Below are 57,516 nucleotides of genomic sequence, written 5' to 3' on the forward strand. Positions count from 1 at the left end.
CCGGGCGCTCGACTAGCGTCGCGGGGTCACTCGATATGCGGTTGTGGCGCCAGAATAGGGCACACGCGATCGTTCCGCGTACGGTTTCCGGTCGGATCACCGAAGAAGATCGAAGGTTCCTCGTCTTCGCAGTTCAGGGCACTGATGTTCGACCCCTGCGCAATGCCGCCTTGCTGACGGGAAAGCCTTTGGGTCCGCTTTGGTTGTTTCGCGTTTTTGGGGTGTATCAGCGCCGATAAAGAGCGATAAGCGCCTTCGATGGGAAAGCCGATGTCACGGGCCGCTGAAGCACACCGGATCACGGCCACCCCGCACCGGAGTGCTCGGGGGCCGAGCCCTCATGCGGCCCCGTCCTTCACCCCGGCCTTCGCTCCGTCGGGTCCGGGACCGCGCGGGTGACCTCGGGCTTCCCGCCGCTCCGCCGTGTGCTCAGCTCGTGGACCATCACCGCCGACAGCCACAACGCGGTGAGTGGAATGACGAACCACAGCATCGCGGCGCTGTAGGGCCGCAGGACCGCGTGTTCGGTGGCCTCCAAGACCAGGTAGGAGATGTAGGCGGCGTAGAAACCGACGAGCAGGGCGCCCTCCCAACGGGTCACGGTCAACCGGGTCAGGGTGACCGGCAGCAGTACCAGGGCCACCGCCACCATGATCGGCAGGTCGAACCGCAGGGCCGCCGGCGCGACGGCGATCCCCTCGGGGGCGATGAGGGCGGTCAGACCCAGCACCGCCCCGAGGTTGAACACGTTGCTGCCCACGATGTTGCCCACCGCCATGTCGCGCTCGCCCCGCCTCACCGCGACGACGCAGGTCACCAGCTCGGGCAGTGAGGTACCGACCGCCACCACGGTCAGGCCGATGAGCAGGTCGCTCACCCCCAGCGCCGTCGCGATCGCGCTGGCCCCGTACACGAGCAGCCGTGCCCCGGCCACCAGCAGGACCGTGCCCAGGGCCACGAACGCCAGGTCCACCAGGATCGACCTCGTCCGTGTGGTGCTCCGGGCCGGGCCGTCCGCCCCCGGACCGGAGCCATCGGCGCTCACCCTCACGGAGGCCGAACCGTCGATCGCCCGACGCCGGGAGACGATCACCGTGACGGCGACGTAGACCACCAGGGCCGCGAACAGCAGGCCGCCGTCGACACGGCCGAGGTTCCCGTCCAGGGCCATCAGGAGCACGACCACCGACAGCACCACCATCACCGGGATGTCGGCACGCACGACCTGGGAGTTCACCAGCAGGGGGACGAACAGCGCCGACGCCCCGAGCACGAACAGGATGTTGGCGATGTTGCTGCCCACGACGTTGCCCACGGCCAACCCCGGATATCCGGAGAGCGCGGCGTCGGTACTGACCGCCAGCTCCGGTGCCGATGTCGTGAACGACACCACGGTCAGGCCCACGACCAGCGAGGACATCCCCATGGTCCGCGCCAGCGAGCCGGCGCCCCGGACGAGCGACTCCCCTCCGGCGATCAAGAGTACGAAGCCCGCCGCCAGGGCGAGAATCACCAACACGTTCACGTGGGCCTTCCGATCGTCTCACCGGGTCGCGCTGGGCATACCCGTCACCACGGCCTTTCTCCCATGCGGGTCCCCCGGTTGCCGAACTCGGAAGCGGCGGAGCGAAGTCCGCCCCGCCCGCCGAGCCACGGACCCCGTCACGGGCCGGGTCGTTCGCTCGGCGGATGTCGGGAGGCCGGGAACCATCCGCTCATCAACGGCGGTGAAGCCGCACCGAACCGTTCGGTTCCGACGTTTCCGGAGCGATGAGCCGGTCCCACGCCCCCGCCGTCCGCACATGACGAAGGGCCCGGGGTGTTGCCCGGGGTCTTCGCGCGGATGTGGTTACTTCTCGGCCGCCAGGGCCGCGACCCACTCGGAGGAGGTGAAGCTCAGATGCCCGGCGTCCCTGTTCCGGGTGTCGCGGACGTCCGCGCCCACCGCATGCTCCCGGGTCTCCACGCAGTTCGCCCCCGTAGAGCTGTAGCTGCTCTTGTGCCAGTCGTTCATGCGAGGTCCTTCAGTTCTGCGAGCGAGTGACGGGCGGGGAGAGCCATCGCCAACGACTCTGTGACAAGTGTTTGCAGCCGCCCGTGCGAAGCGTTTCCGTGGATGACGTTACCGTCTGCGTGATCGCTGCTGATAGCCAGTTCCCCGGAGCGCAATCGGAAGGCGAGAAGAGTGGAAGCGGGTTCCAGCAGGATCGACCCTCCCGGTACCAGGTGCACCGCCACCCGTCCGGTGGCGATCAGGTTCAGCAGGTGCTGTGCCTGCTCCCTCCGGACTTTTTCGTCGAAGCCGGTCAGAGCAGTCGCAGGGAACACCGCCGTGACCCGGAGCAGGGGAAGTTTCCCCAAGCGTTCCGTTCGCAACTTGGTGAGCCGTGCGATCTCCTCATCCGACACCAGCGGCCACCCTGACCGGAAGACCTGGGTGGCGTACGAGGCGCACTGGAGGTACCCGGGTACGAGCACGGGGGAGACGATGTGGAGAGTGCGTGCGGCCTCCTCGATTCCGGACAACGTTCTCGCCCATTCCGGAACCGCTACACCGCTGGCCGCCACGCGCCACGATGACAGCAGCTTTCCCTCGGCGTTCAAGACGGCGTCAAGCGTTTCCGCCATGGGCAACTTTGGCAGTGAATGACCGTTCTTCCAGCGAGAAACCGAGGCCACGGACGAGGCTGTGCGCGCGGCAAGCTGTTTCTGAGAGAGGCCGCGCAGTTCCAGGAACCGGGCGAGCGATTCAGGAAAGGGGGGTTCCGTCATGTGGGTCAGATTACTTCTGAGTTCCACATCGCATCAGGGTTTTCCTGGAAATCCTCAGTTGATGGCGGTACCGGGGGATCGGAAGCCACCTTGGTGCCATGGAACCTGTAGCACGGCAGACCCCGACTCCACGGGGACACGACACCGAGACGGCGGTGCTGGCGCTGCACTCCGCACTTCGTCGCCGAGGTGTGGCGGCAGTGGCCGGCGACCTTCCCGACTCGGTGCGGGCGGAGCACGCGGGGCGGCAGATCACCGTCCGGCTCGTGGACGGCCAGTGGTGGCGTCCGATGCCCGGCGAACCGAGCGTCACCGTCCCGGTCGCCCGCCAGGGCTCCGAGGACCTGCTCGCTCGGCACCTCGTCTCCGAACTCCTGGGGCGGCTGTGAACGCCGACGAACCCCTCACCTGGGCCGAGTTCCGCCGCCTCACCCGGCCCCGCGCACCGCGGATCCCGCAGCCCCGCCCGGAGGAACGCCCTCCGCTGCCCCGCCGCACCGCCATCCGCACGCCCGAACCCCCGGGAAGGGAAACCGCGATGCCCGCCCACCCCGACGCCTCGGCCCCCCACTGCGGTCGGCCCGCCACCGCTCCCCAGCAGGAAAAGGCCGACGAACTCTTCGACCGGCTCTCCTCCCTCCTGCGCGACGCCGCCGACCCCGACGCCGACCCCGCCCGGCTGGTCCGCGAGGCCGACCGGGCCTTCGACACCCTGCACCGGCACCTCAGCCGCGGTGGCGCGCTGCCCCGGCCCTGGCGCGACGCCCGCCACTGACACCGTTTCCCTTCCGGAGGGGACCCGAATTCCGCCGGGGCCGAGGGTTCTCCGGGCCTTGAGGAGTTCACCCTTGAGATATCCGGCGACGGCGGTTCCTACCGTGTCCGCCACGGCGGCCTGTTTCTGTAGGAGCACACCCCCTGAGGAACCCATGCCCGGTGGCCGACTCCTCGGTCGTTGCTCCACCACGTCCGCCGCGTGGTGGAGCAGCAGCGCCATCGTCATCGGCTTCGCTGGCCGCGCCTTCGGTCTGGCGTCGACACCGCCCCCGGCGGCATCCCTTGGGGTCGGCGGGGGCCGGGGTCACAGATCCCGCCCCACGTAGGCGAGGAAGAACATGCCGTAGAGCAGAGCCGATGAGAACAGGTACGTGAACACCGGTGTGCACAACAGGGCTCCACCCCGGGCGGCGATCCCACGGCACAGCAGGATGAGCAGGGCCACCCCGCAGAGATCGAAAGCGGTCACATAGGGGTTGGCGTGGTCCGCGTAGTAGGGGAGTCCCCGGTAAGCCAGGTACAGGGGGATGAGGATCAAGGAGACGGGTACGGCCGCGGACAGGGCTGCGGTCACTGCTCTTGCGGATCGGAGTCGGTTCCCGCACACGCCCAGAAGGGGGCCCAGCCAGAGGGCGGTGAACGCCCACCCCTGGTACTCGAACTGGTTCCGGGCGTACTCCGTGCTCTGCCCACCGATGAAGTGTCCGAGCACCGCCGCCACGAGGACGGCGGCTCCAAGCGTGGCCGCCCACCCGCGCCGTACCGCCAGCCATCCGACCAGCACCGGCGGCAGGACGAACAGCCCGACGGAGACGCTGCTGTAGATGTTCCATTTGAAGACATAGGCCTCTGAGGCCAGCCCACAGACGAACCCCAGGGCGGCCGCCGTTACAAGGACAAGCCAGGGGTACCGGTCCAGGAACGCCCTAAGGGTGCCGGGCGGTGGTTCCGGGCGCGCCGACCAGAATATCCGTTTGATGCTAACCGTGGCGCGGGTGGGGAGTTTTTCACTCATCAGGGGTTCCGCCGGTCAATACATCGGTCAGGTAATCCATGGTCTCCTCGTCCTTGAAGTAATCACTGTGGCCGGTTTCATTCCAGGGTTTGTGGCGATTGCTCACAGGATCTCGGGTATCAGGATCGCTGATGAACCTGTCCTCGTGCAGTGGCCTACCGAAGTCCACCCCAGGAATAAAACCTGACGAAATGATCCAGTCATCATCTCCGACGACGATATGCACATCCTCTGGATCAGTGGAAAGCTCGGTGACGTGGTCGACGCTCGCCCCCGGGCCACCGACCAAAAGCAATTTATCTGTGCCCAGGCCACCACCGATGGCGGGATTGTCCGCCGCCCCGACGACGTAGGCGCCGAAGCTATGCCCCAGGACTGTGGTGTGCGGTGGAGTGTCTCCTTGGTGTGTGGCTCGCAGGCCTTCCTGGAAGTCGACGAGATCGCTGGCGGCCTCGTCAGGGCTGAAACCTGCACTGGGAGGCGTGTTGTATCCCATCCACACGATGGTGGCGTGCTCCGAGTCTGGATCTTTTTCCCGAGCTCCCTCGTAGAGGTCTTCTGCTCGTTGCATCGGTAGCCCGATGGTCCCCATGTCGTTGGACATGCCGGGAACCACGGTGGTCACGTAGTCGGCTATGTCGGGATTCCCATTCGAGATGACCGCTTGCCCTCCACCTTCGGCCCACGGATCGAGATAGATGAGAAATTTACCGTCATCCTCCTCCAGCATATTTTTTATCTCTTCCAAGTCGAGACGGGTGCCCAATATATAATATGGATCCGATAGGTTGAATTTCTGGGTATTCTCAATTTCTTCGAGCAGATACTCCCGGTTGAGCTGGTCACGCACGACGATGGGGATGCCGTCGAGGTTGCGCAGATCATCCCGGTAATCCTCCACGGCCCACTCCTGCTGGTGCGGGGCGAGGTCGCGCCACCAGTCGGCGACCTCCTGCGGGGTCCAGTCCTCGGCCGGGCCGAACTCGATCTCGGCAGGTATTTCACCGCCCAGGAGGTGAACTTCGCGGCCGCTGATGAGCCCACGGTCCACCGCGCGCTCCCACAGGGCCTGGTCGGGACCGTTGGTGAGAACCTTCTCGGTCCTCTCCTTCTCCTCGTCGAACTCCTCGCGGGCCGTGTCGTGCTCCTTCAGCAGGCCCGCTCGCACGGTCAGCGCGTGAGTCATTTCAGCGGTCTCCGGAGAGGTGCCGTCGGCGGTCAGCATGCCGTCCGCCTCTTCGATGCGCAGCAGGGCGGCGGCCTTGTGCTCCTCCCAACGCCGCTCCAGATCCTCACGTACCTCCTTGTACGTTTCCACCGCGTCCGCGTAGAAGCCGAGTGCCAGGCCTGTACCGGTGAGCAGTTCGGCCAGGTCCTGCCAGGACTGGACGTCTGTTTGGGAAGCGTCGCCGATGTCCCAGGCGACGGCCCCGGCGAATTCGGTGGCGGTGGACTGTAACGTTCCGTCCAACTCTCCCGTGTGGCCGAGCATCGTGTTCCTGAGCTCGTACAGTTGCTCGGCGCCGCCCCTGACCTCTTCGGCATCGGATTCGATGTCTTCGGGCAGGCCCAACTTCAGTCCGGCGATCGACACGAAAGAGCCTCCTTAGAAGAAGTTGATCTCAAGTGAGGGAACGGCCGTGGTCGAAGCGAAATCGTCGCCCGCGGTCCTGTCGGTTTCCCCGATCTCACCGGCCGCGCCGCCGGTGTTCTCCGCCAGGGCGTTGGCGTTGGCCGCAGCGGTCTTGATCCGCCTGCCGGCTTCGGCCTCGAAGTCGTGCAACGCCGACTCGATGTCCCAGGCGCCGTGCACCAGATCGCTGAAAGCCTCGAAGAGCGGCCCGGACAGACCCGACATGGTCTCCGCCATCTCTTCGGCGGACCGGCTCCCCGCAATGGCCTCTGGAAGGTTCACACCGGCTACGGACATGCGTGCTCCTAGGGGAAGAAAAGCAAGGATGCGGGGCGACGAAGGATCATAAGGCGCCCGAGAGGGGCGAGGAAACGTTAAGTGGGCCTTTGGCTCCGCTGCGCGTCCATGCCTCGTGTGGATCTGCTATGTGGCCAGGAAGTTCTTCTTGATATGAATAAAAAACAATGATATTCATCATTCTTGGTGCCTTCGACCTGCTTCTTTTCGGCTGGCGAACGGCACAGAATCCTCCTGTCCGCCGAAGGCCTCTCGGCCGTGACCGCAAGTGGTCAAGAAGCGCCGCGCCTCAACATCGATTCGTCGGCGGGTTGTGGCCACTGGTGGATACCGCACCCCCGCCTGTCATGTCCCTGGCTGGCGAAGGGCAGACCACCGCCTGGCAACCGTGGTACGCGCCGAGTACCGGCGGCCCTGAGGAGACTCCGACTCCGCGGGTGCCGCGGGCCGTCCCCCTTCCCGTTGTCGGGACCTGTTCTAGGGTGTGGACCATGGCGAGATACCCGATCACCAGACTTGAAGCCGACGGCTTCGGGCCGCTCGACGAAGTCGACATCCGGCTCAGCCCGACGTTGAACATCGTCACCGGGGAGAACGCCACGGGGAAGTCCCAGCTGCTCAAGCTTCTGTACGCGGGCACCCGGTCCCTGTCCGGCAGGCCGACGCTCACCAAGAGCGCGCTCTCCTCCGACATCGCAGAGGCCCTCATCGGGATCTTCCGGCCCGACCAGCTCGGACGCCTCGCCCGTCGGGTCCAAGGGCGGGGCCGTGCCCGCGTCGAGCTGAAGTACGGGGGGATCAGCGACCCTCTGGCCTTCGACTTCGCTTCGAACGCCCGGAGCGACGTGCGGATCGTCTCACTGCCTCGGACGCCGCTCGACGACACACCGGTCTTCCTCCCGTCACGGGAACTGCTCTCCCTGTACCCGGGCCTGGTCTCCCTGTTCGAGACACGGGAGGTCGAGTTCGACGAGACCTGGCGCGACACCGCACTGCTGTTGGGCCGATCCGCCCTGCGAGGCCCCCGGGTAAAGGCCGCGACCGAACTGCTGGCCCCCCTGTTGGGAGAGATCGAAGGGACCGTTCTGGAGGAGAACGGACGCTTCTACGTCCGCTTGCCCGGCGGTACGGCCGGGGCGGGCAAGATCGAGGCACACCTCGTGTCCGAGGGCTTCCGGAAACTGGCCATGATCATCAGGCTCGTCTCCAACGGGGTACTGCTGGAAGGCGGCTACCTGTTCTGGGACGAGCCGGAGGCGAACCTCAACCCCAAGACACAACGGGCGGTGGCCCGGACCATCCTGGCCCTGGCCCGCAGCGGCACCCAGGTGTTCGTCGCCACTCACAGCGTGTTCCTGTTGCGGGAACTCGAACTGCTCCTCGAACAGGAAACGCAGGAGAACCCGATCGAGCCCCGGTACATCGGCCTCTACCGGGAGGCGCCGACGGAAGAGGGCGCCCTTGTGCAGGCCGTCCGCGCCGAAACCGCGACGGACCCGGCTGACCTGAGCGCGATCGCCGCTCTGGAAGCCGAGTCGTCCCAGAGTCTGCGGTATCTGGGAGTCTGACCGCATGCCGGTGGAAACCGAGGTCGACGGGTCATTCTTCGTCTTTCCCGACGGCTGGCACGTGGAGAAGCTGGACGAGTGGCCTGAGCAGAAGCAGGCGACCCAGCCCCCGTTCCACTCCAAGGGCTGCGACCTCGTGGCGATGAAGGACGGGATCCTGTGGCTCATCGAGGTGAAGGACTACACGTATCCGAACGCCCGGGTGCCGGACGACCTCGCGGAGAAGGTCGGCCTCAAGTTCTTCCACTCACTGGCAGTCCTGCACGCGGTGGCGCGCTGGGGGCAGGACAGCCGTCGGGAATTCAGCGCGGCTGCTCTGGCCTGCCGGGAGGCACATGTCTGCCTGGCGGTGGAACTACCCGACGGAGGGCGCAGGCTGATCGGGGTGCAGACCCCGCTCGCCAACCTGAGGGCCGGACTCCGGCGGGTCACCAGGAAGTTGAACGTGCACCGTCCCGTCGTCAGCAACTCCCACAGGATGAACGGCGTTCCGTGGGAGATCCGGCGGAATCCCGAAACCCGTGGCACCCACAGCGACCGCTGAGACGGCGGTTGGCAGGGCGCCCGTGCCACTGAAGTCTCGCTCGACCGCTTCAGACATGGCGGCGTACGGGCCGGTGCCGCATACCTTCCGGAGCCCCGGGGCACCCTCGGCGGGGGGACGGCAGGGGGCGTGCGGGAGAGTGCGGCGTGGAGATCCCCCCGCATCGAGGAGAGGCACATGTCCCCTGTCCAGATCATCCGTACGGTGGCCGCCGCGCTGATTGCCGGCGGCGCCGCCCTCGGGCTGGTTCCCGGCGGCTCGTGCGGGGCGGGCTGGTGGTCCCTGCCCAGTACCGGCGATTCGTTCGGGTGGTTCGCCTACACCCCCATCACGGACGGACCGCCCGTCCTGCCGCAGGACATGTGCGAGACGGCCACGGCTCCTCTGGGGTCCTGGGCGATCGCACTGGTCGTGATGGGAGCGGTCCTACTGGCGGGGGCGTGGTTCACCACCTCGCACCGGAGCGGCGGCGAGCCGAAGGAGTAGGAGCCCCCCCGGTGCGGGGTCCGCGTCCACCGGGTTCGGACGGCCTACCATCGCGCTATGGGCAGGGAACCTTCGACTCCGGGGGCGCCGTGGTTCGCGCGCGGCATCGCCCCGGTATGGGACCGGTTGGCCGCACCGGGCGGTGACGCGCCGCTTTTCCGGCGCTCGGATCTGGACGGGCTGCCCGCCCCGGTGGCCCGGTGGCTCGCCCGCGCCGTCGAACCGGGCACCCCGCTCGCCCGCACCGCGCTGCTGGAGATGTCCGGCCGCATCCTGGTCGGTGGCTGGCGGCGGTTCACCGCGCGGCAGGTCATCTCCGCCGGGCGCGGCTACGTCTGGGCGGCGACCGCCTGGTTCGGGTCGCTGCCCGTGTTCGGGTTCGACCGTTACTCCGACGGTACCGGGGAGATGCGCTGGCGGCTGGCCGGTGCGCTGCCGGTGGTGTCGGCCTCCGGCGACGACATCGCCCGCAGCGCCGCCGGGCGACTGGCGGCCGAGCTGGTGCTGACCCCCGGCGCGGCTCTGGCGCCGTTCGTGCGCTGGGAGGCGGTCGACGACACCTGGGCCGGGGCCCGGGTGGAGATCGGCGGCCGGATCCACACCCTGCGCGTGGAGGTCGACGCCGAGGGGACGCTACGGAGCGTGCGGCTGCCCCGGTGGGGTGACCCCGACGGGCGGGGGTTCGCCGAGCACACGTTCTTCTCGCTGTGCTCGGGGGAGCGCCGGTTCGGCGGTTTCCGGCTCCCGGCCCGGGTGACGGCGGGCTGGGACACCGGAGACCGGGGTGCTCCGGGGGACGCCGAACCCTTCATCGACATCGAGGTCACGTCGGCCGCCTTCCGCTGAGCGGCCACGGCAGAACCGACCCGGCCCCTACGACTCCGAGGCCACACTGTTCTCGGAGGAAGGAAACTATTCCTTTACGGCAAGTGATTCTGGGAATACTCTCCAAGGGACATGCTCCCCTCCCCAGAGGAGACCCGTTGGAGTTCACCAAGATCAGCGGCGGTTGTGAGGACGACCCGTGCCCCGCCGTGTACACGACCGACCGGAAGAGCTACATCGTTCAGGGATACACGATCAGCGACCCGGACGTCCTGCGGCGGTTGGGACTTCCGCCGGGAGAAAACGCTGTCGAGATTCCCCACGATCTCTTGGAGGGGCTTCGTGGCGAGGCTCGATGACGACCGGTTCAGTGCCCTGTTCCTCACCTCCGCCAAGAGCGTGTTCCGGTTGGAGACCCTGCCCGTCTACAACCCGGTGTCAGAGGGGGAGAAGTTCCGTGCCTACATGGCCGGTGACCCCTGTCCCCGGGTCGGCGTGGTCACCCCCTACATGCGAACGGTCATGGACCATGTCGCACAGGGTGTTCGCCGCTACCGCGTGCACGTCGTCCACAGCCCGCTGACGGACTACCTGCGGTACGAGATGGAGTGGGGGTACGCGTTCAACGCCCAGGCCGGCGAGGAGATCCTCATTCTCGACACCGCCGAGCGCGGCCGACCGGAAGGCCTCCTGGATGAGGACTTCTGGTTCTTCGACGAGACCCACGTGGTGCGGATGGTCTACCGGGAGGACGGCGAGTACCTGGGAAGTGAACTCGTTGAGGACCCCGAACCGGTTCACTACCGCACCCAACGTGACCTCGCATTGGCCCAGGCCGTACCCTTCGACCAGTATTGGAGTGCCCATCCGCAGTACCACCGGGACTGATGGCCATACCTGAGTCGTTCCACCAGGACCGCGCCGAGCTGGCCGACCGCCTCCGTCGGCTTCGCGCGGTCTCCGGTATGTCCGGCACACGTGTGGCCGAACTTCTCGGCTGGAGCCAGTCCAAGGTCTCCAAGATCGAGACGGGCAAAGTCACGCCCTCCGGCGAAGACGTCCGGTCGTTGCTCGATCTCTACCGTCCGGAAGTGAGAGAACGGGAAGCTCTGGAGGTTCTCTCCCGAACCCTGGGCGAGCGTCACCGCTCTCTGCTCATGCTGCGCAAACGCGGCCTGGACAAGGAACAGCGCACGATCCAACGGGTGGAGTCGTCCACCCGGGTTCTCCGGGTCTTCGAGCCGAGCGTTGTTCCCGGGCTCCTCCAGTCGGCTGAGTACGCACGAGCGGTCTTCAGCCGCCCGCTCTCCGCCTCCGGTATCGATGCGACCAAGGCGATGAACGCCAGGATCGACCGTCAGGCGAGGTTGTTCGATCCGGATCATCGGTTCCACTTCGTCATCACAGAGGCCGCCCTGCGCTGGCGCATGGGAGGGGCCGCAACGATGGTGGGGCAGATGGACCGCCTGGCGAACCTGTCCACTCTCGTGAACGTGCGGCTGGGTTTGCTTCCCTGGGACGTGGAAGTTCCCGAACTGCCCAACAACGGATTCGACATTCGGGACGACAGAGAGGTGGCGGTGGAGGGGTTCACCACCCACCGGCTTCTGACCGACCCCCGCGACGTCCGCTTCCACCTGGACGTCTTCCAACTGTTCGCTGACGCCGCCGTCTACGACGACGAAGCCCGGGCGTTCCTGACCGAGCTGGCGCGCGAACACGCCTGACGGCCTCTCATCGGGTTGATCTCACCGAACCGCCACACAACTATTCCTTGATGCTGTAGGTTTCTGAGAATAGTCTCTTGTTGTGTGGGAGGGAAGACTCCCGACCCACCCTCCTGGAAGGACACCCCCATGGAACAGCAGACCTCCTACGAGCCCCCGACCGTCACCGACCTCGGCGACGCCCGCGAACTCATCCTCGGCACCGGCGCGCACGACACCGCCGACATGAACACCGCCCGGTACAACTGACCGTCACGATGACGACGGCGTCGAGCGTGGAACGCGCGCTGACCGCCCTTGCCGCCCGGCACCCCCTGGTGCCGGTGCGGCGCGTCGGCGACGAACACCGTGGAGCGGTCCTGTTCGGTGAATGCCTCGCCGACCCCGCAGAGGTGGAGGAGGCGTTCGCCGCCACCGGGACCGCCCCGCCCGCCCGGGCCCTGGAAGCGCTGCGTGTGTTCCCCGGCCGCTACGGGGTGGCCTGCCACGACGCGGAGGAGACGGCGGTGACCAGCGATCTCGCCGGGGTCCTCCGAGTCTGGTTCCGGGTGGCCGACGCGACCGCCCCGGCCCGGTTCGCCCTGACCCCGACGGCCCTCCTCGACCCGCACCGGCTCCGAGTCGATCCGGGCGGACTCGCCATGAGGCTGTTCGTCCCCGACGCCGTGGGCACCCTGCCGGAAGGTGATCCGTTTCAGATGCCGCCGCCGGCCCGCCACAGCAGGACCGATGAGAACACCGACAAGGTGCTGAACAGGAGGGTGAACGGGACGGCGATCGCCAGGGCGAGCGCCCGGGGCGCGAGGCCGCGGCAGGCCAGGAGCACCAGGGCGGCGGCGCACAGGTCGAGAACGTAGATGCGCGGGTCGGCGTGCTCCGTCGCGTGGGTGCCGACGCTGTATCGGAGATGGACAGGGGCGAGCAGCAGGCCGATGACCAGGGAGGCCGCCGTCGCACGGCGGAGCGGTTCGCCGTCCCGCAGCCGGTGGCCCATGAACCCGAGCAGCGCCCCGAAGGCCAGGGCGATGACCACCCATGCCCGGTACTCCAGGTCGTTCTGGGCGTACTCGATGAACCTGACCCCGACGAAGTGGCCGAGCACCCCGCCCAGAAGGGCGGTCATCCCCGCCAGAGAGGCAGGGCCCGGCCGGGACGCGGCCCACCCCGCCAGCACCGCCGGTACGACGAACAGGCCGTACGAGGCCGCGGGATACTCGTCGGGTTTGAAGACGTACAGCGCCGAGAGCGCCCCGCACATCGCGCCCAGGACCGCCGCCGCGAGCGGTAGTGGCCACGGGTGCCGGTGCCGGAACCCACGCAGAGCGGAGGGAGGTGGCTGCGGCGATTCGCCCAGGCCGTGCATCCGGTCCACTTCTCCGATCCTGTCAGGTCGTCTCTCTTCCCGAGCCGGGTGGAGGAAGGCTGCCGCGCAGGCCGGGATGAAGGGCATCGGTCACCCGCTCCCGCCCGCGCGGCGCCCCGCCTCCGAAAGCCCCTCCGGGACCGGGTCATCTCCCGGCACCGTCCCTCCGCCCCTCCGCCGTCGCGCCCTACCGCTCCGGGGCGGCCGGCACCCGTGTCCGTCAGCCGTTCGTGGTCGCCACGCCCTGGGAGAAGGTGAGCTGCCCGCCGTTGAGCATGTACACGTCGTACGGGCTGATGGTGTCCTCCGCCGAGTCCACCCATTCCACCCCGCCGTCACGCGCGTGGCACGTGAAGTCCGCCGGGTCCTCGGCCCCCGGGGCCAGGACGGCCACGTCGTCCATGTCGCAGAACACCGCCTCCGCCCCGCTCTGGTGACGCAGGTTCTCCTCCGCGAACGCGCGGGTGAGCGGCACCTCCGGGTGTTCGATGGAGAAGGCGATCCCACCGGAGCCCTCCTCCGAGGTGAGCGGGAACTCCAGATCGACGTCCCCGTAGACCAGCGTGCAGGTGTGGCTCGCTCCCGCCTCCTCGCGCATCTCCGCCGGACACTCGGCGACGGCCTCCGGGTCCACGGCGCCCGCGATCCCGGAGACGTCCGCCAGCAGGTGCCAGGCCGCCCGTTCGGCGACGGGGGCCGAGTCGTCGGGCCGGTCCGGCAGCCCGGACAGGTCCGCCTCCGGCGGGTCGGCGGGCACCTCGCCCTCCACGAGCAGCGCGGACAGGTCCTCCTGGGAGGCCTCACCCGGGGCCTCGGGGGCGCCGCCCGAGCAGGCGGTCAGCGCCAGGGCGAGGGCGGCCACGGGCAGCAGGGTCGTGCGGGGGAACAGGGGCATCGTCGCGTTCTTCCGTCGTCGGTTCTTCGTTGCTTCTTCGTCGGCTCTCCGGAACGGCGGGCGGAACGCCGTCCCGGCGGAGTGGGACGCGTCCGACTCCACGTCGGTTCGCGGTCACTGTGCGACACATCTCCCGCGACCGGGCGGGCGAGGGAAAAGCGACGGTCATGTGAGGGTCCGCACGTGCCCTGTGCCACACCCCCGCCGCCCCGGATCCGAATCCCGTTCTCTACCATCCGAGGTATGGACGTCCCAGAGAGCGGCGCCGCCGGATCCGGCGCCCCCGACCTCGCCGAGGGGTTCCCGGTCCCCACCCCGGACCGGTGGCGACGGCTCGTCGCCGCGGTGCTCCGCAAGAGCGGTGTCGCCGAAGAACGCCTCGCCGACCACCCCGAAGCCGTGCTGGCCACCCGCACCTACGACGGCTTCGACATCGCCCCCCTGGCCACCTCCGAGCCCCCGGCCGCCGATCCCGGCTACCCCGGAATGGCTCCCTTCACCCGTGGTCACCGCCCCGGCGGCGCCGTCGCCGGTGGCTGGGACATCCGCGCCCGCTACTCGGACGCGGACCCCGGGACACTGCGCCGCCGCGTCCACACCGACCTGATGAACGGGGTCTCCTCCCTGTGGATCGCGGTCGGCGACGGCCGGCTGTCGGCGGACCGTCTCGGCACGGCCCTCACCGACGTCCACCTCGACCTCGCGCCCGTGGTCCTGGAACCCGGCGCCGCCTTCGCCGAGGCCGCCGACGCCCTGCTGAGCGCGCACGCCGACGCCGAGGTCCCCGACGGCCGGATCATCTCCCACCTGGGCATCGACCCGCTCACCGCGGCCGCCCGTGCCGGGGCCCGCCCCGACGTCATGGACGCCGTCCGGTTCGCCGTCGACCGCGCCCGGGACCGCCCCGGTCTCGGCCTGACGGTCGCCGACGCCACCCTCGTGCACAACGCGGGCGGCTCCGACGGCCAGGAACTCGGTTACGCGATCGCCGCCGGCGCCGCACTGCTCCGGGCCCTCGTCGCCGCCGGCCTGGACATCGCCGACGCCGCCGGACGCATCGAGTTCCGGCTCGCCGTGAGCACCGACCAGTTCGCGGGCATCGCCAAGCTCCGCGCGGTCCGCGCCATGTGGAACCGGGTCCTGGAGGTCTCCGGGGTGCCCGCGGACCGCCGCCCGATGAAGGTCCACGCGGTCACCTCCGAGGCGATGCTCACCCGCAGGGACCCGCACGTGAACATGCTGCGCACCACCGTGGCCTGCTTCGCCGCCGGTGTGGGCGGTGCCGACTCCGTCACCGTCCTGCCCTACGACGCGGCCGTGGGCCTGTCCGACGACTTCGCCCGCCGCATCGCCCGCAACACCCAGGCCCTCCTCATCGAGGAGTCCCACCTGGCGCGGGTCATCGACCCCGCCGGCGGCTCCTTCCACGTGGAGGCGCTCACCCGCGACCTCTACCTCGCCGGATGGGCCTTCCTCCAGGAGATCGAGGCCTCCGGGGGCGCGGCCGAGGTCATCGAGGACGGATGGCTGCGCGAGCGCGTCGACGACGTGTGGGAACGCCGCCGCCGGGACCTGGCGCACCGGCGCGCGCCGCTGACCGGCGTGAGCGAGTTCCCGAACCTCGCCGAGCGGCCCCTCGCCCGCGAGCCCCTCCCCGAACGCGACTCCTGGTTCCCGGTGCGCCGCTACGCCGGTGAATTCGAGGAGCTGCGCGACCGCTCCGACGCCGCCCCCGACCGCCCCACCGCGTTCCTGGCCACCCTGGGCCCGGTCGCCGCGCACACCGCGCGGGCCACCTTCGCCGCGAACCTCCTCGCCGCCGGCGGCGTCGACACCCACCGCCCCGGCCCCCTGGAGGACGCCGAGGCCGTCGCCCGCGCGTTCACCGCGTCCGGCCTGCGGGTGGCGGTGCTGTGCTCCTCCGAGAAGGTCTACGCCGAGCACGTCGAGGCCGCCGTCGAGGCGCTGAGGAACGCCGGAGCCGAGCGCGTCCTGCTGGCGGGCGCCCCCCGCGCACTGGACGCGGACGCCTTCCTGCACCAGGGGTGCGACGCCGTCGCCCTCCTCACCGAACTGGTCGATCTTCTGGTCCCGAACACCCAGGGGGCGAGCGCATGACCCCGGACATCCCCGGTATCCCCGGCATCCCCGACCTGTCCACCGTGGCCCCCGAGCCGCCCGCCTTCTCCGGAGACGGCGACGAGTGGCCGGCCACCGTCGAGGCCGCCACCGGCAAGGCCCCCGACGCCCTGGAATGGGAGACCCCCGAGGGCATCGCGGTCAAACCGCTCTACACCCCGGCGGACCGGGCCGGGCTGGACTTCGTGGACGGCCTCCCGGGCATCCCGCCCTACCTGCGCGGCCCCTACCCGACCATGTACGTCAACCAGCCGTGGACCGTCCGCCAGTACGCGGGCTTCTCCACGGCGGAGGAGTCCAACGCCTTCTACCGGCGCAACCTCGCCGCCGGCCAGAAGGGCCTGTCCGTCGCGTTCGACCTGGCCACCCACCGGGGCTACGACTCCGATCACCCCCGGGTCGCCGGGGACGTGGGCATGGCGGGCGTGGCCATCGACTCCATCTACGACATGCGCCAACTGTTCGACGGCATCCCGCTGGACAGGATGAGCGTGTCGATGACGATGAACGGCGCGGTCCTGCCGGTGCTGGCGCTGTACATCGTCGCCGCCGAGGAGCAGGGCGTTCCGCCCGAGAAGCTGTCCGGGACCATCCAGAACGACATCCTCAAGGAGTTCATGGTCCGGAACACCTACATCTATCCGCCGCGGCCGTCGATGCGGATCATCTCCGACATCTTCGCGTACACCTCGCAGCGGATGCCCCGGTTCAACTCCATCTCCATCTCCGGCTATCACATGCAGGAGGCGGGGGCCACCGCCGACCTCGAACTCGCCTACACCCTCGCCGACGGCGTGGAGTACATCCGAGCGGGCCGGAGTTCCGGCCTGGACGTCGACGTGTTCGCCCCGCGGCTGTCGTTCTTCTGGGCGATCGGCATGAACTTCTTCATGGAGGTCGCCAAGCTGCGCGCCGCCCGCCTGCTGTGGGCGCGGCTGGTCAAGGACCTGGGCGCGGTCAACGACAAGTCGCTGAGCCTGCGCACCCACTCCCAGACCTCCGGGTGGTCGCTGACCGCCCAGGACGTGTTCAACAACGTGGCCCGCACCTGTGTGGAGGCGATGGCCGCCACCCAGGGGCACACCCAGTCGCTGCACACCAACGCCCTCGACGAGGCGCTGGCGCTTCCCACGGACTTCTCCGCGCGCATCGCCCGCAACACCCAGCTGCTGCTCCAGCAGGAGTCGGGCACCACCCGCTCCGTCGACCCGTGGGGCGGCAGCTACTACGTGGAGCGGCTCACCCAGGAGCTGGCGACCAAGGCCTGGGAGCACATCGTGGAGGTGGAGAAGGCGGGCGGCATGGCCGCCGCCATCGACGCCGGACTGCCGAAGATGCGCATCGAGGAGGCGGCCGCCCGCACCCAGGCGCGCATCGACTCCGGGCGCCAGCCGGTCATCGGCGTCAACAAGTACCGGCCCGACGGTGATGAGGACATCGACGTCCTCAAGGTCGACAACTCCAAGGTGCGGGCCAGCCAGTTGGAGAAGCTGCGCCGGTTGCGGGCCGAACGCGACGAGGACGCGGTGCGCGCCGCCCTGGACGCCCTCACCGAGGCGGCCGGCCGGGAGTCCAGGGCCGACGACGCCCTCACCGACAACCTGTTGGCGGCGGCCGTCGAGGCGGCCCGCGCCAAGGCCACCGTCGGGGAGATCTCCGACGCGATGGAGAAGGTGTTCGGGCGTCACTCGGGGCAGATCCGTACCATCCAGGGTGTGTACCGGAACGAGGCGGCGGGCAGCGCGGACGCGGCGGGGCTCATGGAACGGGTGACCCGTCGGGTGGACGCGTTCACCGAGGAGGAGGGCCGCCGTCCCCGCATCCTGGTGGCGAAGATGGGCCAGGACGGCCACGACCGGGGCCAGAAGGTCATCGCGACGGCCTTCGCCGACCTCGGCTTCGACGTGGACGTGGGTCCGCTGTTCCAGACCCCGGAGGAGGTCGCCGTCCAGGCGGTGGAGGCCGACGTGCACGTGGTGGGGGTGTCCTCGCTGGCGGCCGGGCACCTCACGCTGGTGCCGGCCCTGCGCGGGGAGCTGGCGAAGCTGGACCGCGAGGACATCATGATCGTGGTCGGCGGCGTCATCCCACCGCAGGACTTCGACGCCCTGCGCGATGCGGGCGCGGCGGCGATCTTCCCGCCGGGTACGGTCATCGCGAAGGCGGCCATCGACCTGCTCGACCGGCTGGAGGCCCGTCTGGAGCAGGCCTGACCACGCGCCCCGGGCCCGAGGGGCCCGGTCGGCGTCCGGACGGGGATCGGACCGGTGCGGGCGTCGATCGGGCGCTCCGGGGACCCGCGCCCCGGGGACCCGAGGGCGGTCCGGTCGGCCCGACGGTCCGGCCGGGGCACGGTGACGACGAGAGATGAGGGGACGGCGTGGGGCAGGAGCGGACGCGGCGGCGCCGCACGGTGGACGTGGCCGCGCTGACCGAGGGCGTGCTGGCCGGACACCGGCCGACCCTGGCACGGGCGATCACGCTCGTGGAGTCGCGCCGCCCCGATCACGCCCTGGCCGCCCAGGACCTGCTGGTGCGGCTGCTCCCGCACACCGGCGGCGCCCACCGGGTGGGCATCACCGGTGTGCCGGGCGTGGGCAAGTCCACGTTCGTCGACGCCCTGGGCACCCGCCTCACGGGGGAGGGGCACAGGGTCGCGGTGCTCGCCGTCGACCCCTCCTCCACCCGTTCCGGCGGCAGCATCCTGGGCGACAAGACCCGCATGGCGCGCCTGGCGGTGGACCCGAACGCGTTCATCCGGCCCTCGCCGACCGCCGGGACCCTGGGCGGGGTGGCCCGGGCCACCCGGGAGACCATGCTGCTCATGGAGGCGGCCGGGTTCGACGTGGTGCTGGTGGAGACGGTGGGGGTGGGGCAGTCCGAGGTGGCGGTGGCCGCGATGGTCGACTGCTTCCTCTTCCTGACCCTGGCCCGCACCGGCGACCAGCTCCAGGGCATCAAGAAGGGCGTGCTGGAGATGGTGGACGTGGTCGCGGTCAACAAGGCCGACGGACCGCACACCGACGACGCCCGCAAGGCGGCCCGCGAACTGTCGCGGGCGCTGCGCCTGCTCCAGCCGGTCCACCCCGACTGGCGGCCCCCGGTGCTGACGTGCAGCGGGCTGACCGGTGACGGGCTGGGCGAGGTGTGGGACACCGTCCGGGAACACCGCAAGGTGCTGGAGGACGGGGGAGCGCTGGCCGAGCGCCGCAGCGGGCAGCGGGTCAGCTGGATGTGGGACCAGGTCCGGGACCGGTTGATGGACGCCTTCCTGCGACATCCGGAGGTGGGCTCCCGCATCTCCGAACTGGAGCGCGAGGTCCGGTCGGGGGAGACCACGGCCACACTCGCGGCCGGTGCCCTCCTGGACGCCTTCACCGGGAGTGACGGCGCGGCGGGCGCGGGGGAGCCGGGTGAAGCGGAGGGGCCCTCCACCTTGACCGACGATTGACGGACCTCGAAAACCGGATGTCATATCGTGAAATAAACTAGTGTAAAAGGTCGATACCGGGCGGCCGAGACGGAGTTCGTGTCCCCGAGGCGAAAATTTCTTCCGGGATGCCATTCCCGAAAGCCCGGCCGGCTTATACCGTGTGTGTCCAACGACTTACCGGACACGCGGACGCGCGAGCGCTTCCCTTCTCGGTGGTCCGGCTCCGTGGGAGTGGTGCCGGACCCGGTGGGCGCGGGCCGCGTTCCTGCGTATGGTTAAGCGAAGGGACCCCTCGCCTTCTCGTGGGGTCGGGAGGAGTGAGCGTGCACAGGCTCGGACTGAGCACAAGGGTGGAAAGCCGCAGCGTCATCGTCGCGATCCAGGGTGAGCTCGACATCGCGACCACCAACGACCTCCAGGAGCACATCCGGTCCGCCGTCGACACCCACGGTCCGTGGCTGATCCTGGACATGTCGGGGCTGGACTTCATGGATTCGAGCGGTCTCAACGTGATCATCAACGCCTACCGCACCGTCCGTGAGCGGGAAGGCGCCCTGGCGTTGGCCGCCCTCAACGAACGCGTCACCAAGGTCGTCCGCCTGGTCGGCCTGCACCGTCAGGTCCCGGTCCACCAGACGGTCGCCACGGCCGTCGCCGCGATGGAGGCACTGGAGGCCAAGCGGCAGGCCGGGTAGGGCGTGTGCCGCGGGCACCCATCCTGAGCCCTTGCCCCCGCGGACCGCGTACGAGCCACCGAACAGGACCGGACGTCCCCCGATGTCCGGTCCTGTTCGTGTGCCGGGGGAGGCCCGGTGAGGTCCCGGGGCGACGGTGTGGGCGGGCCGATCACGGCGGTGCCCCGCGTGGGCCGGATCGGCGCGGACGACGCGCCCTCGGGGCGAGGCGCGGGGCCGGGCGGCCCGGGGTCTCGCCCAGGGCGCGTCCCCCGAGGCGATGAGCCTTGCACGGAGGGCGGAGAAGGTGTCCGACGGTGAGGGCGATCACCATCGACGGCTCGGCGGGGGTGGTCCGCCCGAGCGCCGAACGATGAGCCCGGTGCGGCCGGGCGCCCGGCCGCACCGTCGTGTCGGGAGCGGTCAGTCGCCGCCGCCACCGCCGCCGCCGTCACTTCCGCCACCGGAGCCGCCGCCGCCCCAGCCGCCACCGGAATCGGAGGACCCGCCTCCCCATCCGCCCCATCCGCCCCAGCCGCCGCCGGAATCGGAGGAGCCGCCGCCCCGGCCCCCGCCCGAGGAGGGCGCCGCACCGGGGTCGCCGGGCTGGCCGTGCGCGGGCGGGGCGTCCCGGCCCTCCCGGCCGTCGCCGCCCCCGTGGCCGTCGTGATGCACCGGGTCGCCGTAGTACACCGGGCCGCCGTGGCCGTCGCTCCCGTGGCCGTACCCGCGGTGCCCGTATCCCGCGGGCGTGGCGACGCGGCTCCGCCGCAGGGCCAGCACGAGGGCCAGCAGGCCGCCGCACAACAGCAGGCCGGCCAGCACGCCCTGGGCCAGACCGAGGTACCCCACGAGGGAGTACAGGTCGGGATCCCTGATCAGCACCGGCATCATGACGGCCCAGAGGACCTGGTACACGATCAGGATCAGGGCCTCGGCGATGAACAGCAGACCCGCCGTGCGGACCAGGCCGGGGGCCGCCGCGCGCGACGCCCGCACCAGGGCCACGATCCCGGCCAGGATCAGGGGAAGGGCCGTGATCAGGGCGCCCGACAGGACACCGGGCAGGACTTCGAGGTTCGGTCCCACTGTCGTCTCCATGGGGCTCTCCTAGTGTCGGGGGGTCTGCTGCGGTCGGTGCGGGTCCGGCGCCGGGGTCGCGGCCACGACCAGGGCGATGACGCCCGCGGCCAGGATCAGCCCCGGCACGGCGAACAGCACCGAGTGCAGGGGCGAGTGGACGAGCGGGAACAGCGCGCCGGTGACGTTGAGCACGTGCAGTACGCCGTCGCCCAACCCCGAGAGCGCCACCAGGGCGCCCCCGAGCACGGCCGACGTTCGTCGGGTCGGGGCGACCCGGCCGGACGAGGCCATCGCCACGACGCCCAGCACGATGCGCAGGACGATGAACAGCAGGGTGGGGACGGACGCCACGAGAGGTGACAGATGGGAGACGATCATCGGGACGTTCCTCCGTTCGGTGCGGTGGAGTCGGTGATCGGCGCCGCCCCGCCCGGGAACGGGGGGAGGGCGGTGCCCATGAGGAGGGGCGGGTCCACGGCTGTCGAGACCACGGGTGTTCCTTCCGGGGGCGGGGGTGCGGCGGTCTTCACGGGGGTCGGGTCCACCGGCGTCCCCCTATCCCGGTAGACGTCCCGTTCCGCGTTCCGGTTTCGGATGGCGGCGGGTCCACTCTGGTGCCGGGCACGGGCATTGCGCCAGGGTGGTGTCGTGCGTAACATCTCATCGAATCGCTTCGACAATGAACGGGACGGCACGGTGCGGATCTCCGATGTGGCTCGGCACGCCGGTGTGTCGCCCAGTACGGTCTCCTACGTCCTCAGCGGGAAACGCTCGATCTCCGACACCACCCGCCGCCGGGTGCTCGACAGCATCGACGCACTCGGCTACCGGCCGCACGCGGGCGCCCGCTCCCTGGCCAGCCGGCGCAGCAACGTGCTGGCGCTCGTCGTCCCCCTGCGCGAGGACGTGCACGTCCCCGTCGCGATGCGGTTCGCGGTCTCGGTGGTCACCGCGGCCCGTGCCCACGACCACGACGTCCTCCTGCTCACCCAGGGGGAGGGGCCGGCCGGACTGCACCGGGTCGCCGGCAGCGCCATGGTGGACGGGGTCATCGTCATGGACGTCGAGACCGAGGACGCCCGCGTCCCCGTGCTGCGCTCCCTGGACCTGCCCTCCGTGCTCATCGGCGTCCCCGCCGACACCGAGGCGCTGACCTGCGTCGACCTCGACTTCGCCGCGGCCGGTGCCGCCTGCGTGCACCACCTGGCCGACCTGGGGCACCGCGACATCGCGTTCGTCGGACAACCGGCGTCGGTCTACGAACGGCGCACCGGCTTCGCCGAGCGCACCCTGGCCGGGTTCGAGGCCGCCGCCCGCGAACGCGGCGTGCGGGCCACCTCCCACCCCTGCGACCCGGCCGCCGCCCGGACCCTGGCGGCCGAACTGGTCCGGGACCGCCCCGACCTCACCGGCCTCATCGTCCACAACGAACCCTCCCTCGCCCCTTTGCTGGACGCCCTCGCCGACCACGGCCGGACACCGCCGGAGACGTCCGTGGTCGCCCTGGGGTCGCTGCCGCCCGGGGTCGCGGAGCTGACCCGGGTGGAACTGCCCGCGGAGGAACTGGGCGCCCGCGCGGTGGCCCTGCTCATGGACCGCATCGACGGTCCCGAGCATCCGGAGGTGACCCTCCTGGAACCGAGGATCATCCTCGCCGAGAGCACCGCGCCGCCCGTTCGACCGGACTGACCCCCACGGGGCGCGGAGCCGTGACCGGCCCGTCGCGCCCGCCGTCGAAGCGCTTCGACGAACCGGTGCCCCCGCACCCACCGATCGTGATCGCGCCTCCCGCGCGATCCCACCCCCCGACCGGAAGGACAGAGCGTGTTCAACGAGATCGAGGACGGAGTCGAGTGGCGGGGCGGCCACCAGGTCGTCCGTGTTCGGGCCTGGGGCGCGGACGGTCTGCGCGTCCAGGCCGGACTGTCCACTCTGAGCGAGGACCTCCCCGGGGCGCTCGACGCGCCCCCCGACACCGGGGCCGGCGCCCGCCTCGTCCTGGACGGGGACCGGGCCCTGCTGGTCAACGGCGCGATCGCGGCCGAGATCGACGCGACCGGGCTGCTCCGGTTCCTGCGCGTCGAAGAGGAGGGCCCCGGGGAGGAACTGCTCGCCGAGGAGCGCGCCCACTTCTGGTGGCCGGGCTCCCGGGTGTACACCTCCACCGGCAACGGCTTCTACCGGATCGAGCAGCGGTTCCGCGCCTACGACGGCGAGCGCCTGTACGGCCTGGGCCAGCACACCCACGGCCTGTTCGACCACAAGGGCGCGGTCGTGGACCTGGTACAGCGCAACGCCGAGGTGACCGTGCCGTTCGCGGTCTCCTCGCGCGGCTACGGGCTGCTGTGGAACAGCCCGGCGATCGGCCGGGTGGAGTTCGCCGCCAACGGCACCCGGTGGGCGGCCGACAGCGCCCGCCAGATCGACTACTGGATCGTCGCCGGACCGGAACCGGCGACCATCCTGGAGCGCTACGCCGACGCCACCGGGCACGCCCCGATGCTGCCGGAGTTCGCCTCCGGGTTCTGGCAGTGCAAGCTGCGCTACCGCACCCAGGACGAGCTGATGGCGGTCGCCCGCGAGTACCGCGACCGGGGGCTGCCGCTGTCGGTCATCGTCGCCGACTTCTTCCACTGGACCCACCTGGGGGACTGGCGGTTCGACCCGGCGGAGTGGCCCGATCCCGAGGGCATGGTGAAGGAGCTTCGGGAGATGGGCGTGGAACTGATGGTGTCGGTGTGGCCGTCGGTGAGTCCGCTCAGCGAGAACTACGCGCCCATGCTGGCGGCCGGTCACCTCGTCGCCACCGAGCAGGGGCCGCCGGTGCACGCCGACTGGGCGGACAAGGGCGTGGACGCCCACGTCCAGGTGTCGTTCTACGACCCCACCAAACCGGAGGCCCGCGCCTACGTGTGGGACAGGATCAGGGAGAACTACCACTCCCTGGGGATCCGGGTGTGGTGGCTGGACGCCTGCGAACCCGAGCTCAAGCCCGGACACCCGGGGAACCTGCGCTACCACGTCGGCCCCGGGAACGAGGTCGGCAACCTCTACCCGCGCGAGAACGCGCGCGCCTTCCACGAGGGGATGCTCGCCGCCGGAGAAGAGGAGGTCATCACCCTGTGCCGGTCGGCGTGGGCGGGTTCCCAGCGCTACGGGGCGGCCCTGTGGTCGGGGGACATCGCGCCGACCTTCGCCTCGTTCCGGGCGCAGATCCGGGCCGGGCTCAACGTGGCGATGTCGGGGATCCCCTGGTGGACCACCGACGTCGGGGGCTTCCACGGCGGTGACCAGGCCTCCCCGGAGTACCGCGAGCTGCTGGTGCGGTGGTTCCAGTACGGGGTGTTCTGCCCCCTGCTGCGGCTGCACGGCTATCGGGAGCCGTTCTCCCACGCCCTGTACCCGTCCATGACCGGCGGACCGAACGAGGTGTGGTCCTACGGCGAGGAGGTCTACGGGCTGCTGCGGGAGCTGCTGTTCCTGCGGGAGCGGCTGCGGCCCTACGTCATGGAGCAGATGCGGGTCGCCCACGAGCGGGGGCTGCCGCCGATGCGGCCGCTGTTCGTGGACTTCCCCGAGGACCCGCGCGCGTGGGAGTCGGGCGACGCGTTCCTGTTCGGCCCCGACGTGCTGGTCGCCCCGGTCACCGAGTACGGGGCCCGGTCCCGCGAGGTGTACCTGCCGGAGGGGGCGGACTGGACCGATCCGTGGACCGGGGAGACGCATCCGGGCGGCTCCCTCATCACCCTGGAGGCCCCGTTGGACCGGGTCCCGGTGCTGGTGCGGGCGGGCTCCGAGGTGCCGATCACGGTGTGACCGCCGCCCCCGGAATATCCCCCGGGGGTCCCTCGTTGCACACCATGCGGGACGGTGCGGTAGCAAGTGTCCCCCGGGCTCCACTCGAAGCCTTCACGGAATACCGCGCCCTTGCGGGTGGTCATGGAGCCGTGTTGTGCACCGCGCCGAGAGGCGACCGCCGTACCGGCCCGCCATACGGGGGCGGCCCCGCCGAGCGTCACGCTCGGCGGGGCCGTCGCCGTTTCCGGGGTCCGCGCCCCGCCCACCGCACGCCCGGCAGGCGCTCCTCGGCCGCTCAGGCGACGGGGCCCGGGGCCACGGAGGTTTCGCCGAAGTGGGCCTTGGCGCTCGTGGAGTAGAGCAGCGCGACCACGGTGAACGCGAACGCGGCGGTGACGAGTTCGGGGACGCCCGCGACGGGCGTGAACACCAGGGCCAGGATGACCACGCCGTAGACGGCGTTGACACCCAGGGCCGCCGGTCGCGCGGCGGGCCGGCCCCTGCCGACCAGCACCGCCAGGACCAGGGACGCGATGCCGTACACCAGGGCGATCGTGGCGGCCGTGAACACGGCCCAGGTGGGGATCCCCGGCGTGGGCGGGACGGCGTCCACGGTCTCGGTGGCGACTCCGCCGGCGAAGGCGAGGCCGCCGGCGATGAGCTGGTAGGCGGTGATCAGGATGAGCAGGACGAAGACGGCGGTAACGCTGCCGGGCCTGGTGCGTGCGTTCACGTCATGTTCCTCTGCGCTGGGGAGGTGTCTTCCTTACGACATAGCCGCACGGAGGGGTGTTACACGTGTTCGGCGCACCGGAGGGCGGTTCGCGCAGGTCGGCGCCGAAGAATCGGGTCCGCCCCCCGCCGGGCCGGTGCCGGGTACGGGCGCCCCGGCGGGCACGCGGCGGCACGCGCCGCGGGTGAGGGGCTCCTCGGAGGAGCCCCTCACCCGTTTCCCGCCGGAACCGGACGGCCGGATCACGATCGCGGGCGCGCTTCCCGGTCCGCAAGGGGCGGGTGGGCCCCGAGGGCACCGCCTCGTCCGCTCGGGGGCCGTCCGATCCGGGACACGGCGCGCACGGGCCCGACGGACGGACACGCGAAACGCCCGACCGGGGAACCCCGGCCGGGCGTCCGCTCGGACCCGTCCGGTCGACCGGGTACCGCGAGGACCCGTCGGATCCGCTCCGCGCTCGGCGGGGCCGTCGCCGCTCCCGGGGTCCGCGCCCCGATCAGCGCACGCCCAGCAGGTGCTCCAGGGCCAGCTGGTCCAGCCGCTCGAAGTGGTAGCCGCGCTCGCCGACCGCCGCCTCGTCGAAGTCCTCCGCCAGCAGCTCGGCCAGGCCCTCGCCGGTGCCCAGCGTGGGCACCGACAGCTCCGGCACCCGCGACGCCCGCAGCGCCTCCTGGACCTCGGGGTCGGCGCGGAACGCCGCGGCCTTCCCCTTGAGGATGAGGTAGTTGCGCATGCAGGCGGACGCCGACTCCCACACCCCGCTCATGTCCTCGGTGCGCGGCGGCTTGAAGTCGAAGTGGAGCGGTCCGGCGTACCCCGCGCTCTCCAACAGGTCGACCAGGAAGAACGCCTCCTTGACGTCGCCCGCGCCGAACCGCAGGTCCTGGTCGTACTTCACCCCGCGCTGACCGTTGAGGTCGATGTGGAACAGCTTGCCCGCCCACAGGGCCTGGGCGACCCCGTGCGCGAAGTTGAGCCCGGCCATCTGCTCGTGGCCGACCTCCGGGTTGACCCCCACCATCTCGGGGTGCTCCAACGAGTGGATGAACGCCAGCGCGTGCCCCACGGTCGGCAACAGCACGTCGCCGCGCGGCTCGTTGGGCTTGGGCTCGATGGCGAACCGCAGGTCGTAGCCCTGGTCGCGGACGTACCCGCAGAGGATGTCGAACGCCTCGCGCAGCCGGTCCAGCGCGGCGGCGTCGTCCTTGCCCGCCTCGGTCTCGGCACCGTCCTGTCCGCCCCAGCACACGTAGGTGGTGGCGCCGAAGGACGCCGCCAGGTCGATGTTGCGGACGACCTTGCGGAGGGCGTGCCGGCGCACGTCGCGGCTGTTGGAGGTGAACCCGCCGTCGCGGAACACCGGGTGGGTGAACAGGTTGGTGGTGACCATGGGCACGGCCAGCCCGGTCTCGTCCAGGGCGCCCCGGAACCGCTTGAGGATCTCCTCGCGCTGGGAGGTCGTGCTGCCGTGGGGTACCAGGTCGTCGTCGTGGAACGTGATGCCGTGCGCGCCGAGTTCGGAGAGCCGGTGGACGGCCTCGACGGGGTCGAGCGGGGGCCGCACGGCGTCACCGAAGGTGTTGACGCCGCGCCAGCCCACGGTCCACAGCCCGAACGTGAACCTGTCGTCCGGTGTCGGTCGGTACGCGGTCATGGAGAGCCTCCTGGGATAGGGACCCTCAGTTTGTCTAGACTCACAACTAATTGTCAACGGGGTGTCCGCGCAGCACCGCCACGCCCCCTCCGGGCAGGAGCAGGCCGTCGGCGGGCGTCTTCGACACCAGGTCCACGGCGTCCGGACCGAGGCCCAGCCGCGCCGGGTCGATCCGCAGCGACCGGTGCCCGTGGTTGGTGAGGAACACCCAGGCCCCCTGCGGCCCCACCCGGCGCACCACGTCCAGTCCCTCCTCGGGGAACGGGCCCTCTCCGGCGGCCTCGGTGAACACCCGGCCCAGCCCCCGGTCGTTCAGGTGCGCGGACACGTACCAGGCCTCACCGGCCCCGTACCGCCGCCGGGTCACGGCGGGCGACCCGTCCAGGGGGCCGCCGGCGTAGGCCGCCACCGTCTCGGCGCCCGCCAGGTGCACGTGTTCGCTCCACACGGTCACCTCCTCGCGCACCATCCCCACGTCCACCCCGGCCTTCTCGCCCTCCGCCATCGGGTGGTGCTCCTCCACCCGCACACCGAGCAGGTCGCGCAGCATCCCGGGATACCCGCCGGTGCTCACCGTGCCCGTGGGGTCGGCGATCCCGCTCAGGTACGTGACCACCAGCGTGCCGCCGTTCTCGGTGTAGCGCGCCAGCCGTTCGGCGTCGCGCTCCGACACCAGGTACAGCGACGGCACCACCAGCAGCGGGACCCGGGGCAGCTCCCGGTCGGGGCGCACGAAGTCCACCGTGCGCCCCGACCGCCACAACACCCGGTGCGTCTGGCGCACCGCCTCCAGGTAGTCCACCCGCTTCGACGGCAGCGTGGTGGCGTCCATCGCCCACCAGCTCTCCGGGTCCCAGGTGACGGCGGCGTCGGCGACCACGTCCGAGCCCACCGTCTCGGAGATGCGTCCCAGCACGTCGCCGAGCTCGCACACCTCCCGGAAGATCCGCGAGTCCGGGCCGGCGTGCGGCACCATCCCCGAGTGCCACTGCTCCGCGCCGCCCCGGGAGGCCCGCCACTGGAAGAACATCGCCCCCCGCGACCCCCGGGCGATGTGCGCCAGACTGTGCCGGGCGATCTCGCCCGGCGCCTTGGGCCGGATGATCCCGCCCGAGTAGACCACCCCGGCCGCCTGCTCCATCAACAGCCACGGGCGGCCGTCACCGCGCACCCGGTCCGCCCACGACCGGGCCAGGTCGCCGGCGAACGCCGTCTGCTCGTCCCCGGCCTCCCCGGACCGATCGGGGTAGTCGTCCACCGACACCAGGTCCACGTGCTCGGCCCACCGCCACGGGTCCACCGGCACCCAGTCGCCGAACGCCAGGTTGGTGGTCACGGGGACGTCCGGTGAGGCGGCCCGCAGCACGTCGCGCTGGTCCAGGAAGTGATCGAGCATCTCGTCCGACAGGAACCGCCGGAAGTCCAGCACGTGCGCCGGGTTGGCCAGGTACTGCGTGGCCCGAGGCGGCAGCACCTGCTCCCACTCGGTGTACCGCTGCCCCCAGAACTCGGTGGTCCACGCCCGGTTGAGCGCGTCCAGGGTGTCGTGACGGCGGCGCAGCCAGTCGCGGAAGGCGCGCGCTCCGTGCTCGGAGTAGGTCCACGTCCCGTACTCGTTGTGCACGTGCCACATCGCCAGCGCCGGATGGTGGGCGTAGCGTTCGGCGAGCGCGCTCACGATCCGCACCGAGGCCCGCCGGTAGGCGGGGGCGCACACGTCGTAGGTGTCGCGGCTGCCGTGGGTGAGCCGGGTCCCGTCGGCGTTCACGGGCAGGGCGTCGGGGTGGGCCAGCGAGAACCACGGGGGCGGCGAGGCGGTGGGGGTGGCCAGCGCCACCCGGATGCCCGCGCCGTGCAACCGGTCCAGGACCCGGTCCAGCCACACGAAGTCGTACTCGCCCTCGCGGGGCTCCAGACGCGACCAGGCGAACACCCCGACGGTGACCAGGGTGACTCCCGCCCGGCGCATGAGGTCGACGTCCTCGACGGCCGTCTCCTCGGGCCACTGCTCGGGGTTGTGATCCCCGCCGAACCACAGCGGCCGAAGGATCGGGACGGACGGCGGGGTCTGGGCGGCCATGGGGGGGACTCCTTATGTTGGTCGGACGAACGAAGTATGGCGAGGAACCCCTCCCGCACGACACCCCCCACCCCCGGGAACGACATGCCCCACGCTCACCGCGTCCGCACCCGCCACCCCGTCACCTCCTGGGAGGACGCCCTGGTCACCGGGGGCGGCCGGGTGGGGGCGCTGGTCCACTCCACCGCCGCCCGGGTCGCCCTCACCCTGTGCCACGAACGCCTCTTCCTGCCGGTCTCCGAGGCCCTGCCCGCCCCGGAGACCGCGCGGATCCTCCCCGAACTCCGGGACCTGCTGCGACGGGGGCGCTCCCGGGACGCCGCCGAGCGCATCGCGCGGTTCGCGGCGGACGAGCACCCCGGCTACGCCCGGACCCGGTGGATCGATCCGCTGGTGGGCGCCGCCGTGCTGACGTTCGCGCCCCTGCGGCCCGGCGCGGGTCCCCCGCTGCGCGCGTGCGACCCGGGGACCGGCCTGGTCTCGGAGACCCTCCCCGACGGGACCGCGCACCGCGCGGTGGCCTCCCGGCCCGACGACGTGGTGGCGGTGGAGCTGGCCTCGCCCTCGGGCCTGGACGGAACGCTGCGCCTCACCCCGCTGGAGGAGACCCCCCCGATCCCCGTCGCGGTCGACACCGACATCGCCCCCGGCCGGCTGCGGATGCGCGTCACCTTCCCCGGGAGACCGCCCGGCGCCCTGAGGGGGTACACGGTGGAGTGCGCCCTGACCGCGTCGGGCGGCGCCGTCCGACCGATGGCCGACGGTCTGGCGCTGCGCGGTGTGGAACGGCTGGAGATCGTCGCCCGGATCACCGTGGACGGCCCCGGGGGCGCGGGGACCCCTGGGCCGCCCGCCGGGACCGCGCCCCGGGGGTTCGCGGAGATCCTGGAGCGGCATCGGCCCGTGCACGGCGATCTCATGGACCGGTTCCGGATCGATCTGGCCGGGCCGCCCGCCCAGGGGACGACGCCCGCGCACCTGGCCCGCCTGGTGGACGCCGGCCGGTACGTCATCGTGTCGAGCTGCGGGGACCTGCCGCCCACCCTCCAAGGGGTGTGGAGCGGTACCTACGACCCGCCCTGGCGGTCCGGGTACACGTTCGACGGCAACCTCTTCTCGGCGGTGGCGGCCCTGCACACCACCGGCACCCCCGAGCTCATGACCCCGGTGTTCGACCTCCTGGAGGGCATGCGCGACGACCTGCGCGAGAACGCCCGCCGCCTGTACGGCTGCCGGGGGACACTGGTGCCCGCGCACGCCTCCACCTCGGGACGCCAGCAGCACTTCGGCCCGGAGTGGTGCCTGACCTGCTGGACGGCCGGGGCCGCCTGGGCGGGGCGGCTGTACTGGGACCACTACGCCCACACCCGCGATCGGGACTTCCTGCGCCGTCGGGCGCTGCCGTTCCTCACCGAGGCCGCCGAGTTCCACGAGGACTTCCTCACCGAGGAGGGGTTCCTCCCGTCGTACTCGCCGGAGAACACCCCCGCAGACGGGGACGGCCAGGCCGCCGTCAACGCCACGATGGACATCGCCGTCGTCCGCGACCTGTGCCGGAACCTGATGCGGACGCACCGCCTCCTGGGCCTGTCGGGCGGTCGCCGGTGGGCGGCCCTGGCCGCCCGCGTGCCCGGCTACCGGATCACGCCGCAGGGCGTGCTCGCCGAATGGGCGGGCCCGGCCGGACCGCTCGCCCAGACCGAACGGCACGGCCACCGGCACGCCTCCCACCTGTACCCGTTCTGGTACGAGCCCGATCCGGCGCTGGCCCCGCTCCGCGCCCGGGAGGCCGCTCGGCGCGCGGTACGGGCCCGCCTGGACTGGTGGCGGGGCGAGGACTCCGACGAGATGGCGTTCGGTCTGGTCCAGCTCGGACTGGCGGCGGCCCGGCTGGGGATGGCGTCGGAGGCGCACACCGCGCTGGGGATGCTGGCCACCCGCTACTGGCGGCCCACCCTGACCCCCACCCACAACCGGGGGGAGCTGTTCAACGTCGACATCGGCGGCGGGCTGCCCGCCGTCGTCGCGGCCATGCTGCTCGGTTCGACCGAGGGACGGATCGACCTGCTGCCCGCGCTGCCGGACACCTGGACCGAGGGGCGGGTGGAGGGGCTGCGCGGCCGGGGCGGCGTCATCGTCGACTCCCTGGAGTGGGAACGGGGGCGGGCGCACGTCCGACTGCGGTCGGTGGAACCCCGGACCGTTCTCGTCGCGCTCCCGGACGGGACCCGGAGCCGGGTGGAGTGCGATCCCCGGCAGGCCATTTCGCTGCGATTTCATAGTTTTCTCCATGCCCGGAGTCGAAGCGCTTCGAAAAAGTTCCCGTGACCCCCCTTGCCGGGCCCCCGGACGGTATCCACACTGATCGGGAATTGACACTCCGCGCCGGACCCCGGATTCCCCGGCGCGGAGTGTGACCCCCCGATTTCCGAGGAGCACCCACATGCCCTCCGTCCACCGACCCCGTGCCGGGCGATCGAGAACGCCGCTGGCGATGATCGCCGCCCTGGCCACCACCGCCTCCCTCACCGCCGTCGGCGCGGTGGCCCTCGCCACCGCCCCGGCCGCCGCCCAGGACACCTACACCTGGGACAACGTCCGCATCGCCGGTGGCGGCTTCGTCCCCGGCATCGTCTTCAACCAGACCGAACCCGACCTGGTCTACGCCCGCACCGACATCGGCGGCGCCTACCGGCTGGACCCCGCCACCGAACGCTGGACCCCCCTGCTCGACTGGGTCGACTGGGACCGGTGGGGGTGGACCGGCGTGGTCTCCCTCGCCACCGACCCCGTCGACCCCGACCGCGTCTACGCGGCCGTCGGCACCTACACCAACGACTGGGACCCGAACAACGGGGCGATCCTGCGCTCCGACGATCGGGGGGAGACCTGGGACGTCGCCGAGCTGCCGTTCAAGCTCGGCGGCAACATGCCCGGCCGCGGCCTGGGCGAACGCATGGCCGTGGACCCCAACGACAACTCGATCGTGTACTTCGGGGCCCGGGGCGGCCACGGCCTGTGGCGCAGCACCGACTTCGGGGCCACCTGGGCCGAGGTCACCGCGTTCCCCAACCCCGGCGACTACGTGGAGGACCCCGACGACGAGTGGGGGCTGCTCGACGACGTCATCGGCGTCACCTGGGTGACCTTCGACCCCGACACCGGGACCCCCGGCTCGCCCACCCAGGAGATCTACGCGGGCGTCGCCGACCTCGACGACCCCCTCTATCGCAGCACCGATGGCGGGGCCACCTGGGAGCCCGTCCCCGACGCGCCCACCGGGTACCTGCCCGCCCACGGCGTCCTGGACCATGAGGGGGACCGGCTCTACCTGGCCACCACCGACTCCCCCGGGCCCTACGACGGCGGCGCCGGCGAGGTCTGGCGGCTGGACACGGCCACCGGTGAGTGGACCGACGTCAGCCCGGCCACGGGCGAGGACGCCTACTTCGGCTATGGCGGGTTGACGATCGACCGGCAGGACCCGGACACCCTCATGGTCGCCACCCAGATCTCCTGGTGGCCCGACATCCAGATCTTCCGCAGCACCGACCGGGGGGAGACCTGGACGAAGGCGTGGGACTGGGGTTCCTACCCGGAGCGGGTCACCCGCTACGAGATGGACATCTCCACCGCCCCCTGGCTGGACTGGGGGAGTCCGGGCACCGCGCCCGAGACGCAGCCCAAGCTCGGCTGGATGACCCAGGCGATGGCCATCGACCCGTTCGACTCCGACCGGTTCCTCTACGGCACCGGCGCCACGGTGTACGGCAGCGACGAGCTGACGAACTGGGACTCCGACACGACCTTCGACATCGAGGTGAAGGCGCACGGCATCGAGGAGACCGCCGTCAACGACCTCATCAGCCCGCCCGAGGGCGCGCCCCTGCACTCGGCCCTCCTCGACCTGGGCGGGTTCACCCACGAGGACCTGGGCACGGTCCCGGACCGGGTGTTCCAGCAGCCCTCGTGGGGACACGGCACCTCGATCGACTTCGCCGAGCTGGCGCCCGCGACGATCGTCCGGACCGGCGGCGACGGCGAGGAGGCCGCCATCGGGATCTCCACGAGCGGCGGCGACTCCTGGTGGGCCGGGCAGGAGCCCGGCGGGGTGACCGGCGGCGGCACCGTCGCGGTCAACGCCGACGGCTCCCGGATCGTCTGGAGCCCCGACGGCACCGGTGTGCACGTCTCCACCACCCTGGGGTCGTCGTGGAGCGCGGCCACGGGCGTCCCGGCGGGGGCGCGGGTGGAGGCCGACCGGGTCGACCCGGACGTGTTCTACGCGGTCGCCGACGGCACGTTCCACACCAGCACGGACGGCGGGGCCACGTTCCAGGCCCGGTTCGACGGCCTGCCCGCCGAGGGCGACATCCGGTTCGGCGCGGTGCCGGGGCACGCCGGCGACGTGTGGGTGGCCGGCGGTACCGGCGACCACTACGGGATGTGGCGCACGACCGACGCCGGGGAGACCTTCGAGGCCCTCGCGGCCGTCGACGAGGGCGACGCGGTGGGCTTCGGCGCTCCCGCGCCGGGCGCGGACTACCCGGCGGTGTACACCAGCTCCAGGATCGACGGCGTGCGCGGGATCTTCCGCTCCGACGACGCCGGTGGGACCTGGGTGCGGATCAACGACGACCGTCACCAGTGGGCCTGGACCGGCGCCGTGATCACGGGCGACCCCAACGTGTACGGCCGGGTCTACATCGGCACCAACGGGCGCGGGATCGTCTACGGCGACCTCACCGACGGCGGACCGGGCACCGGGCCCACCGAGGAACCGACCGAGGGCCCCACGGAGCAGCCCACCGAGGGCCCCACGGAGGGCCCGACCGAAGGCCCCACCGAGGGTCCCGGCACCGCCGACTGCACCTGGGACTACACGGTGACCAACACCTGGCCGAGCGGCTTCCAGGCCCGCGTCACCGTCACCAACACCGGGTCGGAGGAGGTGAACGGCTGGGACCTGGCCTGGGACTTCACCGCCGGTGAGGAGATCACCAGCCTGTGGAACGCCACCCACCGCCAGGACGGGGCGTCCGTGGTCGTCTCCGACTCCGGATGGAACGCCCGCGTCGCCCCAGGGTCGTCGGTCACGGTCGGCTTCAACGGGCTCGTGGACGGCGAGCCCGGGACGCCGGAGGCCCTGACCCTCAACGGGTCGGCCTGCGACTGATCGACGGCGGTCCCGGTCGGCCGGTGGGGGCCGACCGGGACCGCCGCGCGAGGGTGCCCTTCTCCCTCTCGCCACGGGCATGTCTCCGGTACAACGGGTGTCATGCGCGAGCCGGTGACGGAGACCGTCACCGAGGTGCGTCGCCACCTCGCCGCCGCGATCGATCGCGCGTGCCGCGATCGCACGCCGACCCTCATCACACGGCGGGGCGGGTGCGTGGCCGTCCTCATCGACGCGGACGGGTACCGGCGCCTGCCCGCCGTCGAGGAGGCGGCCGAGGACGCCCGGCTTCACCGCCTCGCGGACGAGGCCGGGCGGCGGGGGACGCGAACGGTCCATCCCCTCGGAGGAGATGGACCGTGGACCCGGCGAGGCGTGTGGGGAGCGGGACCCCGGGCGCGTCAGCCCTTGACGGCGCCGATGATGACGCCCTTGGTGAAGTGCTTCTGCACCAGTGGGTAGATGATCGTGACCGGCACCAGCGCCACCACCACGATCGCCATCTGCACCGCCAGGTTCGGCGCCGAGGCGGTGCCCTGGACCGCGTTCCCGATCAGCGAGTTCGAACTGATCTGCTGGCCCTGCTGCACGTACTGGCGCAGGATCAGCTGGAGCGGCCACTTGGCGTTGTCGTTGATGTACAGGATCGCGTTGAAGAAGGCGTTCCAGTAGCCCACCGCGTAGAACAGCCCCACCACCGCCGTGACCCCCTTGGACATCGGCAGCACCAGACGGGTGAGGATCGTCCACTCCCCGGCCCCGTCGATCCGGGCGCTGTCGGCGATCTCTCCGGGCAGGTTCATGAAGAACGCCCGCATCACCACCAGGTTGAAGGCGTTCACCGCCGTCGGCAGGATCAGCGACGCGTACGAGTCGATCAGCCCCAGGTCGCTGACCAGCAGGTACAGCGGGATCATGCCCGGCGCGAACAGGAACGTCAGCAGCACGGCGAACAGCAGGGGCCGGTGCAGCAGGGACCCCGGCCGGGACAGCCCGTAGGCGGCCAGGATCGTCGCGGTCAGGCTCACCAGGGTGCCCACGGCGGTGACGCCCAGGCTCACCAGGACGGCCCGGGTCACCACGCCCCCCGAGAACAGGTCGGCGTAGGCCCGGAACGAGATCCCGCCCGGGACCACGACCAGGCCGCCCGCCGCGTTGACCGCCGACGCGGGCGACAGGCTGGTGAGGACCACGACGTAGATCGGCAACAGGATGACGACCGTGACCACCGCCAGGACGGTGTTCTTCGCGGCGCGGGCCGGCAGCGACGGCCGTTCCGCCCAGACCGGGCGGCTCTCGAACAGTGTGCTCATGAGCGTCGGTACACCCCGTGTTCGCCCATCAGGTGGGCCATCTTGTTGGCGATCAGGATCAGCACGAGTCCGACGACGCCCTTGATCAGGCCCGCCGCCGCGCCCGCGCTGAAGTTCCCCGTGACCAGGGTCTGGTGGTAGACGTACGTGTCCAGGACCTCCGAGACCCCCGATCCGAAGGCGTCCCGTTGCAGGTAGAACTGCTCGAACCCGACGTTGAGGATGTCCCCGAGCTTGAGGATGAGCAGCAGCACGATCACCGGCCGCAGCCCCGGCAGGGTGATGTGCCACATCCGCCGCCACCGCCCCGCCCCGTCCACGGCCGCCGACTCGTAGAGGTTCTGGTCGATGGCGGCCAGGGCGGCCAGGAAGATGATCGTGCCCCACCCGGCGTCCTTCCAGACCATCTGGGAGGTGACGACCATCAGGAACGCGTCGGGGTTGGTCATCATGTCCAGCGGCGCGTACCCGGCGCCCCGCAGGGACTGCGAGATCAGCCCGGCCCCGCCCAGGATCTGCTGGAACAGGGTCACCACCAGCACCCACGAGAAGAAGTGCGGCATGTACACGATGCTCTGGAGCACCAGCCGCATCCGGCGGCTCAGCACGCTGTCCAGCAGGATCGCCAGCGCGATCGGCACCGGGAAGAAGAACACCAGCTGGACGGAGGCGATGACCAGGGTGTTGCCCACCGCGTTCCAGAACCTGGGGTCGGTGAACAGCCGCTCGAACTGGTAGAGGCCCACCCAGGGACTGCCGACGACCCCGTCCCACGGGTTGTACTGCTGGAACGCGATGACGTTGCCGAGCGTGGGGACGTAGTGGAACACCGCGAGCAGCCCGATCGCGGGCACCGTCATCAGCAGCAGCGAACGGTCGCGCCGCCACCGGGCCCGCAGGGAGGCCCCCCGCCCGGGGCGGCCCGTCCCCCGCCGCCGGGCGGGAGGGGAGGGCCGGTCCGGGGCGGGGGCCACCGCGGTGGCCCGCTCAGTCACGGCCGTGCTCCTGGAGCACGCCGAGGTAGAAGTCGCGCCCCTCGTCGCCGCCGTCGCGCCGCCAGTCCGCGACGGCCCGGTCCAGCGCGTCCAGGTCCTCCCGGCCGCGGATGACGTCCTCGACCTTGTCGGTGAGCGGCGTCTCGGCCCCGGCGAAGCGCTCGGGCCGCTGGATGCGGATGCCCGCGAACGGGTCCTCCTCGGAGAACCGCGCCGCGTGGTTGTACCAGGCGGTCTTCCACGGCACGAAGTCCGGATACTGGCTCTCGGTGATGGCGGGCGGTCGGCCGCTGATGAAGTAGTAGCCGTCGTTGACCTCGCCCGCGCCCAGGTCGGTGAGCTGCGGGGCGCCGTTGTCGTCGAGTTCGTGGTGGACGCCCTCGGCGCCGTACCGGTAGTCCATGTACTCGCGGGTGCCGAAGGGCGCCGCGCAGAAGTTCAGGATGCCCAGCACCTCCTCGATCTGCTCGGGCTCCAGGCCCTTGCGGACGAAGACCGACTGCGCGGAGGGGTCGCCGCGGTGCATGACGGGGTCGGACCCGCCCGCCCCGAACACCGGCATCAGGTCCACGCGGAAGTCGGGGTCGTCCCCGAGCATCTGCCCGTACGACTCGTGCCAGGCGCCGATGCCGTCCTGGTTGAACAGGATGCGGCCGGAGTTGAACAGTTCCTTGGCGTTGTCGCCCTTGGCGACGATGTCGGGGTGGACCAGGCCGGCGTCGAAGATCTTGCGCATGAACTCCACGCTCGCCCGCCACTCGTCGGTCTCGAACATGTGGATGAGCTCGCCGTTCCGGTAGCGCCATTGCTTGGGCGCCCCGAAGATCTGCCGCATGCTGAGGTTGAAGTCCCCGAACGCCCACCGGTCGTTGTCGGGGTCGTTGATCTCCTCCCCGATCGCGAACAGGTCGTCCGGGTCGGTGGGCGCCTCCAGGCCCAACTCCTCCAACAGGTCGCGCCGGTACAGCACCCAGTTGCCGAACGGCTCGGCGGGCCAGGGGACGCCCTGGAGCCGCTCGTTGAAGACGTTCCAGCGCCAGGCGTCGCCGTCGAGGTTGGCGAGCAGCGGATAGGCGGCCGCCGCGTCCCCGGCCAGGTGCGGGGTCAGGTCCTCGAACAGCTCGCCGACGGCGCGGTTGAACTGGGGGATGAGGTTGATGACCCAGTCGGGGAACATCGTGAGGTCGGCGACGTCGCGTCCGGCGATGATCGCGTTCATCTTGTCGATGACGGTGTTGCCGTCCTGGAAGTTGAACTCCACGGTGGCGCCCAGGCGCTCGTTGACGTGGTCGAAGAAGGAGTTGTTCCCCAGGCCGGGCGGGAGCGGCCCCCACAGCGGGGTCATCGCCGTGTAGCTCCCGCCCCGGCCGGGCGGCTCTTGGACGGCCTGGATGAAATCGGTGGGGTAGGAGGTGAACCCGTCGGGGGCGCCGTGCAGTCCCTCGATGTCGGGGACGACGCCCTCGAAGGGGATGTGGGTGGGGATCAGTGAGTCGAGGGATCCGGCCTCGGAGGCGGAGCCCCCGCCCGCTCCACCGCCGTCGGAGGAGCAGGAGGCCAGGACGGCCGGGGAGAGCGCGGCGAGGGTACCGGCGCCGGCGAGCCCGAGGAAACGGCGTCGGGTGGGGCGTGGAGGGTGGAGGGACATAGCGTCGTTCCTTCGTGCGATCGGACCGGAGTCCCGGGGGGGTAGGAAACGAGCGGCCATTTTGCTATGAATTATTCGGCCGTTTGAAAAAGCAAGTTAGCCCACTGTGATGTGGCGCACAAGGGCTCGGCGGCGAACGAAGTCGAAGCGTTTCGATTTCGGCGGACATTGACACCCATGAGAGACGGACGCCCCATGAGCAACCCGGTCACCGACCACCCCCACCACGACCCTTCCCGGTCGGACCGCGAACGCTTGGAGGCCCTGGTGGCCGCGCTCACCGGCGAGGAGCGGCTCGGCCTGCTCCACCAGTACCAGGCACCCGTCCCACGGCTCGGTCTGGCCGGGTTCCGCACCGGTACCGAGGCCCTGCACGGGCTCGCCTGGCTGGGCACCGCGACCGTCTTCCCCCAGGCCCTGGGGTTGGCCGCGACCTGGGACCCCGACCTGGTGCGGCGGGTCGGCGCGGCCGTCGCCGACGAGGTGCTGGCCGCCCGCGACCGGGGCGCCGGCCGCAACGTGTGGGCTCCCGTGGTCAACCCGCTGCGCGACCCCCGCTGGGGCCGCAACGAGGAGGGATGGTCGGAGGACCCGTGGCTCACCGGGCTGCTCGCCACCGCCTACGCCCGGGGGCTGGCCGGAGACGGTCCCCGGCTGCGCACCGCCCCCACGCTCAAGCACTTCCTCGGCTACAACAACGAGACCGACCGGTGCACCACCTCCAGCGGCCTGCCGCCCCGCGTGCTGTACGAGTACGAGCTGCCCGCCTTCCTGCCCGCCCTGCGCGAGGGCGCGGCCGTCGCGGTCATGCCCTCCTACAACCTGGTCAACGGGCGGCCCGCCCACCTGAGCCCGCTCATCGACGAGGTCCTGCGCACCGCCGCCCCCGACGAACTGCTCCTGGTCAGCGACGCCATGGCCCCCGGCAACCTCTTCGAGCTCCAGGTGTTCCACCCCGACGGGCCCACGGCGTACGCCCACGCGCTGCGGGCCGGACTGGACTCCTTCACCCAGGACGACGACCGTCCCGAGGAGACCCTCGAACACCTGCGGGAGGCGCTGCGGCGCGGACTGCTCACCGAGGCCGACGTCGAACGGGCGGTCCGGCACGCGCTCTCGGTGCGGTTGCGGTTGGGCGAGTTCGATCCCGACCCCGTCCCCGAGGGCGCCCTGGACACCCCGGAGCACCGCGCCCTGGCCCGGGAGTCGGCCGCCCGCTCCCTGGTGCTGCTCCGCAACGAGGACGGTCTGCTGCCGCTGCGCGACGTGCGCCGGGTCGCCGTCATCGGTCCGCTCTCCGACACCGTCCTGACGGACTGGTACAGCGGCACCCCGCCCTACACCGTCACCGCGCGCGGGGGCATCACCGAACGCGTCGAGGTCGTCCACCACGAGGGCGTCGACCGGATCCGGCTGTCGTCCCTGGTCATGTCGGTGATCGAACCCGAGGAGAGGGGGCCGCTGCGGCTCGGGAAGGGCGACGGGGACGCGTTCGCGGTCCTGGACTGGGGCGGCGGGGCGCTGACCCTGCGCTCCGACCGCACCGGGCTGCACCTCGACGAGGCGCCCGACGGGACACTGGCCTGCACCGCCCCCGGACCCGGCACCTGGGAGGTGCGCCAGACCTTCCGCCTGGAGGAGGTCACGGAGGCCGGCGGCTCCGAGGGCCCCTACCACCTGGTCCAGATCCACACCGGCCGGTACGTCGGCGTGCGCGGCGACGGGACGCTGTCCCTGGTCGAGGACGCGGCGGACGCCTGCCCGTTCTGGATCGACCGGGTCTCCTCCGGGTCGCTCGAAGCGGCCCGGCTGGCCGCCACCGCCGACGTCGCCGTGGTGGTCGTGGGCGACCACCCCATGGTCAACGGGCGCGAGACCGAGGACCGCGCCGACCTCGAACTCCCCGCCGCGCAGCGGAACCTGATCCGCATGGTGCGCTCGGCCAACCCCGCCACCGTGCTGGTGGTGAGCAGCGGGTACCCGTTCGCGATCACCTGGGCCGCCGAGCACGTCCCCGCGATCCTGTGGTCGGCGCACGGCGGCCAGGAGTACGGCCGGGCCCTCGCCGACGTGCTGTTCGGGGACACGGAGCCCGTCGGACGGCTCACCCAGACCTGGTACCGCTCCGCCGGCGACCTGCCCGACCTCCTCGACTACGACATCATCGGCTCCGGCGGCACCTACCTGTACTTCGAGGGCGATCCGCTGTACCCGTTCGGCCACGGCCTGGGCTACGCCGAACCCGTCTACGGCGATCCGGAGGTCACGGTCACCGGCGACCGGGTGACGGTGACCGTGCCCGTCACCAACCCCGGGGATCGGCCGCTGGAGGAGGTCGTGCAGATCTACACGCGCCAGGCCGCGTCCCGGGTGCGGGTGCCGCTGAAGGCGCTGCGCGGGTTCGCCCGCCTGCGCCTGGAGCCGGGGGAGACCGCCACCGCCGAGGTGGACTTCGCCGTCGCCGACCTGGCCCGCTGGGACACCGTCGACGACCGGCCCATCGTGGAGGACGCCCCCCGCGAGGTCCTGGTGGGCCGCTCCGCCGCGGACATCCGGGGAACCGCCCCGCTCGACGTCCCCGGCGAGTCGCCCGCGGTCCGCCGCGGCACCTGGTCGGCCGCCGGATACGAGGAGACCCGCGGCACCGCCCTGTGCCCGCTGACCCCCGAACGCGGCGACGCGGTGCGCGCCGTGGACGAGGGCGCGTGGATCCGGTTCCGCGACGTGGACCTCGGCACCGGGGTGACCGGTTGCCGGGTCCTCGCCAACGCGGACCGGCCCGCCGTGCTGCGGGCGGTGCTCGACGACCCGTACTCGGGTCCGACCCTGGCGGTCCTGCGCGTCCCGAAGGGCGACGACCCCCACGACTTCGCGGAGGTCGAGGCCGACGCCCTCGTCGCCGTCGGGGTCCGCGACCTCTACCTGGTCTGCGACACCCCGGGGGCCGCCGTCGCCGCCGTCACCCTCACCGGGTGACGCGCACCGTCTCGATCCAGGAGGGGGGCTCCGGCGGGGTCTCCCCGATCAGGGCCGCGACCACCCGGGCCGAGGCGGGCTCGGACGGCCACGGCGTTTCCCCGTCGGTGAGCACGATGACCACCTGCGGGCGTTGCGGGGCGCGCAGCGCCGCCTCGATGCCGACCCGCATGTCGGTGCCTCCGCCGCCCAGCAGCTCCACCTGGTCGGCGGAGGTCACCCGGCGGGCCGCGTGCACGTCGGCGTCGCAGGCCAGCACGGACACCCGCTCCTTGCCCACGCCCACCTCCTTGAGCACGCCGGAGATCTCGGCCAGCGCCGCCGCCAGGTCGTCCTGGCCCATGGACCCGGAGGTGTCCACCACCACCGCCACCCGGGGCAGCGGGCGGCGCAGGCTCGGCAGGACCACCCCGCGCAGCGCCCCGCTGCGCCGGGAGGGACGGGAGTAGGTGTAGTCCACCGCGCCCCCGGCCCAGGCGAGCGCCTCGCGCACCGCCCCCGCCAGTACCCGGCGCCAGTCCACGGTGGGCTGGAGGATCTCCTCGGCCCACCGCTTCCAGCCCTCCGGCAGGGTCCCCCGGGAGCGCACGTGGGAGCGCATCGCCTCGGCGGTGGACCGGCGCAGCGCCTCGGCCTCCACGTCGCCGACCCCTCCGCGGGCGTCGCCCGACTCCTCCCAGGGGCGGGCCGCGCCGTGCGCCCCCGACCCGCAGTCGAGGGTCCTCACCTCCTCGGGCAGCATCCGCAGGTACGCCTCGAACATCAGCCCGTCCGGCATGTCGAACCGCTTCGGGCTCATCGTCCCCTCGGGCAGGTCCAGCCCGTCGGCGAGGAGGTCGTCGTTGATCTCGCAGTCCTGGGCCACGTTGACCCGCAGGTGGTCGCGCTGCTCGGCGGCGGGCAGCCGGTCGCTCCGCCCGTGGTGGTCGCGCAGCAGGTGGGACACCTCGTGGACCCACACACCCGACAGCTCCGGGACGGGGGTGCGCGCCACGAAGTCCGGCGACACGTAGCACCGCCACCGGCGGTCCACGCCCATGGTGGGCACCCGACGGGTCTCCACGACGGACAGCGAGTACAGCGCGGACGCCAGGTAGGGGCGGGCCTGGGCGGCCCGGTAGCGGGCCGCCAGCAGTTTGGTCCGGTCCAGCCGGACCACCTCTTCCTCGCCCACCGGATCAGCTCCCCGGCAGCGCGCCGGACAGCCGCAGCAGGTCCACGAAGGCGTCGATGTCCTCGGGCACCGGCCAGGCCGGGTCGCGCATCATCGCCAGGTCGGTGGCGGCCCGCGCGGCCACGTCGGGCACCCCCGCCTCCACGGCCTTGGCCATCACGTGCCAGCCCGCCTCCCAGCGGCGCCGGGTCGGCTCGCTGCGCACCGCCGACACCACGGCGGTCAGGAACGCCAGCTGCCGGTCGCCCCGGTCGGGGAGCGCGAACGCCTTCGGGTCGGCGAGCACCCGGTTCGGGTCGGGCAGGTCGAGCTGTTCCATGTAGGACAGCAGCTCCAAGCCGGTCCCGTCGCCGATCGCGCCGACCACCGCCGACGAGGTCGCCTCCGGGGAGGCGTCGGCGGCGTACGCGGTGGCCAGCAGCCGCAGCACCATCTCCCAGGAGCGCGGGGACGGCCATGCGCCGCCCCGCCCCTCGGCGTCCTCGGGCAGGCTGTGCGCCAGACCGGGGCGGGCGGTGAGGAAGCCGGACACGATCCCGCGCGCCCGAGCGATCGCCGTGGACACCCGGTCGGGGGCGACCAGCGGCATCGACGCGGCGGGCCACACCCCGGTCATGCCGCGGGCGACGGTCCGGGGGTCGTGCGTCCAGCGCAGGTGTACGAACCGGTTGGCCAGCGGCGGGGCCAGGTGCCAGCCGTCGGCGGCGCTGGAGGGCGGGTTGGCGGCGGCCACGATCCGCACCGCCGGGGGCAGCTCCAGGCTGCCGACCCGGCGTTCGAGGACCACCCGCAGCAGGGCCGCCTGAACGGCGGGCGGAGCGGAGGACAGCTCGTCGAAGAACAGCAGCCCGGTGCCCCGCGCGGCCAGCCGCACCGCCCACGCCGGGGGCGCCATGGGCACGCCGTCGCGGGCCGGGTCGTCGCCGACCACGGGCAGGCCGGAGAAGTCGGAGGGCTCGTGGACGCTGGCGATCACGGTCTCCAGCGGCAGTCCCAGCTCGGTGGCGAGCCGCTCCAGCCCGGCGGACTTGCCGATGCCGGGCTCGCCCCACAGCAGGACGGGCAGGTTGGCGGTGACCGCCAGGGCCAGCGCCTCCAGCTGGGGGTTCTCGGCGGGCTCGGTCCGCCGGTCGAGGAGCTGTCGGGTGAGGTCGTCGGCTGCCGCCAACGGCGCCGGTGTGTCGGTGATGGTCACGTTCTCTTCCGATGATCGCTCGGGGATTCCGGTTCGCGCAGCAGATCCTCCCAGGGGCCGGGGACGGAATAGCGCTTTTCCTCCAGGTTCCGGCGGATCAACGCCTCCAGGGAGGTGGGGGCCCTCCAGCCCGTGCCGATCCGGTCGGTGCGCGCCCCGGCCGCCACGAGCGCCCGGACCAGGGGAAAGGTGTCGTCGTACCGGATCGCCCGGTTCAACGGGGTGTCCCCGGGTGACGGGGCGTCGTCGATGTCGAGTCCGGCGTCGAGCAGACGCGGCAGCAGGACGCGGTGGTCCACATGGGTGAGGTGGTGGAGCAGGGAGTCCCCCTCCCCGTTGCGGACGTGGGGGTCGCCGCCCGCGTCGAGGTAGGCCAGGACGGCCTCGGCGTCCCCGTGCAGGATGTGCTCGAAGAGCGCCGCCCGGTGGGCGCGCAGCGCCTTGGGCAGCCGTCCGCGTCCGGTGGCCCAGGCGGTGGCGACCGCGAAGCAGCCGGTGCTCCTCCCGCCCAGGGCGCTCAGGGCCGCCTCGCGGTGGCGTTCCTCCTCGGTGTGCGGGATGGCCGGACCGCCGCTCGCGAGGACGACGGTGTGCCACTCCCTTCCACAGCGCACCCGGACCGGCCCGAGGGGTTCCCACGGGGGCGGGCCGACGGGACCGTCGGCGGGCGGTCGCGCGGGGGCGAGGGCCTCGCGCACGACGGGGTGGAGGTGATCGGGGGACACACCGGACAGGACCGCGTCGACGTCCGGCGGGAACTCCCACGGCACTTCGGCCGGAGCCCGGTCCGCGGGCTTCGCGGGGAGGGGCTCCATGGACGGCGGGCCCGGTGCGGAGCCCGGCACGAAGCGCACCCGTCCGTGCAGGCCGATGTCCCCGGGCACGGCCCCGGAAACGAAGAGGTGGGCGGCCTCCAGGGCGATCCGGGCCGGCGAGACCCCCGTCCACATCCACCGCCGGGTCCGCGTCCACTCCTCCTCGGGCATCCCGATGCCGGCGGCGGCGAACGCCTCGGTGACGCGCCCGGCCCGGTGAAGGCCCTCGATCCATTCGGTGCGGGCGGCGGGGTCGCCGGTTCCGGGGTCGGCGGTGGGGAGTTCGTCGGGGGCGCGGGGCGTGCCGTCGGGGTGCAGGAACGGTGCTCGGTCGGGTCCGCCGCCCCAGCGCTCGCGGGTCTCGTGGACGTGCCGCGCGTCCCAGAGGTAGCGGGCCGCCGTCCACGACCGGGGGCGGGGCCGGACGCGGGACGGGCGCACCCCCAGCGCGTCGTACACGTCATCGGCCAGGGCGAGGGTGAGGCGCTGCGGCGCCACGATCGCGTGCCGCAGGGGGAGCACGACGAGCCAGGGGCCCGTGTCCCGCCCAGGCCGGGACAGGACCACGGGGACGTCGGAGTCCACCGACGTGCGGTCCACGGCCGGATACCGGGGGAAGTGCCAGCGGACCAGGTCGGGGGCCAGGTGGTGGAGGTCGTCGAGGAGGGCCTCGGCGAACTCCGCGCCGCGCTCACGGCGCACGGCGTCGAGGTCGAGGGCGACGTCCGTGTTCGCGGCGGCGCAGGCGCCGCGCCAGTCCCCGGCGAGGCGGCGTTCGGTGGCGCGCTCGATCATGGCGCGCGGCACCGCGTACCGCCGGATCCGCCGCGCCCGCGCGGCCCGCTCCGGGTGGTGCGACTCCGATCCGGGGCGGCGATTCGAGGACTTCACGAGCGTGTTCCCTCCATCGGCGCGTCCCACGCGCGCCGTTCGTTCCCGGACATCCTTTCGTGCGCTCCCGGAGTCTCGCACGGCCTTTTCCGGCGGCGGCTCACAGGTCGAGTTCGTCGAACAGGGCCTCCCAGTCCGACTGTTCGGGATCCTCGACCAGCGGGGAGCGCCACTCGACGGCCTCCTCGAAGGTGTCCCCGTGCCGTTCGTCGCCGCCGATCCCCTCGGTGGCGGCGCCCGCCGCCAACAGCGCTCGGGCCAGCGCCGGGGGGCCGCCCAGTCGGGTGGTCCGGAACAGCGGTGTCTGCTCCTCGGAGTCCCGGGCGTCGACCGCCACGCCCGCCTCCAGCAGCCGTGGCAGCAGTGCCTCGTGGTCCAGCAGGTGCATGTGGTGCAGCAGGGTCCGCCCGCTCCGATCACGGACGCGGGGGTCGCCGCCGGCGTCGAGATGGCGCAGGGCCGCCTCGGTGTCACCGTGCCGCACCCGTTCGAACAGGTCGTCGCGGAACAGGCGCAGCGCCTTGGGCAACCGCCCGGATCCCGTGGCCCAGGCCTCGCGGACCGCGTGACAGCCGGTGCTCCTCCCGCCCAGGGCGCGCAGGGCCGCCTCGCGCCTCAGCTCGTCCTCGTCGTGCGGGACGGCCGGCCCGTCGACGCCGAGGACGACGGTGTGCCACTCACCCCGACAGCGCACCCGCACCGGGCCCGGGGGGTCCGGATCGGGCGGTCCGACGGGACCCCCGGCGGGTCCGCGAGCGGGGGCGAGGGCCTCGCGCACCAGGGGGTGGAGTTCGTCGGGGGAGACCGCACCGTCACGGAGCACGTCGATGTCGATCGGGCGGTTCCGGCACGCCTCCGCGAGGATCGGCGGGCCCGCCCGGCCTCGGCCTTCTCCAGCCACAGGGACGTCGCCCCGTCCCCGGAACGCCGGATCCGGAAGCGGCTGTGGGCGTCGTAGGGGAACCAGTGCTCGTCGCCCAGCCCGGCCGCGTCCAGCCGCTCGACCTCGGCGGCGAGCCGCGACACCGACAGCGGCGCGTAGGAGAGGGCCTCCACCGGGTCCACCGGGTCGCCCCACTCCATCTCCACGGGGGAGGTGTCGAGGTCGATCCCCGCGGCGGCGAACGCCTCCGCGACCCGTCCGGTCTCGTGGAGGACCTCGATCCATTCGGCGCGGGCCACCGGGTCCTCGGGCCCGGGGTCGGCGGCGGGGAGTTCACCGAGGGCGCGCGGGGCGCCGTCGGGGTGCAGGAACGGTGCCCGGTGGGCGTCGCCGCCCCAGCGCTCGCGCGCCTCGCCCACGCGCCGGGAGTCCCACAGGTGCCGCCCGGTCGCCCACACGTGCGGGATGTTCTCCCAGTACTCCACCCGGTGGTCGGACTCGGCCCGCACCGGCATCGTGTCCTCCCAGGAGTGCTCCGCCACCTCCAGGACCAGCCGCCGGGCCCCGTGGACGCGCCAGTCGACCTGGCGGACCGACAGCCACGGACCCCCGTCCCCGCCGGGGCGCGACAGCAGGAGCCGCTGCAACGGCAGCAGGCGGCCGTCCCCGTGCCAGAACCGGGGGAAGTGCCAGCGCACCAGGTCCGGGACCAGGTTCCGGAGGTCGTCGAGCAGGGTCCCGGCGAACTCCGCGCCGTACCCGCGCCGCAGCGCCCGCAGGTCCAGGTCGACCGCCATGTCGGCGGCCGCGCAGGCCCCGAGCCAGTCGCCCGCCAGCCGCCGCTCGGCGGCGCGCTCGATCATGGCGCGCGGCACGCCGTAGCGGCGCCCCTTGCGCAGCCCGGCCGCCCGCATCGGCCGGTGCGACGCCGAGCGGTGACGGTACGGGGACGTCACCGGTACAGGCTCCCGATCGCGCGCAGGTCGTCGTGCGCGCCCCGGGCGGGCCGCAGGTGGCGGGCGATCGTCCGCTTGGTGCGGCGCGGCAGCCCCGGCCCCAGCCCCGCGTACTCCATCCGTCCGCTGCGGGCCACCGCGTCGGACAGCGCGGAGGCGGCCGGGAAACCGAAACCGGTGTGGCGCACCTCCAGACGGCGCAGCGGGCTGTCCGGGATGGCCTCGGCCAGCGCCGTCACACCCGCGTCGCCCAGTTCGTTCGACGGGGCGCCCAGCGCCCGCTGCGACCGGGGCCGTCCCAGGTCCAGCGCCTCGATGCCGCCCAGGGCCCCGGCCAGGGCGAACGCCCCCTCCGCGCCGATGCCGTTGCCGCCCAGGCCCAGGGTCACCGGGCGGTCCAGGTCGGCGACGGCGGCGGCGATCGTCCGCGCGCCCTCGTCGCCGAGGTGGTTGGCGGGCGCGTACAGTTCGCGCACCCCGGCGTCGCGCAGGAACGCGGCCAGCAGGGCGGCGCTGTCGGGGCCCAGCCCGTTGCCGCCCAGGAACAGTCGTTCCATCGGGGCCGCACGGACCACCAGCGTCTCCAGCAGGGACCGCAGCCCCTCGGCGCCCACCCCGGTGTTCACCAGGTCCAGGGAGCGCAGGCGGCGATTGCGGGCCAGTGCCCCGGCGACCGCACGCGCGCCCTCGTCGCCCACCGGGTTGCGCTTGAGCCACAGGGCCCGCACGGTGTCGTCGTCGGCGAGCCGGTCGGCGAGGGCGACCGCACCGTCCGCGCCGATCCGGTTGCAGCCCAGGTAGAGGGTCTGGAGGCCGTGCTCACCGGCGAGGGCGTCGGCCAGCACGCGGGCGCCCTCCGACCCGATGGCGTTGGTGCCGAGCAGGAGGTGGGCGGCGTGCGGCGAGGTCGCGGCGGCCGGGACGACCCGCCGGGCACCGGGCGGTCCCAGACCCTGCTTGCACAGGTCCACCCGACCGTCGGGGCGCAACGTCCCCGACGGGAACGTCTCGTCCTCCGTGACCGGGGCCGGATCGGCCAGCCTGGCCAGCAGCGGTTCCAGAGCGGCCGGATCCGCCCGGGGCAGATCGGGGTGCTCGATGGCGGGGCAGCGTACGGGCGTCTTTTCGGTCATCACCATTCCACCGCTCGATCGTGCTCGGGCCGGTGGGCGGAGCCGACCGAGGCCTCCGGACGTGAAGAAGAGAAGGCGGCAGGACCGGTCGGATTCGAACCGACGTCCTCCAACTCGCTGTCCGGCGCGACGACCTCTGCGCTACGGCCCTGCCGAGCAGGGAGTCTAGCGATACCCGCCGGTGACGCGTCGGTGTCGCCCCGGCTCTGGGGCGTTCTCGCATGTGCGGGGTGGGAGAGGAACCGGGGCGGCGGGGGCGGTCGGATTCGAACCGACGTCCTCCTCCATGCCGTGTAGGCGCGACGACCTCTGCGCTACGCCCCCGCCACGCGACGAGGGTAGCGGGAACGGAGGGAGGAGGGGACGGAGGGGCCGGCCGGATTCGAACCGGCGTCCTCCCGGTTCTGGAGACCGGGCGCGACGACCTCTGCGCTACGGTCCCACCGCCGCCGGCAACGGTAGCGCACCCGAGTCCAGGGCGTGGATGACCCCGGCGGCCCCGCCCCGCGCCGCCGCGCTCAACCCCAGCGACGACGGCTCCACCCGGCACCCGCCCGCGTCCGGCGCGAACACCCCCGACGCCAGCGCGGTCCGGCACGACGGCAACAACCACGGCCCCATGGGCACGAAGTACCCGCCCAGGAGCACCAGTCCCGGGTCGACCAGGTTGACCAGTGCCGCCAGGCCCTGGCCCAACCGGATGCCGGCCCGCTCCAACGCGGACACCGCCGTCCCGTCCCCGGCCACGGCCCGACCCACCGTCGCGTCCACCAGCGCCGCCACGTCGGCGCCGGGCAGCGGACGCTCCGGAGCCAGGTCGGGCACCGCGTCGCGCAGGATCGCGCCGATGCCCGCCGACGCCTCCAGACACCCGCGCCGCCCGCACGAGCACTCCGGGCCGTCCGGCCCCAGCGCCAGATGCCCCAGCTCCCCGGCGAACCCGCCGGCCCCGCGCAGCAGGGAACCACCGGTGAGCACCCCCGCGCCGATGCCGACCTCACCGGTGACGTAGACCAGATCGGGCGTACCGGCGAAGGATCCCACCCGGTACTCGGCGATCGCCCCCAGGTTGGCGTCGTTGTCCACCCGCACCGGGAAACCGAGCACGTCCGTCCGCGCACCCAGGGGGAAGTCCGACCAGCCCAGGTTCGGTGCCCGGCGCACGGTCCCGGTGGGCGCGTCCACCAGGCCCGGCACCGCGATCCCGGCGCCGACCACGGTCCGCCCCCGCACCGAGGGATCGGCCATCACCTCGCGCAGCGCCGCGACGATGCGCCGCGCGCTCTCGTCGGGCCCCGCCGCTCGGGCGTCGAACGGCATGTGCCGACTCGTCAGCTCCCGCTGTACCAGGTCGACCGCCACCACCGACAGGTAGTCGACATTGACTTCTAGGCCCAGCGCCGCCACCGAGGAGTCGTCCAAGGCCAGCAGCACCCCGGGACGGCCCACCCCGTTCTGCGCGGTCTCCCCGGTCTCCCGGATCAGGCCGCGCGCCATCAGATCGGCGACCAGGCTGGAGACGGTCGTCTTGTTCAGACCGGTCGCCGCCGCCACCGCCGCCCGCGAACACGGCGCCGACTCCCGGACGGTGCGCAGCACGACGCCCAGATTGGCCTCGCGGACCGTGCGCAGACCCACCGTTCCCGAACCGATCGACACGGGGCCTCCCTCGTCAACGGACCGCTGCCGTGTCCGGATCGTACCGGGCGGACCGAAAACCGTTTGCCGGGCATCCGGGATCGATGGTGGGATCGCGTGCGTGATCCCCGCAGACGTCTTCCGCGACCAGCCCGTCCTCACCGGCGAAGCGGTCGAACTCCGCCCGCTCGACGCCGAGACCGGAGTCCCGTTCATCGCCGCCGCACTGGACATGGACCCGGAGGTGCGTCGCCTCACCGGTACCCACCGCGAGTTCACCGAGGAGGAACTGACGGAGTGGGCCCGCACCCGCCCCGACCACCACGACCGCGCCGACTGGGTCGTCTTCGAACGGGTCGGCGGCGCGCCGGTGGGCGAGTGCGCGCTCATCGACCTGGATCCCGACAACGCGTCGGTCGGCTACCGGATCGCGCTCAGCGGAACCGCCGTCACCGGCAAGGGCTACGGCACCGCCGCCACCGATCTGGTCCTGGAGTACGCCTTCACGGTGGCGGGCCTGCACCGGGTCGCCCTGGAGGTGTTCGACTTCAATCCCCGGGCACGGCGCTCCTACGAGAAGTCGGGGTTCGTCCGCGAGGGCGTGTGGCGCCAGGCCCTGCGGTGGGACGGGGAGTGGCACGACGCGATCCTCATGTCGATCCTCGCCGACGAGTACGCCGCGTTCCGTGCCGCGCGCGGGGGTGGGGGTCGGGGCGTGCCGTGCCCGTGAGGGGCCCGGGGCGGCCGTGTCGGAGGCCGCCCGTCGAGGGCCTCCCGGGGGTGGGCGAGCGTGTCCGCCGCAAGGACGAAGGAGGAGACGGGGCGGTCTCTCCGGTCGACCGATGAGAACGCCGCAGAAGAGGGTGCCGTCGGCCGTGGCCGCCCGTCGAGGGCCTCCCGGGGGTGGGCGCACCGGGGCGTCGCGCGGCGGGGTGGGCGTCCGGGGGAGATGCCCTAGCCTCGGGGTATGCCCGTTCCCGAGTTCCTGCGCGAGCTGCGCCGCCAGATCGGCCCCGCCCTGGTCCCCCTGGTGGGGGTGACCGCCGTCGTGCTGGACGCCGACGACAACGTGCTGCTGCACCGGCGGGCCGACGACGGTCGCTGGGCCCCTCCCGGCGGCATCCTCGAACCGGGGGAGCAGCCCGCGGTGGCGGTCGTGCGCGAGGCGCGCGAGGAGACCGGCCTGATCGTCGAGGTCGAACGGCTGGTCAGCGTGCTCGGCGAGGACCCCTACGTCTATCCCAACGGAGACCGCGTCCAGTTCCTGGACCTGGCGTTCCGCTGCCGCCCGGTGGGCGGCGCCCCCGACGTGAGCGGCGACGAGACCCTCGAAGTCGGCTGGTTCGCGCCCGACGCACTCCCGGCCATGTCGTCGCGGATCATCGACCGCATCGGCTACGCCCGAGAGTCCCGCGCCGAACCCTTCTACGTCCGCTGATCCGCCTTCGCCGGGTCCGGGCGCCGCGACCGGCCGCGACGGTCCCTCAGAGGAAGATCCGGCCCCGGCGGCCCCGGTCGCGCAACGCGGCCATGCGGCGCACGTTGCTCGGGCGTCGCGACAACAGGTGGTAGAGCAGCAGCGAGCATCCCCGGTCCGTGCGCGCCCGGTCGGCCATCTCGCCCATGTTGACCCGGGGGTACAGCCGGGCCCCGCCCGCGTGCGCCCGCACGGTGTGCGCTCCCTCCGGGAAGTGCGCGTAGGCGTGGTTGTCCGCCGTGTACTCCGAACAGCGCGCCAACGCCGCGCCCAGCAGCGGGACCAGGTCCGCGCCCAGTACCGCGACCCGGCGCCAGAACCCCGTGTGCCCGGCCACCACGTGCCCCAGTTGGTGGGCCACCGCGAACGCCAACGCGTCGGGATCTCCCAACCGCCCGTCGTCGTCGAACAGCTCCCCCGACAACACCAGGTAGCGGCGCAGCCCGTGCGCCCCCGCGTCGGCCGGGCCACCGTCGACCCGCACGTACGCCTCGGGGACGCGCACGCCCATCGCCGTCGACAGCGTCACGATGATCCGGTGGGCCTCGGGGAACTGCGTGGGCGAGACCTTCACCGACTCGGCCCGGTGGCGGGCGTGGCGCAACCCCCGCACCGCCCAGTAGACGGCCGGGACGAGCACCACCACCAGGACCGTCCCCCGCCAGGTCCCGGTCAGCAGACCCACCAGGTGCCCGGCCGAGGCCAGGACCACCAGGTTCGCGACGACGCACACGAGCAGCAGGGGCGCCTCCCACGGATGGGCCGGCGCCGGGACGATCTCCTCGCCCTCGCCCAGCTCGTAGGGTCCACGACCGTCCGGCCGGACGGAACGACAGTACGGGGCGGACGGGTACCGGTTCTCCGGAACGTAGCCGCAGCCGCTCACCCCGTGCGCCGAGCAACCATGGGAACGACCTGGAACGGGCATGGGACAGGACATGGACGGCCTCCCCTCCGGACGCGGATCAGGAAAGATCAGGGTCGGTTACTCCCTGTGTCCAAATATTACTTTCCGCTTCCCCGAGGATGGGCTTAGATCGTGACGGCGTGTCAACAACCGATCGCGTCGACGTTTTCCCGGTTCCTCCCGGCCGGCCGCGCCTCCTTCGGACGTTCGATTCAGCGCTGCTCGTACCTGCGCAGTTCGTCGGCGAGCGCGTCCAGGAACCGGTCCACCTGAGCCGGGTCGTATCCCGGCCGGGCCCGCGTGGTCGAGAACTGGACCCGCTCCACGTCCGCCGAGGTCAGTGTCGCCCGGTCGGGCCGTCCCCGCTGGAGCACCTCCAGTGTGAACTCGGCCCGGTCCAGGAAGTCGTCGACCTCCTGCTCGTTGTAACCCGTGGTCAGCCGCGTGGTCGCGAACTGCTGCTCCCGTACGTGCTCGGGCGTCAGCCGGGACTGCGGTGCCGCCCCCGGCGACCGACCGCCCCCCGCCGGCTCCTGGTGGGGGTGGTCCCGAGGTCGAGGGTCGTGCGTCGCCGCCGGGCGCGGTGGCAGCGGCGGGGTCATCGCCCCCGACCGGCCCAGACCGCGTCCGGCCAGATCGGCCACCACGACGTCGAGGAAGTCGTCCACCTCGTCCTCGCGGTACCCCGGGCTCAGCCGGGTGGTCCGGAAGCGCGCGTTGCGCACTTCGTCGGCCGTGATGAGCGGACCCTTGCGCGGGCCGCCCTCCAAGGCGATGAGCGTCGTCTCGATCCGGTCGAGCAGCGCGTCGACGTCCTCCTCGTTGTATCCCGGGCGTAGGCGCACCGTGTGGAACTTCTTGTCGCGGATGTCCGCCGGTGTCAGAGGCATGGTTTCCATTGTGCAGTTCACGAGGTTCTCAGGGTGGTCATCCTCGCCCGACTCGTGCCTTCGCCCGCGCGATGTGCGTCGCGAGGTCGGTGATCACCTCGTGGACCCGGCGACGGTCGTAGCCGCGCGGGACCACGTCGAGTGCCACCGATCCGGGCTCGGCCGAGGAGACGTGCGGTGTTCCGACCGGGACCTCGACGGAGGCGGGGGCCCGGAGCGGGCGGTCAGGGTGGCGAACGCCCGGTCGAGGAGGTCCGCGACCTGTGCGCGTTCGTACCCCCGCGGCACGACGTCGAACGCCGGTCGTGTCACGGGAGGGCCGGCGGTCGTCGGGGCGGGGTGGGGAACGGGTGGTGCGGCGGAGTTCTCGCCGCGTGCCTCCAGGTGGGCGATGTCGCGCGCGAGGTTCTCGACCGGGTCGGCGACCCGGGTGCGGTCGAATCCGCGCAGGACCACGTCGAACTCCGTGGAGACGGGCTCGGCCGAGCCGATCGGCCGGGTTCCCGCCGGGGTGTCCGGGTGCGGCCGGATCCCGGTGCCGACGGTCGGCGTCGTGATCGCACGGTGCGGCGGGTCGGTGACCTGACCACGGTGGTGGCCGCGCGGCACGATGTCGGAGTCCGGAACCGCCGGGGGGAGTTCATGCCCGCATTATGCCGATGGGGCGTGGCGCACGCCATAGCGGAGGGGTTTCGTGGCCGACAGCGGACGCGTGGTGAAGCGTCAGTCGCGCATGAGGTACATGGCCAGCCCGCGGGCGATCGCGGAGGCCGCCCGCTCCTGCCATTCGGGGTCCTCCAGTAGGGCGGCGTCCTCCGCGTTGCGCATGTTCCCGGCCTCCAGGAACACCTTCGGCACGGTGGACATGTTGAGACCGCCGAGGTCGGTGCGCTCGTCCAGGCCGTCCTCGGCCAGGTAGTCGGCGTAGGGGATGTCGGAGCCCTCGCGGTACTCGCGGCGCAGGTCCTCGGCGAGGAGGAGGGAGGGGGCCACGATGTCCTCGGTGAAGCCCTCGACCTCACCCGGCACGATCACGTGGAAACCGCGGCCGGACGCGGGGCCGCCGTCGGCGTGGATGGACAGGGCGGCGTCGGCCCGGACCTCGTTGCCGATCTCGGCGCGCTCGTCGATGCAGGGGCCGACGCCCTCGTCGTCCTCCCGGGTGAGGACCACGGTGGCGCCGTCGGCCTCCAGCCGTTCCTTGACCAGGAGGGAGAGTTCCCAGTTGAAGAGGTGCTCGGCGTAACCGGAGCCGGTCTCGGCGCCCACGGTGTCGCAGGCCTTCTCCCGGGGGCCGGCCGGGACGAGGCGGTTGATCTCGGTGGTCGCGGAGGCGTTGCCGCCGTTGTGACCGGGGTCGATGACGACGATCCGGTCGTGGAGCGGACCGTCGCCCACGAGAGCGTCCTCGCCGGGTTCATCGCGTTCGTCCGTGCCCGTGGGTCCGCCGTCGGAGGAGCCGTCCTCGGGTGCGGGCAGCGGGAGCGCGGCGGTGGGGTCGGCGCCGGGCGCGGCTCCGGAGGCCGACGAGCAGCCGGCGGCGAAGAGTACGACGAGGGAGGCGGAGTACAGGGCGCGGGTGGCGCGGCTCCGGGGTCCTGGCGGTGCGGAGACGGGCATGCCCTCAACCTACCGGGCGAACCGGGCGGATCACCCCTATCGGAGTAGAGGCCTTCTTATTAAGACGCTTGAGCAATGGTTTGGTTTACATGATACGGAAAAATTTTGAGAACGGATACGATCCACTGCTCAGTGTAGCCGAGTTTCCCCTGTAATCTGCTTGTTATCCAATTTCGGATGTTTTCGGGCTTTCCTCTGTTGTAGGGTGATTGACGAGGAAACGGGAACTCTCCCGTACGGTTCCGCAGGCCCCTCCGTCCAGGTCGCGACCGCTGTTCTCCCAGGTGGAAGGCGCTTTTCCACGCCTTCCACCATCCCCATCCGCACCCTGGCGCCCAGTCCCCCGCCGCCGTGGCAGCACACGCCCGAGAGCGTTGCACTGGACCAGGTCGATCCGCTGAGCACGGGTCGGGATCCCCTAGAGGATTGATTTGAAGACCACTTCCAAGATCGCCGCGCGTCGCATCATTCAGGGCGGTGCCGCTTTCGCCGCCCTCGGTGCGCTGAGCATCGCCACGGCCCTTCCGGCCGCCGCCGATGTGGAGCAGTACGGCTGGGGCTACGCCGCCTCCCTGGGCGGTGCCGGCTTCGTCGAGACCCAGGACGGTACCTCCGCGGACTCCTTCTCCGTCGACTACGGCTGGGTCTCCCTGGAGGGCACCACCTCCTCCACGGTGAACGCCTCCGGTGTCAGCTCCACGGTCCAGGTCTCCTCGGTCCGCATCCAGATCACCGTCGCCGACATCGAGGGCGACCTGGAGATCGAGGACGAGGAGGAGGACGAGGACGAGGAGACCGAGGAGCCCACCGAGGAGCCGAGCCCCTCCGAGGACCAGGCCCCCGAAGAGCAGGAGGGTGACGACACCTCCGGCGAGGGCGACACCGACGAGCCCGCTCCCACCACGCCGCCGGCCGACGAGGACGACGAGACCGTTCCCTCCCCGGAGCCCTCCGAGTCCCCGAGCGCCACCCCCGAGGCCGAGGAGGCCGACGAGGCGCTCGCCCCGCTCGTGCTGGACGAGACCAACAGCGACCTGGTGGACGGCTCCGACGAGGTCCTGGTCGAGGCGACCATCAGCGGCGTCTCCGTCACCACCACCCAGAAGTGGGACGGCTCGGTCGACCGTCAGGTCAACGAGGGCAGCGTCAACTACATCACCGTCCCCGAGGGCACCGACTTCTCGCTGACCCCCGAGGTCATCCAGTGGGAGGAGCCCACCGAGTTCGAGGGCTACGTCTGGGACGACGCCTACACCGTCCTCGACTACAACATGATCGTCGACGACGAGCTGGTCGACTGGATCACCGTCGCCGAGACCGGTGCCGGCGTCCTGACGATCGACGAGGACGGCGACAACGGTGGTGGCGACGGCGAGGAGAAGCCGCGCCCGGAGAAGCCCGCCGAGAAGCCCGCCGAGAAGGAGCCGGCCGCCAAGCCCTCCGAGGCCCTGGCCACGACCGGTAGCCCGATCGGTGGCCTGATCGCCGCCGGTGCCGCGATCGCCGCCGGTGGTGGCGCCGCCGCCTACCTGGCCCGTCGCAAGAAGACCGCCACCGAGGCTCCGGCCGAGGAGAACGGCGACAACTAGTCGACGATGACCGTCGGGTCGTCGGCCGCGTGCGGTCGATGAATCGATGACACGTCCGGCCCCGGGGATCCCCTCCCCGGGGCCGTTCGTGATTTCGGACACCGTGATCCTGTCGGTCTCCCCGGCCGTTTCAAGGGGCGGAACCCGGGCGCTCCCCGGCTCGTTGATCCGGTGTCCGAAACATCACGGTGAGCGATCACGCGTCGCGAGACGGTTTCCGTTTCGTGATCGAGCGGTTAGGCTCGCGGTGGGGGCGTGCCACGCGTTCCCACCCCGCACGGCCCCTCCTCCGGGGCGGAAAGGCCGTCACCCCCGCCGCCCCGTGTGTCGCGCACCGGTCCTCCGCAGACCGACGCGACCCCCCGTGACCTGTCACTTCGGGCTCCGGTCACGGGCCGGCCGCAGGGCCGGACATCCCCCAGAGCCAACAGGAGTGCCGTGGTGACCCCCGCCAGAACGACAGGACGCCGCCTCTTCGACGGCACCGCGCTCGTCGCGCTCGCGGCGGCGTTCGGTCTGACCGTGCCCGCGCCCGCGGCCGCGACGTCGGCCGCCGCCGTGGACCCGCTCGTGTGGGGCAACGCCCAGGCCTGGGCCGCCAACGGCGACGTCGTGGCCGGCTACTCGACCGCGGTCGGCTTCGGGGGGGAGAACGAGGAGCGGGGCGACACCACCGACGTGTTCGGCCCGCTCGCCCCCTACATCGACATCGAGGGCTCCAGCCACACCGTCATCGACGACGAC

Annotated in this window: 50 protein-coding genes, 2 tRNA genes and 1 pseudogene (1 of these 53 only partly in view); 24 read left to right on the forward strand and 29 right to left on the reverse strand. The window is 72.0% G+C overall.

All coding sequences use genetic code 11. The features are described 5' to 3' along the window. Window positions 1-355: 355 nt before the first annotated feature. The 3 genes from PWG71_RS24945 to PWG71_RS24955 all read right to left on the reverse strand — a co-directional run bounded on the left by PWG71_RS24945 (window position 356) and on the right by PWG71_RS24955 (window position 2,772). Window positions 356-1,525: a calcium/sodium antiporter gene (locus PWG71_RS24945; RefSeq protein WP_274812437.1), complete on the reverse strand. Its 1,170-nt coding sequence runs from the start codon at window positions 1,523-1,525 to the stop codon at window positions 356-358. A 324-nt stretch (window positions 1,526-1,849) separates the two neighbouring features. After that, window positions 1,850-2,014: a DUF397 domain-containing protein gene (locus PWG71_RS24950; RefSeq protein ID WP_274812438.1), complete on the reverse strand. Its 165-nt coding sequence runs from the start codon at window positions 2,012-2,014 to the stop codon at window positions 1,850-1,852. After that, window positions 2,011-2,772 (reverse strand): Scr1 family TA system antitoxin-like transcriptional regulator, encoded by a 762-nt coding sequence (locus tag PWG71_RS24955; RefSeq protein WP_274812439.1) that lies wholly within the window; start codon window positions 2,770-2,772, stop codon window positions 2,011-2,013. Before PWG71_RS24955 ends, PWG71_RS24950 begins: the two co-directional genes overlap by 4 nt. 98 nt (window positions 2,773-2,870) lie before the next feature. On the opposite strand from PWG71_RS24955, the gene PWG71_RS24960 reads away from it, so the two are divergent. Both PWG71_RS24960 and PWG71_RS24965 read left to right on the forward strand, forming a co-directional pair. Beyond that, entirely contained in the window at window positions 2,871-3,161 is a 291-nt protein-coding gene (locus PWG71_RS24960) for a hypothetical protein (RefSeq protein WP_274812440.1), read from the forward strand. Next, window positions 3,158-3,547 carry a hypothetical protein gene (locus PWG71_RS24965; protein WP_274812441.1) on the forward strand — a complete coding sequence of 130 codons (390 nt, stop codon included), beginning with the start codon at window positions 3,158-3,160 and terminating at the stop codon, window positions 3,545-3,547. The genes PWG71_RS24960 and PWG71_RS24965 overlap by 4 nt, the downstream gene beginning before the upstream one ends. Window positions 3,548-3,853: 306 nt before the next feature. Here the strand turns inward: PWG71_RS24965 and PWG71_RS24970 are convergent, their stop codons facing one another. Genes PWG71_RS24970 through PWG71_RS24980 form a run of 3 tightly spaced genes read right to left on the reverse strand, consistent with a single transcriptional unit; the run spans window position 3,854 to window position 6,494 of the window. Continuing rightward, on the reverse strand, window positions 3,854-4,564 hold the full coding sequence (locus tag PWG71_RS24970) for a DUF6518 family protein (RefSeq protein ID WP_274812442.1): 711 nt from the start codon (window positions 4,562-4,564) through the stop codon (window positions 3,854-3,856). Next, the gene (locus tag PWG71_RS24975; protein WP_274812443.1) at window positions 4,557-6,158 is read right to left on the reverse strand and encodes an alpha/beta hydrolase; all 1,602 of its coding nucleotides are present in this window, start codon (window positions 6,156-6,158) and stop codon (window positions 4,557-4,559) included. Before PWG71_RS24975 ends, PWG71_RS24970 begins: the two co-directional genes overlap by 8 nt. 12 nt (window positions 6,159-6,170) lie before the next feature. Next, the gene (locus PWG71_RS24980; protein WP_274812444.1) at window positions 6,171-6,494 is read right to left on the reverse strand and encodes a hypothetical protein; all 324 of its coding nucleotides are present in this window, start codon (window positions 6,492-6,494) and stop codon (window positions 6,171-6,173) included. Between the two features lie 491 nt (window positions 6,495-6,985). Between PWG71_RS24980 and PWG71_RS24985 the strand changes: the two genes are divergently transcribed. The 8 genes from PWG71_RS24985 to PWG71_RS25020 all read left to right on the forward strand — a co-directional run bounded on the left by PWG71_RS24985 (window position 6,986) and on the right by PWG71_RS25020 (window position 11,893). After that, window positions 6,986-8,062 (forward strand): AAA family ATPase, encoded by a 1,077-nt coding sequence (locus tag PWG71_RS24985; protein ID WP_274812445.1) that lies wholly within the window; start codon window positions 6,986-6,988, stop codon window positions 8,060-8,062. A 4-nt stretch (window positions 8,063-8,066) separates the two neighbouring features. Further along, window positions 8,067-8,606 (forward strand): hypothetical protein, encoded by a 540-nt coding sequence (locus PWG71_RS24990; RefSeq protein WP_274812446.1) that lies wholly within the window; start codon window positions 8,067-8,069, stop codon window positions 8,604-8,606. 177 nt (window positions 8,607-8,783) lie between these two features. Further along, complete coding sequence (locus PWG71_RS24995) at window positions 8,784-9,092, forward strand: hypothetical protein (RefSeq protein WP_274812447.1); 309 nt, start codon at window positions 8,784-8,786, stop codon at window positions 9,090-9,092. Between the two features lie 57 nt (window positions 9,093-9,149). Then, window positions 9,150-9,938 (forward strand): DUF6544 family protein, encoded by a 789-nt coding sequence (locus tag PWG71_RS25000; RefSeq protein ID WP_274812448.1) that lies wholly within the window; start codon window positions 9,150-9,152, stop codon window positions 9,936-9,938. 137 nt (window positions 9,939-10,075) lie between these two features. Continuing rightward, window positions 10,076-10,276, forward strand: coding sequence for a hypothetical protein (locus PWG71_RS25005; protein ID WP_274812449.1), 201 nt, complete (start codon window positions 10,076-10,078; stop codon window positions 10,274-10,276). After that, entirely contained in the window at window positions 10,260-10,805 is a 546-nt protein-coding gene (locus PWG71_RS25010) for a DUF6879 family protein (RefSeq protein ID WP_274812450.1), read from the forward strand. The genes PWG71_RS25005 and PWG71_RS25010 overlap by 17 nt, the downstream gene beginning before the upstream one ends. Continuing rightward, complete coding sequence (locus PWG71_RS25015; protein ID WP_274812451.1) at window positions 10,805-11,644, forward strand: helix-turn-helix domain-containing protein; 840 nt, start codon at window positions 10,805-10,807, stop codon at window positions 11,642-11,644. Before PWG71_RS25010 ends, PWG71_RS25015 begins: the two co-directional genes overlap by 1 nt. Window positions 11,645-11,773: 129 nt before the next feature. Beyond that, window positions 11,774-11,893, forward strand: coding sequence for a lasso RiPP family leader peptide-containing protein (locus PWG71_RS25020; RefSeq protein WP_274812452.1), 120 nt, complete (start codon window positions 11,774-11,776; stop codon window positions 11,891-11,893). A gap of 445 nt (window positions 11,894-12,338) precedes the next feature. Here the strand turns inward: PWG71_RS25020 and PWG71_RS25025 are convergent, their stop codons facing one another. Then, complete coding sequence (locus PWG71_RS25025) at window positions 12,339-13,007, reverse strand: DUF6518 family protein (RefSeq protein ID WP_274812537.1); 669 nt, start codon at window positions 13,005-13,007, stop codon at window positions 12,339-12,341. 220 nt (window positions 13,008-13,227) lie between these two features. Further along, window positions 13,228-13,902, reverse strand: a complete 675-nt coding sequence (locus PWG71_RS25030; protein WP_274812453.1) for a hypothetical protein — start codon at window positions 13,900-13,902, stop codon at window positions 13,228-13,230. A gap of 243 nt (window positions 13,903-14,145) precedes the next feature. On the opposite strand from PWG71_RS25030, the gene PWG71_RS25035 reads away from it, so the two are divergent. The 4 genes from PWG71_RS25035 to PWG71_RS25050 all read left to right on the forward strand — a co-directional run bounded on the left by PWG71_RS25035 (window position 14,146) and on the right by PWG71_RS25050 (window position 20,169). Further along, the gene (locus tag PWG71_RS25035) at window positions 14,146-16,020 is read left to right on the forward strand and encodes a methylmalonyl-CoA mutase family protein (RefSeq protein WP_274812455.1); all 1,875 of its coding nucleotides are present in this window, start codon (window positions 14,146-14,148) and stop codon (window positions 16,018-16,020) included. Further along, window positions 16,017-18,254 (forward strand): methylmalonyl-CoA mutase, encoded by a 2,238-nt coding sequence (gene scpA, locus PWG71_RS25040; protein ID WP_274812456.1) that lies wholly within the window; start codon window positions 16,017-16,019, stop codon window positions 18,252-18,254. The genes PWG71_RS25035 and scpA overlap by 4 nt, the downstream gene beginning before the upstream one ends. A gap of 167 nt (window positions 18,255-18,421) precedes the next feature. After that, window positions 18,422-19,492 (forward strand): methylmalonyl Co-A mutase-associated GTPase MeaB, encoded by a 1,071-nt coding sequence (gene meaB, locus PWG71_RS25045; RefSeq protein WP_274812458.1) that lies wholly within the window; start codon window positions 18,422-18,424, stop codon window positions 19,490-19,492. A 305-nt stretch (window positions 19,493-19,797) separates the two neighbouring features. Then, window positions 19,798-20,169 carry an STAS domain-containing protein gene (locus PWG71_RS25050; RefSeq protein WP_274812459.1) on the forward strand — a complete coding sequence of 124 codons (372 nt, stop codon included), beginning with the start codon at window positions 19,798-19,800 and terminating at the stop codon, window positions 20,167-20,169. A 402-nt stretch (window positions 20,170-20,571) separates the two neighbouring features. Here PWG71_RS25050 and PWG71_RS25055 read toward each other — a convergent pair whose 3' ends face one another. Together PWG71_RS25055 and PWG71_RS25060 are read right to left on the reverse strand one after the other, a co-directional pair. Further along, window positions 20,572-21,249: a hypothetical protein gene (locus tag PWG71_RS25055; protein ID WP_274812460.1), complete on the reverse strand. Its 678-nt coding sequence runs from the start codon at window positions 21,247-21,249 to the stop codon at window positions 20,572-20,574. 9 nt (window positions 21,250-21,258) lie between these two features. Next, on the reverse strand, window positions 21,259-21,609 hold the full coding sequence (locus tag PWG71_RS25060; protein WP_274812461.1) for a hypothetical protein: 351 nt from the start codon (window positions 21,607-21,609) through the stop codon (window positions 21,259-21,261). A gap of 318 nt (window positions 21,610-21,927) precedes the next feature. On the opposite strand from PWG71_RS25060, the gene PWG71_RS25065 reads away from it, so the two are divergent. Further along, window positions 21,928-22,920 (forward strand): LacI family DNA-binding transcriptional regulator, encoded by a 993-nt coding sequence (locus tag PWG71_RS25065; RefSeq protein ID WP_274812538.1) that lies wholly within the window; start codon window positions 21,928-21,930, stop codon window positions 22,918-22,920. A 135-nt stretch (window positions 22,921-23,055) separates the two neighbouring features. After that, window positions 23,056-25,047 (forward strand): glycoside hydrolase family 31 protein, encoded by a 1,992-nt coding sequence (locus PWG71_RS25070; protein WP_274812462.1) that lies wholly within the window; start codon window positions 23,056-23,058, stop codon window positions 25,045-25,047. A gap of 277 nt (window positions 25,048-25,324) precedes the next feature. On the opposite strand, the gene PWG71_RS25075 is transcribed toward PWG71_RS25070, so the two are convergent. From PWG71_RS25075 to PWG71_RS25085, 3 genes are all read right to left on the reverse strand, one after another. Continuing rightward, window positions 25,325-25,762 (reverse strand): hypothetical protein, encoded by a 438-nt coding sequence (locus tag PWG71_RS25075; RefSeq protein WP_274812463.1) that lies wholly within the window; start codon window positions 25,760-25,762, stop codon window positions 25,325-25,327. A 496-nt stretch (window positions 25,763-26,258) separates the two neighbouring features. Next, a complete protein-coding gene (gene xylA / locus PWG71_RS25080; protein WP_274812464.1) occupies window positions 26,259-27,416 on the reverse strand; it encodes a xylose isomerase in 1,158 nt (385 codons plus the stop codon). A 46-nt stretch (window positions 27,417-27,462) separates the two neighbouring features. Continuing rightward, the gene (locus PWG71_RS25085) at window positions 27,463-29,496 is read right to left on the reverse strand and encodes a beta-galactosidase (protein ID WP_274812465.1); all 2,034 of its coding nucleotides are present in this window, start codon (window positions 29,494-29,496) and stop codon (window positions 27,463-27,465) included. Between the two features lie 84 nt (window positions 29,497-29,580). Between PWG71_RS25085 and PWG71_RS25090 the strand changes: the two genes are divergently transcribed. From PWG71_RS25090 to PWG71_RS25100, 3 genes are all read left to right on the forward strand, one after another. Continuing rightward, window positions 29,581-31,824: a glycosyl hydrolase family 95 catalytic domain-containing protein gene (locus PWG71_RS25090; RefSeq protein ID WP_274812466.1), complete on the forward strand. Its 2,244-nt coding sequence runs from the start codon at window positions 29,581-29,583 to the stop codon at window positions 31,822-31,824. Window positions 31,825-31,939: 115 nt separating this feature from the next. Further along, window positions 31,940-34,672: a cellulose binding domain-containing protein gene (locus tag PWG71_RS25095; RefSeq protein ID WP_274812467.1), complete on the forward strand. Its 2,733-nt coding sequence runs from the start codon at window positions 31,940-31,942 to the stop codon at window positions 34,670-34,672. A gap of 102 nt (window positions 34,673-34,774) precedes the next feature. Further along, entirely contained in the window at window positions 34,775-35,134 is a 360-nt protein-coding gene (locus PWG71_RS25100; protein WP_274812468.1) for a type II toxin-antitoxin system Phd/YefM family antitoxin, read from the forward strand. Here PWG71_RS25100 and PWG71_RS25105 read toward each other — a convergent pair. Genes PWG71_RS25105 through PWG71_RS25115 form a run of 3 tightly spaced genes read right to left on the reverse strand, consistent with a single transcriptional unit; the run spans window position 35,074 to window position 38,628 of the window. Next, on the reverse strand, window positions 35,074-35,985 hold the full coding sequence (locus PWG71_RS25105; protein WP_274812469.1) for a carbohydrate ABC transporter permease: 912 nt from the start codon (window positions 35,983-35,985) through the stop codon (window positions 35,074-35,076). The two genes, PWG71_RS25100 and PWG71_RS25105, sit on opposite strands and share 61 nt — an antisense overlap. Then, the gene (locus PWG71_RS25110) at window positions 35,982-36,980 is read right to left on the reverse strand and encodes an ABC transporter permease (RefSeq protein WP_274812470.1); all 999 of its coding nucleotides are present in this window, start codon (window positions 36,978-36,980) and stop codon (window positions 35,982-35,984) included. Before PWG71_RS25110 ends, PWG71_RS25105 begins: the two co-directional genes overlap by 4 nt. Next, complete coding sequence (locus PWG71_RS25115; RefSeq protein WP_274812471.1) at window positions 36,973-38,628, reverse strand: extracellular solute-binding protein; 1,656 nt, start codon at window positions 38,626-38,628, stop codon at window positions 36,973-36,975. Before PWG71_RS25115 ends, PWG71_RS25110 begins: the two co-directional genes overlap by 8 nt. A gap of 195 nt (window positions 38,629-38,823) precedes the next feature. Between PWG71_RS25115 and PWG71_RS25120 the strand changes: the two genes are divergently transcribed. Beyond that, entirely contained in the window at window positions 38,824-41,604 is a 2,781-nt protein-coding gene (locus PWG71_RS25120; RefSeq protein WP_274812472.1) for a glycoside hydrolase family 3 protein, read from the forward strand. Here the strand turns inward: PWG71_RS25120 and PWG71_RS25125 are convergent. From PWG71_RS25125 to PWG71_RS25170, 10 genes and pseudogenes are all read right to left on the reverse strand, one after another. Next, window positions 41,594-42,778 (reverse strand): vWA domain-containing protein, encoded by a 1,185-nt coding sequence (locus PWG71_RS25125; protein ID WP_274812473.1) that lies wholly within the window; start codon window positions 42,776-42,778, stop codon window positions 41,594-41,596. The two genes, PWG71_RS25120 and PWG71_RS25125, sit on opposite strands and share 11 nt — an antisense overlap. Window positions 42,779-42,782: 4 nt before the next feature. Continuing rightward, entirely contained in the window at window positions 42,783-43,973 is a 1,191-nt protein-coding gene (locus PWG71_RS25130) for an AAA family ATPase (RefSeq protein ID WP_274812474.1), read from the reverse strand. Continuing rightward, window positions 43,970-45,679, reverse strand: a complete 1,710-nt coding sequence (locus PWG71_RS25135; protein ID WP_274812475.1) for a hypothetical protein — start codon at window positions 45,677-45,679, stop codon at window positions 43,970-43,972. The genes PWG71_RS25130 and PWG71_RS25135 overlap by 4 nt, the downstream gene beginning before the upstream one ends. Before the next feature lie 100 nt (window positions 45,680-45,779). Continuing rightward, the gene (locus PWG71_RS25140) at window positions 45,780-46,373 is read right to left on the reverse strand and encodes a hypothetical protein (RefSeq protein WP_274812476.1); all 594 of its coding nucleotides are present in this window, start codon (window positions 46,371-46,373) and stop codon (window positions 45,780-45,782) included. Continuing rightward, complete coding sequence (locus tag PWG71_RS25145) at window positions 46,295-47,518, reverse strand: hypothetical protein (RefSeq protein ID WP_274812477.1); 1,224 nt, start codon at window positions 47,516-47,518, stop codon at window positions 46,295-46,297. The genes PWG71_RS25140 and PWG71_RS25145 overlap by 79 nt, the downstream gene beginning before the upstream one ends. Continuing rightward, window positions 47,515-48,651 (reverse strand): gala protein, encoded by a 1,137-nt coding sequence (locus PWG71_RS25150; protein ID WP_274812478.1) that lies wholly within the window; start codon window positions 48,649-48,651, stop codon window positions 47,515-47,517. Before PWG71_RS25150 ends, PWG71_RS25145 begins: the two co-directional genes overlap by 4 nt. A gap of 79 nt (window positions 48,652-48,730) precedes the next feature. After that, a pseudogene (locus PWG71_RS25155) lies at window positions 48,731-48,802 on the reverse strand. Between the two features lie 100 nt (window positions 48,803-48,902). Further along, window positions 48,903-48,975, reverse strand: a tRNA-Ala gene (locus PWG71_RS25160). Window positions 48,976-49,018: 43 nt separating this feature from the next. Next, window positions 49,019-49,093 (reverse strand) — tRNA-Trp (locus tag PWG71_RS25165). After that, on the reverse strand, window positions 49,084-50,310 hold the full coding sequence (locus PWG71_RS25170; RefSeq protein ID WP_274812480.1) for an ROK family transcriptional regulator: 1,227 nt from the start codon (window positions 50,308-50,310) through the stop codon (window positions 49,084-49,086). The genes PWG71_RS25165 and PWG71_RS25170 overlap by 10 nt, the downstream gene beginning before the upstream one ends. A 100-nt stretch (window positions 50,311-50,410) precedes the next feature. On the opposite strand from PWG71_RS25170, the gene PWG71_RS25175 reads away from it, so the two are divergent. Both PWG71_RS25175 and PWG71_RS25180 read left to right on the forward strand, forming a co-directional pair. Beyond that, complete coding sequence (locus PWG71_RS25175; RefSeq protein WP_274812481.1) at window positions 50,411-51,019, forward strand: GNAT family N-acetyltransferase; 609 nt, start codon at window positions 50,411-50,413, stop codon at window positions 51,017-51,019. A 237-nt stretch (window positions 51,020-51,256) separates the two neighbouring features. Next, window positions 51,257-51,727, forward strand: a complete 471-nt coding sequence (locus PWG71_RS25180; RefSeq protein ID WP_274812483.1) for an NUDIX hydrolase — start codon at window positions 51,257-51,259, stop codon at window positions 51,725-51,727. Window positions 51,728-51,773: 46 nt separating this feature from the next. Here PWG71_RS25180 and PWG71_RS25185 read toward each other — a convergent pair whose 3' ends face one another. The 3 genes from PWG71_RS25185 to PWG71_RS25195 form a co-directional block, all read right to left on the reverse strand. Next, window positions 51,774-52,706 carry a M48 family metallopeptidase gene (locus PWG71_RS25185; protein WP_274812484.1) on the reverse strand — a complete coding sequence of 311 codons (933 nt, stop codon included), beginning with the start codon at window positions 52,704-52,706 and terminating at the stop codon, window positions 51,774-51,776. Window positions 52,707-52,885: 179 nt separating this feature from the next. Then, window positions 52,886-53,572 carry a DivIVA domain-containing protein gene (locus PWG71_RS25190; RefSeq protein ID WP_274812485.1) on the reverse strand — a complete coding sequence of 229 codons (687 nt, stop codon included), beginning with the start codon at window positions 53,570-53,572 and terminating at the stop codon, window positions 52,886-52,888. Between the two features lie 714 nt (window positions 53,573-54,286). Then, window positions 54,287-55,183, reverse strand: coding sequence for an N-acetylmuramoyl-L-alanine amidase (locus PWG71_RS25195; RefSeq protein ID WP_274812486.1), 897 nt, complete (start codon window positions 55,181-55,183; stop codon window positions 54,287-54,289). A 431-nt stretch (window positions 55,184-55,614) separates the two neighbouring features. Here PWG71_RS25195 and PWG71_RS25200 point away from each other — a divergent pair, with 431 nt between their 5' ends. Together PWG71_RS25200 and PWG71_RS25205 are read left to right on the forward strand one after the other, a co-directional pair. Then, entirely contained in the window at window positions 55,615-56,772 is a 1,158-nt protein-coding gene (locus PWG71_RS25200; RefSeq protein ID WP_274812487.1) for a hypothetical protein, read from the forward strand. Window positions 56,773-57,213: 441 nt separating this feature from the next. After that, on the forward strand, window positions 57,214-57,516 hold the start of the coding sequence (locus PWG71_RS25205; protein ID WP_274812488.1) for a hypothetical protein. 909 nt of this gene lie beyond the right edge of the window; only the first 303 of its 1,212 coding nucleotides appear in the window; it begins with the start codon at window positions 57,214-57,216; the stop codon falls past the right edge of the window.

The organism is Nocardiopsis sp. N85 (assembly GCF_028882275.1).
Classification (GTDB): Bacteria; Actinomycetota; Actinomycetes; order Streptosporangiales; family Streptosporangiaceae; genus Nocardiopsis; species Nocardiopsis lambiniae.

Coding starts and splice junctions, on each gene's coding strand:
- PWG71_RS24950 (WP_274812438.1), bottom strand. CDS start 2,014: ATGAACGACTGGCACAAGAGCAGCTACAGCTCTACGGGGGCGAACTGC.
- PWG71_RS24955 (WP_274812439.1), bottom strand. CDS start 2,772: ATGACGGAACCCCCCTTTCCTGAATCGCTCGCCCGGTTCCTGGAACTG.
- PWG71_RS24960 (WP_274812440.1), top strand. CDS start 2,871: ATGGAACCTGTAGCACGGCAGACCCCGACTCCACGGGGACACGACACC.
- PWG71_RS24970 (WP_274812442.1), bottom strand. CDS start 4,564: ATGAGTGAAAAACTCCCCACCCGCGCCACGGTTAGCATCAAACGGATA.
- PWG71_RS24980 (WP_274812444.1), bottom strand. CDS start 6,494: ATGTCCGTAGCCGGTGTGAACCTTCCAGAGGCCATTGCGGGGAGCCGG.
- PWG71_RS24985 (WP_274812445.1), top strand. CDS start 6,986: ATGGCGAGATACCCGATCACCAGACTTGAAGCCGACGGCTTCGGGCCG.
- PWG71_RS24990 (WP_274812446.1), top strand. CDS start 8,067: ATGCCGGTGGAAACCGAGGTCGACGGGTCATTCTTCGTCTTTCCCGAC.
- PWG71_RS24995 (WP_274812447.1), top strand. CDS start 8,784: ATGTCCCCTGTCCAGATCATCCGTACGGTGGCCGCCGCGCTGATTGCC.
- PWG71_RS25000 (WP_274812448.1), top strand. CDS start 9,150: ATGGGCAGGGAACCTTCGACTCCGGGGGCGCCGTGGTTCGCGCGCGGC.
- PWG71_RS25015 (WP_274812451.1), top strand. CDS start 10,805: ATGGCCATACCTGAGTCGTTCCACCAGGACCGCGCCGAGCTGGCCGAC.
- PWG71_RS25020 (WP_274812452.1), top strand. CDS start 11,774: ATGGAACAGCAGACCTCCTACGAGCCCCCGACCGTCACCGACCTCGGC.
- PWG71_RS25025 (WP_274812537.1), bottom strand. CDS start 13,007: ATGCACGGCCTGGGCGAATCGCCGCAGCCACCTCCCTCCGCTCTGCGT.
- PWG71_RS25030 (WP_274812453.1), bottom strand. CDS start 13,902: ATGCCCCTGTTCCCCCGCACGACCCTGCTGCCCGTGGCCGCCCTCGCC.
- PWG71_RS25035 (WP_274812455.1), top strand. CDS start 14,146: ATGGACGTCCCAGAGAGCGGCGCCGCCGGATCCGGCGCCCCCGACCTC.
- scpA (WP_274812456.1), top strand. CDS start 16,017: ATGACCCCGGACATCCCCGGTATCCCCGGCATCCCCGACCTGTCCACC.
- PWG71_RS25055 (WP_274812460.1), bottom strand. CDS start 21,249: ATGGAGACGACAGTGGGACCGAACCTCGAAGTCCTGCCCGGTGTCCTG.
- PWG71_RS25060 (WP_274812461.1), bottom strand. CDS start 21,609: ATGATCGTCTCCCATCTGTCACCTCTCGTGGCGTCCGTCCCCACCCTG.
- xylA (WP_274812464.1), bottom strand. CDS start 27,416: ATGACCGCGTACCGACCGACACCGGACGACAGGTTCACGTTCGGGCTG.
- PWG71_RS25085 (WP_274812465.1), bottom strand. CDS start 29,496: ATGGCCGCCCAGACCCCGCCGTCCGTCCCGATCCTTCGGCCGCTGTGG.
- PWG71_RS25090 (WP_274812466.1), top strand. CDS start 29,581: ATGCCCCACGCTCACCGCGTCCGCACCCGCCACCCCGTCACCTCCTGG.
- PWG71_RS25095 (WP_274812467.1), top strand. CDS start 31,940: ATGCCCTCCGTCCACCGACCCCGTGCCGGGCGATCGAGAACGCCGCTG.
- PWG71_RS25100 (WP_274812468.1), top strand. CDS start 34,775: ATGCGCGAGCCGGTGACGGAGACCGTCACCGAGGTGCGTCGCCACCTC.
- PWG71_RS25105 (WP_274812469.1), bottom strand. CDS start 35,985: ATGAGCACACTGTTCGAGAGCCGCCCGGTCTGGGCGGAACGGCCGTCG.
- PWG71_RS25115 (WP_274812471.1), bottom strand. CDS start 38,628: ATGTCCCTCCACCCTCCACGCCCCACCCGACGCCGTTTCCTCGGGCTC.
- PWG71_RS25120 (WP_274812472.1), top strand. CDS start 38,824: ATGAGCAACCCGGTCACCGACCACCCCCACCACGACCCTTCCCGGTCG.
- PWG71_RS25150 (WP_274812478.1), bottom strand. CDS start 48,651: ATGACCGAAAAGACGCCCGTACGCTGCCCCGCCATCGAGCACCCCGAT.
- PWG71_RS25180 (WP_274812483.1), top strand. CDS start 51,257: ATGCCCGTTCCCGAGTTCCTGCGCGAGCTGCGCCGCCAGATCGGCCCC.
- PWG71_RS25185 (WP_274812484.1), bottom strand. CDS start 52,706: ATGTCCTGTCCCATGCCCGTTCCAGGTCGTTCCCATGGTTGCTCGGCG.
- PWG71_RS25190 (WP_274812485.1), bottom strand. CDS start 53,572: ATGGAAACCATGCCTCTGACACCGGCGGACATCCGCGACAAGAAGTTC.
- PWG71_RS25195 (WP_274812486.1), bottom strand. CDS start 55,183: ATGCCCGTCTCCGCACCGCCAGGACCCCGGAGCCGCGCCACCCGCGCC.